Genomic DNA, 56983 nt, shown 5'->3' with positions numbered 1-56983 from the left:
CTGCGCGACAGCATTCAGCCTCCCTTTAATCCGCGTGATTACGCCAGCCCGCTATCATCATTTCGCAGCTATCTGAGCGACGAGGTCATCAACGAGCCGCTGTTCACCGTAAAAGGGCTACCCGCCGAGGGGCGCATTCGAATTGCCACCCTCGACTATTACGACGGTGTTCTCTACCGGGTGGGTAGCCCCACCGCGGAGACGGAGGCGAGTGATTTTTCCCGGGTGCCGTTCCGCGTTGACGAGAGCGCTCGGGAGGGCGAGGAAGCGAGCGTGACGATTACGATCGCGGGGTATCGCGGCGTATGGATGCCCACGGTGGGCTGGCTCAGCGAGGTTACGTTCGCGGGCAGCCGCGCCGCAGCCCTGAACGAGTCGTTCTTCTACAACGCTTCGGGCGGCACCGCGGTTGTCACCTCGGGTCTGAAGGAGGGCGATAGTTACACTCTCAATGCCGTCGTGCCGGATATCCTGAGCGAGGTGGAGCTGGCCAAGGTGACACCGGGCGGTGCCCGTATCGAGACTCTCGATGAGATGCCCTCGGTGATCGGCTCAACCGTGAAGGATTGGTCGGCTGGGGAGGATACCCCGGGGCAGAAACTGTCCGCAGTGCTCGCTCAGTTGCGCGAGGGGTATATCAGCCACGGAGGCACCAATGAGATTTACAGTCGTCCGGGCCACGCGCTCGACCGCATCGTGCAGTTTTTGGATGAGCCCCTGCTCTTGGGAGACGCGGAGCAGTACGCCGTAGCGATGTCGCTGCTCGCGCAGGAGCTAGGGTACCCTTCGCGGGTGGTCTTCGGTTTCCTGCCAAACGCCGAGGGGGAGACCGTCCGTGGCTCCAATGTCACGGCCTGGACCGAGATTAACACCCGTGAGCACGGGTGGGTTGCGGTTGATGCGACCCCCGAGTGGCGTAAAATCCCCGAGGAGAAGCCGAAGGATCTGGAGAAAGTCTCGCAACCGCTGAGCGTGCCGCCACCCCCGCCCCCCGAGAGCGACGAGGCTATCGTGCCGTATCGACCGGAGGGTGAGATGCGTGATCCCGACCCGGATGCACCCGAGTGGGTGGGTATCCTGCTGGGCATCCTCGCCGTGGCGGGCTGGGTGGTGCTGGTTATCGGGGTGATCGTGGCACCATTTGCCATTATCCTGCTCGCTAAGCTTTTCCGTCGTCGTCGTCGCTACCAGGCGCTAGAGCCACTCGACCGGGTGACCGGGGGATGGCGTGAGGTGGTTGATCTCGCAATCGACCACGGTGCCGACAGCGTGGGAACCCAGACGCGAGTTGAGTACGCCGAGAGTCTGGATGAGCCGCGTATCTTGGCGCTCGCCTACGGTGCTGATCGGATGGTTTTCAGCCCGGAGCCGGTCGTTCCCGAGTCTGTCGATCACTACTGGACGGAGGTGACCGATCTGCGTAAAAACTGGAGCGATACGATGACCCGTCGCCAGAAGTGGAAGTCGGCGCTGTCACTGCGTTCGCTGGGCTGGGCCCGAGCCACCCGGGCGGTGGCGGTTCGAATTGAGCGGCGGGAGCCGGACGAGGATGACCTGGACTAACCTGTGCCCTCGTAGGAATCGGGATGCTCGCCGCCGCGTGTGGCGAGCATCCTCCGTTCCCCTCTCCAGCCGGTAGCATGGTGGGGTGCCAACACGCCTCAGTAACTATTTCCTCCGTACCCTTCGTGAAGATCCCTCCGATGCGGAGGTGATCGGTCACAAGCTTTTGGTGCGAGCCGGCTACATCCGCCGTCAGGCCCCCGGCGTTTTTGCCTGGTTGCCGATTGGCCTGCGGGTCAAGGAGCGAATTGAGCGTATCGTGCGGGAAGAGATGGCCTCCGCAGGGGCCCACGAGGTGCACTTTCCGGCCTTGTTACCCCGTGAACCCTATGAGGTTACGGGCCGCTGGGATGAGTATGGTGAGGGACTCTTTCGGTTGAAGGACCGTAAGGGTGCCGACATGCTGTTGGCCCCCACCCACGAGGAGGTCTTCACTCTGCTGGTGAAAGATCTGTACAACTCGTACAAAGACCTGCCCCTGTCGATTTTCCAGATCCAGGATAAGTATCGTGATGAGGCTCGTCCCCGTGCCGGTCTGCTGCGCGGTCGCGAATTCACGATGAAGGATGCATACTCGTTCGACTACACCGATGCCGGGCTTGATGCCAGCTATCAGGCGCAGCGTGACGCCTACGAGCGCATCTTTACCCGGCTTGGCCTCGAATACGTGATTGTGCAGGCGGATGCTGGCGCGATGGGCGGCTCCAAGAGCGAGGAGTTTCTGCACCCGACCCCGGTTGGCGAGGACACCTTCGTGCGCTCAAGCGGCGGGTACGCGGCTAACGTAGAGGCGTTCACGACAGCCGCCCCTGCGGCGCGTTCCTACGAGGGGCTCGCCCCCGCCGAGGTCTTGGCGACGCCGGACACCCCCACGATCCAGACTCTGGTTAATCGGGCCAATGAGGTGCATATGCGCACCGACGGTCGCGAGTGGACCGCGGCGGACACGTTGAAGAACGTGGTTTTGGCCCTGCTTCACCCCGATGGTACGCGCGAGATTGTGGTGGTTGGCGTGCCCGGAGACCGCGAGGTTGACCCCAAGCGCGCCGAGGTGGCTTTCCAACCGGCCGAGGTGGTCGCGGCCACCGACGAGGACTTTGTCAAGTACCCTGCGTTGGTGAAGGGGTATATTGGCCCCTGGTCGTCCGAGGGGGCCGTGCTGGGTGAAGAGTCGGCCACGGGCATCCGCTATGTGCTTGACCCGCGCGTAGCCGACGGTACCGTGTGGATTACGGGGGCGAATACCCCCGGTCACCACGTGTTTGGTCTTGTTGCCGGACGTGACTTCGTGGCCGATGGCACCGTTGAGGTGGCAGATGTCCAGCCCGGCGACCCCGCCCCCGACGGCTCCGGCCCGGTTGAGCTGGCCCGCGGGATGGAGATTGGTCACGTCTTCCAGCTGGGTCGTAAATATGCGGATGCCCTGGGCCTCCGCGTGCTCGACGAGAACGGCAAACTGGTGACGGTGACGATGGGCTCGTATGGCATCGGCATTACGCGCATCCTCGCAATCATTGCGGAGCTCAATAACGATGCCCGCGGCCTGATCTGGCCGAAGACGGTCGCTCCGTTCGATATTCACGTCGTGGCGACGGGCAAGGATCCGGCCGTCATATCGGTTGCCGAGACGGTTGTCGCCGATCTAGACGAGAACGGGTTTGAGGTTCTTTTTGATGACCGCGCCAAGGTTTCGCCCGGTGTAAAGTTTGGCGATGCTGAGCTGATCGGCGTCCCGACAATCGTGATCGTGGGTCGCGATGCGAGCGAGGGCTTTGTCGAGTTGTGGGATCGTCGTAGCGGTGAGCGAACCAGAGTTGCCCTGGGCGATCTTTCGGCGGCACTCACCGTCTAAGCGCAGACGCTACCAACGGATGGTGTCGGCCGCTCAGCGGGGGCCGGTGCCGTCCCTGGTGTTTCGACCCCGAGATATCGGGTACCGTAGATGAAGACATGCGCGCTTACGCGCACAAAATACTGAATTGAATAGAGGAGGCCGACTGTGGAAATCGATCTCACCGTCTTGCGAATGATGGAACGCGAGAAGGAAATTCCCTTTGCGGAACTGGTCCAGATCATCGAACAGGCGATCCAAACGGCTTACCTCAAGCACGTCAACGAGGCAGAGGTGCGAGCCGAGGCGGTGACCTCGGCTCGGGTGGTGCTTGATCAGAAAACGGGCCACCTGGCCGTGCTGGTCCCCGAACGGGACGAAGACGGCAACGTTGTGGGCGAGGTGGAGGAGTCCACCGACGAGTTTGGGCGCATCGCCGCTTTCGCCGCAAAGCAGGTTATTAACCAGCGTCTGCGGGATATCCAGGACGATGCGGTGCTCGGCGAGTTCCGCAACAAAGAGGGCGACATCGTTGCGGGGGTGATCCAGCAGGGTCCGAATCCCCGCATGGTACACGTCGATCTGGGCACGGTGGAGGCTATCCTGCCCCCTGAGGAGCAGGTGGCCGGTGAGGAATACTCGCACGGGTCACGCATCCGAGTCTACGTGACGAGCGTTTCCAAGGGGACAAAAGGCCCCCAGGTGATGGTGTCCCGCACCCACCCTGGCCTGGTACGCAAGCTCTTTGCCCTGGAGGTTCCCGAGATTTCCAGCGGTGTCGTTGAGATTGTCTCGCTCGCCCGCGAGGCGGGACACCGCACCAAGCTGGCCGTCAAGGCTACCGATCCCAGCATCAACGCGAAGGGTGCCTGTATCGGTGAGTTGGGACAGCGCGTGCGTGCCGTGACTGCCGAGCTCAACGGCGAGAAGATCGACATCGTCGATTACTCGGCCGATCTACCCACGTTTGTCGCCAATGCCCTGTCACCTGCCAAGGTGACGAGCGCGTTTGTCATCGACATGGCTAATAAACAGGTGCGCGCTCTCGTTCCCGATTTTCAACTCTCGCTCGCGATTGGCAAAGAAGGGCAGAACGCCCGTTTGGCGGCGAAGCTTACGGGGGCCAAGATCGATATTCAGCCCGATTCGGTGATGGACGCCTAACACACAACCGGCCGTCGCGTGGTCTCGGGATGCCGGACCGCGCGGATGGTGGGAGAATGGTAGGATGGATCCGGTAAGAACGTGCATTGGGTGCCGTTCGCGTGTTGAAAAAAGTGTCCTCTTGCGAATCGTTTCTCGAAACAGCCAGGTAGCTGTTGATGAGAAGGCGGTTCTGCCCGGGCGCGGCGCGTGGCTACACCCCTCTCGTGCGTGTTTTGACACGGCGGTACAGCGTCGGGCTTTTGCCCGAGCGTTTCGCGTGTCGGGGCCACTCGACACACAACCACTAGAGAACAGGCTGAAACGGCTAATGGAAAACTAATGAGCGGCTCGAAATGAGAACCGTCCGTAATTAACGGTCTGCGCCTGTCCGGGCGAAGACCCAGACAGGAGAATTTGTGGCAAACCCACGCGTACATGAAGTCGCCGCCGAAATGGGCGTCGATAGCAAGGTCGCACTCGCCAAGCTCAAAGAAATGGGCGAGTTCGTGAAGGGGCCGTCGTCGAGTATCGCCCCACCCGTCGCCCGCAAGCTGAGGGCATCCCTCACCGCTGACGGCGCGGAACCAACGTCTGAATCGCCTGGTTCGGCATCATCTGGTTCTGAGCCTTCTGGTTCTGAGCCGTCCGGTTCGGCACCGGCGGGATCGGCAACACCCGCTGCCCCGGCACATAAGCCCACAGCCAAGCCCGGTGCTAAAAAGCCGGGGGCTCCCACACCGGGACCGATTCCGGCACCCGCGCCGACTCCCGCTCCGGCGGCGAAGGCCCCCGCACAGACGTCTGCCGCTGCGGCTGAAGCTGCCCCGGTAGCCGAGGCGGCCACACCGGTAGCTGCCCCCGTGGCCGAGGCTGCCTCCGCGGCACCCGCCGACGGTGCAGACGGGAAGAAGCCCTCCGGCCCGACCCCGGCATCCGTTATTCCCCGCCCCCAGGCACGTCCCGGTGCGCCGCGTCCCGGAAACAACCCCTTCGCTTCGGCGCAGGGTATGGGCCAGAGCCGCCCGGGCGGACCGCGTCCCGGAAACAACCCCTTTGCTTCGGCGCAGGGTATGGGTCGCAAGCCCAGCCCCGGTAACATCCCGCGCCCCGCGGCTCGCCCGCAGGGTGGAGCGGGCACGGGAGCTCCGGGTCGCCCCGGTGCCCCCCGTCCCGGTGGAGCGAACCGCCCGGGTGGCTTCCAGCGCCCCGGTGGCGGTGCACCCGCGACGACCGCGGGTGGTCCCGCACGTCCCGGCGGTTTCGCCGGACGTCCCACGGGTGGTGGCGGCCGTGGTCGCGGCCCCGGTGGCGGAACGGCCGGTGCTTTCGGCCGCGGCGGCGGCAAGAGCAAGTCGCGTAAGTCGAAGAGGGCGAAGCGTCAAGAGTTTGAGCTGCGCGAAGCCCCGTCGCTGGGTGGGGTGAGCGTACCCCGCGGTGGTGGCGACACGATCATCCGACTGCGTCGCGGTGCATCCATTGCCGACTTTGCGGACAAGATTGACGCCAGTCCCGGAAACCTGGTGACCGTGCTCTTCCACCTCGGTGAGATGGCAACGGCAACCGAGTCGCTCGACGAGGCTACCTTCCAGATTCTGGGTGAGGAGCTGGGCTTTAAGATCCAGATGGTCTCCCCGGAGGATGAGGATCGCGAGCTGCTTGAGGGTTTCGATATCGACCTTGATGCCGAGCTAGAAGACGAGGGCGACGACGTGCTCGTGGCCCGTCCCCCGGTTGTGACGGTCATGGGTCACGTTGACCACGGTAAGACCCGACTGCTTGACGCCATCCGCAACGCCGACGTGGGTGGGGGTGAGGCTGGTGGTATTACGCAGCACATCGGGGCCTACCAGGTCACCGCGACGCATGACGGTATGCACCGCCCGATCACCTTCATTGATACCCCCGGTCACGAGGCGTTTACCGCCATGCGTGCCCGTGGTGCTCAGGTGACGGATATTGCGATTCTGGTTGTTGCGGCCGACGACGGCATCATGCCGCAGACGGTTGAGGCGCTGAATCACGCCCAGGCCGCCGGTGTCCCGATCGTGGTTGCGGTAAACAAGATTGACAAGCCCGAGGCCAACCCGGCCAAGGTGCGTCAGCAGCTCACCGAGTACAACCTGGTGGCTGAAGAGTACGGCGGAGACGTCATCTTCGTGGACGTGTCTGCCCGCGAAAACATCGGTATCACGCAGTTACTTGATGCCGTTCTGCTCACCGCGGATGCCGGCCTTGACCTGCGGGCTAACCCCAACAAGGATGCTCGTGGTGTCGCCATTGAGGCCAACCTCGACAAGGGTCGCGGTGCCGTGGCAACCGTGCTCATCCAGTCGGGAACGCTGCGGGTTGGAGACGCCATTGTGGCGGGAACCGCCTATGGACGCGTTCGCGCCATGCTCAACGAGCACGGTGAGACTGTTGCCGAGGCGGGCCCCTCCCGTCCGGTGCAGGTGCAGGGTCTGTCAACGGTGCCCCGCGCCGGTGACACCTTCATCGTCACATCGGAGGACCGTACCGCGCGTCAGATCGCCGAGAAGCGTGAAGCTGCCGAGCGTAACGCCCTGCTGGCCAAGGCTCGCAAGCGCATTAGCCTGGAAGACTTCACCCGTGCTCTCGAAGAGGGCAAGGTCGAGTCGCTCAACCTCATCATCAAGGGAGACGTGTCGGGTGCCGTTGAGGCCCTCGAAGAGTCGCTGCTCAAGATTGATATTGACGATTCCGTGCAGCTGCGCATCATCCACCGTGGTGTGGGTGCCATCACCGAGTCGGACGTCAACCTGGCGACCATCGACAACGCGATTATCCTCGGATTCAACGTTCGCCCCGACACGAAGGCGCGCGAGCGTGCCGCTCGTGAGGGTGTCGACGTGCGTTTCTACTCGGTCATCTATAACGCCCTCGAAGACATCGAGAACTCGCTCAAGGGGCTGCTCAAGCCCGAGTACGAAGAGGTCAAGTCTGGCGTTGCAGAGATCCGCGAGGTGTTCCGTTCCTCCAAGTTTGGCAACATCGCCGGCTGTATTGTGCGTTCGGGAACGATCACGCGCAATGCCAAGGCGCGCGTTATCCGCGAGGGTATCGTGGTCGCCGACGGTCTGGCCATCGAGTCGCTGCGCCGGTTCAAGGACGATGTCACCGAGGTCCGCACGGACTTCGAGTGTGGTATCGGACTGGGCAAGTTCAACGACATCCAGGAGGGTGACGAGATCGAAACCACCGAAATGATTGAGAAGCTGAGGGTCTAGTACCCCGGCGGTGTGGGCCCGAATCCGAGAGGGTGCGGGCCCACACCCGTCTCCGGCACCGCCGGAGGCGTGCGGAAGCGAAAGGACAAGAGAACATGGCAGAGAATCCACGGGCCAGTCGGATGGCCGAGCGCATCCAGCAGATCATCGCCAAGCGTCTAGAGAAGGGTCTACGCGACCCCCGTCTCGGTTTTGTGACGATCACGGATGTCCGCGTCACGGGCGATCTTCAGCACGCGAGCGTCTTCTACACCGTGTACGGCACGGAGGAGGAGCGCACCGACAGTGCGACCGCCCTCGCCGCCGCCACCGGGATGCTGCGCACCGAGGTGGGCCGCAACATGACCACACGGCTTACGCCGACCCTGGAGTTTATTCTGGACGGCATCCCGGAGAACGCCGACCACATCAACGAGTTACTGCGGGCCGCGCACCAGCGAGACCGTGAGGCCGCGGCGCTGGCTGCCACGGCCGAGTATGCGGGTGACGAAGATCCGTATGTGAAGCCACGCGAGCTGGTAGAAGACGACGAGCCGGGCGTATAGATTGTCCGGGTGCGGACGAGTGAGAACGGTTCGCCAGCCCGGCTGGCCGTCATCGCTCGTTCGTTCTGGCCGTCTGCTCGCGGCTATTCGTGGTTCAGGATGTAGCCCGGTGTGGGCTCCGTGCTGACCACCAGGAGGCCGTCGCGCACGAGGCTGCTGAGGGCACGATCCCGCTGGGTGCTGTCCGGCCAGAGCGGGGTGATCTCGGCATCCGTTACCGGGCCGGTGGCTTCCCGCGCCGCAGCCAGGATCAGGCCGCGCACCTGACGGTCGGAGCCCTCATACTTCTTCTGCACGGCCTTTTTGGGCCCCAGATACTCGGGGTAGTTGGATCCGCGCCAGGCGCAGATCTCGGCGAGCGGGCAGTCACCGCAGCGCGGACTGCGGGCGGTACACACGATCGCTCCCAATTCCATGATTCCGGCGTTGAAGGTGGCCGCGGCGAGCGTTTCCGTGGGCATCAGCTCGCTCATTGCCCTGAGGTCGGCGGCGGCCTGGGGCGGCCCGGCCTCGCCCTGGCCCCGCACGGCTCGAGCGATGACACGGCGCGTGTTGGTGTCAACCACCGGATGCCGCTCCCCGTACGCGAACACCGCGACTGCCCGTGCGGTGTAGTCGCCGACCCCGGTGAGGGCGAGTAGCGCCTCCACCTCTCGCGGCACCACCCCGCCGTGCTTCTCGGTGATGGTGGTCGCGGCGCGGTGTAGCCACAGCGCGCGGCGCGGGTAGCCGAGACTGTGCCAGGCGCGTACCGCCTCGCTCGCCGGGTCGGCCGCGAGGTGCGCGGGCGTGGGCCAACGCTCCAGCCACTCCGCAAGCCGCGGAATGACGCGCGTGACGGGGGTCTGTTGCAGCATAAATTCGCTCACGAGGGTGCCCCAGGCGCTGAAACCGGGTTCTCGCCAGGGCAGCGGCCGCGCATTCTGCGCGTACCACTCGTTGACGCGCTGCCAGAGGTCCATCTCACTAGGGTAGGCGGTGCCCCGCGATGTCTGTGTCTTGGTCCGGCCGTGTCCCGGTCCGCGGTGGCCGTAGACTGGTCGGGTGTTTGGATGGTCTGCAGAAAAAACCGAGGTGCTCACTGAGCTGGCTGACGGCCTGGTAACGCTCTACCCGCACGGGCGCATCACGATGGCTGTGGATGGGGGCCCTGGCGTTCCCGTTGGCGAGTTTGCCGACGACCTCGCCACGCTGCTGCGCTACCGCGGCCACACGGTGTTTCGGGCACACCTCGACGACTTTCACGCCCCCGCACAGCGTCGGCACCTGCGCGGTCGCTACTCGGCTGAGGGGTACCTCGACTTCTCGTTTGATGAGTCCCTGCTGCGCCGCGTGCTGGTCGAGCCGTTCCGCCTGGGCGGCAGCACGGGTTTCCAGCTGGCTGGCTTCGACCTGGCCCGCAACCAGCCGTATGAGGCGCGCTGGGTGACGGCGCCGGAGGACGCCATCCTGATCGTGGATGGCTCCGTGTTGTTGCTGCCTTCCCTGCGTGGTCTGTGGCACGGTTCGGTGTGGCTCGACGCGCCGCAGAACTCCGATGCGGCCGAGGCTATCTCGCTGGCTCCCGTGAGCTACGCACCCGTGGCGGTGCCCGAGGTCTCGGCCGGGGTGCGGCGTAACGCCGAAGCGAACACCCTCTACCGCGAACGGGTGCTGCCCGGGCAGACGGCGCAGTCTGCTATTGATATTTCCGACCCTGCGCATCCGCGCCGTGTCCTGTCCGACTTCTGTTAGGGAGCCATGACCCAGCCCGTCACCGACCCCAGCGGCATCCTTCTCGTGGATAAGCCGGCAGGAATGACCAGTCACGATGTGGTGGCTCGCAGCCGCCGCCTGCTGGGCACCCGTAAGGTGGGCCACGCCGGTACACTCGACCCCATGGCCACCGGGCTGCTGCTGCTCGGCGTGGGCAGTTCTACGCGCTTGCTCACCTACCTGGTGGGGGCCGATAAGGAATATCTGGCGACCATCCGGCTGGGCCAATCAACCGTGACGGATGACCGCGAGGGGGAGGTGCTGACCTCCGCCGCCCCGGGCGCACTCTCCGCCGTGACCGCCGAGGCGATTGCCGCGGGAGTCATCGCCCTCACGGGGAAGATCTTGCAACGACCCAGTTCGGTGAGCGCCATCAAGGTGGATGGCCGACGCGCCTACGACCGGGTGCGCTCGGGGGAGGATGTGGAGTTGACGAGTCGGCCCGTGACCGTGAGCGAGTTTGTGGTGCTGGACCGGCGGTCGGCGCGGGCTGATGTCGGTGTCGAAAATGCTGTGGCGGGCGGCGAGGCAATCGACCTGGACGTGCGGGTGGTGTGCTCCTCAGGCACGTACATTCGTGCGCTCGCCCGCGATCTCGGGGCGGACCTGGGCGTTGGTGGACATCTGACTGCCCTGCGCCGCACGCGCGTGGGGCCGTTTCACGTGGCCGATGCCGTAACGCTGGAGGATGAGCGTTACGCCGAGCGGGCGCTCGCGCCAACGGAGGTGGCGACCACGCTGTTTCCCCGTGTGAACCTGACGGATGCGCAGACCATCAGCCTCGGCCAGGGCAAGCGGCTGGAGCTGGACGGGGTGGCGGATGCGCCTATTGTGGCGGCCGTGGCATCCGAGGGACGTCTGGTGGGGTTGATCTCGGTGAAGAAGGGCGGGACGAGGGTGATCGTGAACTTTCCGGTGGTGACCTCGTGATCGAGTGGCTGACCTGGGCTCAGGTCGTGGTGGGGCTCGCCGCCGGGGTGCTCTGTGTCGCGTTTTTCTGCGCTCAGCGTGCACCCAACGACTACACCCTGGGTGCCATAGCGCTCGTCGAGTTGCTCCTCGTGGTGCAGGCGGTCACCGCGATTGTGGCCCCTTTTGTGGGAAACTCGCCCAGCGGCGATGGCCTGGAGTTTGCCCTGTACCTGATTACGGCACTGCTGCTGCCAGTGCTCGCGGTGGTGTGGGCGCTGAGCGACCGGACTCGGTGGAGCACGCTCATCCTCGCCGTCGTGGCGTGGGCTGTCGCCATCATGGTGTTTCGGATGGACCAGATCTGGACCGGTTCTGGTCTCTAGCCGGGGCCGCCCTTCTGCCCCTCCGAGCCCTGCCCTCCCCGGGTGACTTTTCCTCACGAGTCGCGATAACTTTCGTCGTACTGTGAGGAAAAGTCACCCGGGGATGGGTGGGCTGTGGGCATTCCCTCGGCTCGGCACTCGGCCAGATGGTTTACGGGTAAACTTGCGGAGTTATGTCTCCACTTACTCGCGGTTCAGAGGTTGGCCCCGCCGACGGGTCGTCGCCGACCCGAGAGAGGGACTCCCGGATGTCGGGTCTCGGTCGCCTCCTGGTCGCCATTTACGGCATCCTCGCACTGGCCGCAACGGTTCGCTCGCTCTACCAGATACTTTCTCGCTTTAATGAGGCTCCCGTCGCGTACCTGCTGTCGGGGCTCGCCGGCGCGGTGTACATTGTGGCCACGATTGCGCTGATTCGGCAGGGGCCGTGGTGGCGTCGCGTGGCCGGGGCGGCCATCCTCTTTGAACTGCTCGGTGTGCTCGTCGTTGGCACTCTCAGTATCACCCTGGGTGATCTCTTCCCGCACGATACGGTGTGGTCGGTGTATGGCCGCGGTTACGGCTTCATCCCCCTCCTGCTGCCCATCGCTGGTCTCGTGTGGCTGTGGCGCAGCGATCCGACGCGTGTTAGATCTGAGCCGATTGGATCTGAGCCGATTAGATCTGAGCCGATTAGATCTGAGGCCGCGGGGTCTTCGGAGGCGGAGAAGTAGTGCGCGTTTTTACCAGCTTGGCGGAGGTCCCTGCCAGCCTTCCCCGCTCGGTTGTTGCCGTGGGAAAATTTGATGCTGTGCATCTGGGCCACCGGCGTATCCTGCGTCACCTTCGCACGATTGCCCGGGAGCGCAGCCTCGACGCCGTTGTCTTCACCTTTTCCAATAACCCGCTCAGTATCGTCAAACCCGAGGTCTGTCCGCTGCCCCTGCTGAGTCCGCAGCAGAAGCTCGACCTCATTGCGGAGCAGGACATTGATACAACTGTGATGGTGCCCTTCGACGCCGAACTTGCCGCACAGAGTCCCGAGGAGTTTGTCGGCCGGATACTGTGTGACCGCCTGCACGTGAGTCACGTGCTCGTGGGGGCCGATTTCCGCTTCGGTCGTCACGGGGCGGGCACTGTCGGCGTGCTTACCGATCTGGGCGAGCGTCTGGGCTTCACCGTCGAGGTGGTTGAGGATGTCGTCGCGGCGACCGATCAGAAGGTCTCGGCCACGCTCATCCGTGAGTCGCTGGGCCGGGGTGAGGTGGCTCGCGCTGCGACTCTGCTGGGCCGGGCGCACCGTGTGCGTGGCCCAGTGGTGCACGGTGCTCAACGCGGCCGTGAGCTGGGGTTTCCCACGGCCAATCTGGGCCCGGATGCCGAGGGCCTGGTGCCGGATGATGGTGTCTACGCCGGGTGGCTGATGACCGAGGGCGAGCGTTTCCCCGCCGCGATTTCGGTGGGTACCAACCCCACGTTTGACGATGTCGTGGTCCGCCAGGTGGAGGTCTACGTGATTGACCGTGCAATTGACCTGTACGACCGCGTGGTGGAGGTCGAGTTTGTTGATCGCCTGCGCGGCATGGTCGCGTTTGACTCGCGTGAGGCCCTCATTGCCCAGATGACAGATGATGTGGCCCAGACCCGACGCCTACTGGGAGTTGGCCGCCGGTGACACCCTCCCCGTTGCCGGTGACGTCTCGATTCGGCAAATTTTTCGTCTTGGTTGCCATCCTGCTCATGTCGGTCAACCTGCGGAGCGCCGTCGCCTCGATGTCACCCGTTTTCGTCTTCATCAATGAGGATATTCCGCTCAATTCTGCGGTGAAGGCCGTCATCGGGATGATGCCCCCCATCCTCTTTGCGGTGTGTGGCGTCTTGACGCCCATGCTCGTGCGGCGCACCTCGCTAGAGGTCGCCACAATCATTGCGCTCAGCATCCAGGTAACCGGCCTGCTCATGCGCGCCGTAACTCCCGACACCACGTGGCTGATTATCGGCAGCGCCTGTGCCATGGGCGGTATGGGGATGGGTAATGTGCTCCTGCCGCCGCTGATCAAGCGCCACTTCCCGCAGCGCATCGCCGTGATGACCACCGTGTACGTCACTCTGATCTCGGTGGGCACGTTTGTGCCGGCCTTCCTCGCTGTGCCCATCGCGAGCGCTGCGGGGTGGCGCGTGTCGATGGGGATCTGGTGCTCTCTTGCGGCCGTGGTCATCATCCCGTGGCTGGTTGTGGCATTCCAGCAACGCAGCCAGGGCATCCGGCTGGGGTCGCCGATGGCCGGTGAACCTGAACCGGGTGTGGCGGCTACGGACCGACCGGCTGGTCGTGTGTGGACCTCGCGCGTCGCCTGGGCGGTCACGGTGGTGTTCACGCTGTCAAGTATGAACGCGTACTCGATGTTCTCCTGGTTGCCTGTTATCTTGCAGGACAGTGCGGGGGTGTCGGCTGCCGAGGCGGGCAGCCTGATGGGCCTCTACGCGTTTATGGGGTTGCCTGCCGCCCTGCTCGTCCCGGCCCTGGCCTCCCGCCTCGGCTCGGTCAGTAAGCTGATCTACTTTGCGATTGCCTGCGGGCTGGTCGGATACGCGGGTCTCTGGGTGATGCCCGGGACCCTCACCTGGTTGTGGGTGGTGATTGCCGGCCTCGGGCCGACGCTCTTCCCCATCGCCCTGCTGATGATTAACCGTCGCACGCGCAGTCACCGCACTGCGGTCACGCTCAGCGGGTTTGCACAGTCGGTCGGGTATACGGTCGCGGCCATCGGCCCGCTGGGCGTTGGCCTCCTGCACGACCTTACGGGCGGCTGGGGTGCGGGCTACGCCGTCCTCTGTGTCTTCTTCCTCGGTGGGATCTGGGCGGCGCGCGTGCTGCGCACGCCCCAAACTGTTGAGGAAGACTGGGCTTCCCGCCCCCACAGCGCCCCGTAGTCCTGCCCTCTCCTGTCCCGCCTCGGCTGAGTTCAACGGCGGGCGGAAGCCAGGCCTCGGCTGGAGGGATGAGCCGCACTATCAACATCCACGGCGCCACGGTGCTGGTCACCACGGTGCTGGTCATTGACCCTGATCGGTCAGGCGTGGGGAGGGGAGCGCGAGCTAGTGTGCTGAAGTGTTCGAGAAAATCCGTACGGGGAGCATAGATTTTGGCACGGTGGTAACTACATGACAATAACGAAGTGTGGTGAGGTGGAGCCTTCTGCCCGACCCCCCGCGCTCAGAGTTGATGCGCGGCGGCCCCCGAGTAGTGCCGCAGCGCGGCGGCCCCCAGCAAGGGACCATCATCGCCGAGGACGCTCGGTAGCACGCGGGTCGCCCGGACGAAGGGTAGCGGATGTGCATCCACCGTCTCCTGTACCAGCCGCGTGTACTGGGGGGTCACCCGCGAGAAGCCGCCGCCGACCAGCACCGCATCGAGGTTGAGTAGGGCGGCTGCTCCGGCGATGGCCTGGCCCACGGCGGCGGCGGAGCGGCGCACCGCTGCGATGGCCACGGCATTCCCCGCGGCGTAGTCGGCGGCGAGGGCGAGCCCGTCGTCGCCCATCCAGCCCTGCTGCCGTGCCCACGCGAGGCTACCCGGTCCGGCGGCGACCTCCTCGACGGTTACTGCGCGCGGCCCGAATGTGACGGCCGTGCTGGGCCTGCCCGGCAACTCAAACCCGGAGACGTACGTCTGACCCAGGTGCCCGGCGTTTCCCGTGGAACCGTGCAGCAGCTGCCCGTCTACGAGGATCCCGCCGCCGATCCCGGTCGAGACCACGATGCACATCAAGTTCGGGATACCCGCCCCAGCCCCGTATCGGTGTTCAGCCACCGTGATGGCCGTCCCGTCGAGGCCAAAGTGCACGGGCACCCCGGGGTGAACCTCGTGCACCGCACGAGCGACAAGGCTACGCACCCCAAAGTCACGCCAGGCGGGTAGGTTCACGGGGCTTGTGCTGCCCGTCGCGATGGTGATGGGCCCGGCCGTCGCAACACCCACCGAGTCGAGCGTGTCGCCCACCGGCAGCTCAGCCAGGGCTGCCGTCACGGCCGCAACCACGGATGCGGCCAGTTGGTCACTCGTGGCGGATGCTCCGGTGGGCTGGCGGCTACGGGAGCGGGAATTCACTGCGCCGTTGCGGACGAGGGCGGCATCAACCTTGGTGCCACCGAGGTCAACAGCAAGCGTCCACGGTTGAGTCATAGTGATGAGTTTATGACGGTTCGCCGCTCCGGGTCGTAGCCCAATCACGGTCGAGCAGCGCAAATATTGCGGTATCGCAGTACTCGCCGAGTAGCAGCGCGTTTTCGATCAGCGTGCCCTCGTGGCGCATCCCGAGCCGACCGCACACGGCTGCCGAGGCATCGTTACGCGGGTCAACGTGCGCCTCCACTCGGTGGAGACCCAGCTCACCAAACGCCAGGTCGAGCACGGCTCCGGCCGCCTCGGTCACATAGCCAGCTCCCTGGCTATCGGGGTTCAGGGCCCAGCCAATCTCGGCACCGTTGTTCTCGACCGAGAGGAGAGAAAAATAGAGCTCGCCGATCACCCTGCCCGTGTCCCGCCGCTCCACTGCGAGCATCAGGTAGTCCTTGTCCTCCGCGAGCCGGATGCGCGGTGAGTGTGCCCCGATCTTCTCGACGACTTCAGCCAGACTCCGTGGCCCGTACGGCATGAACGTGGTGACGTCGGGGTCGGATTGGTAGGCGTGCACCTGTTCGGCATCTGTTGCCTCCAGCGAGCGGAGCCGGAGTCGTGCGGTGTCGATCGGGGCGTCGAGCGTGAAGGTATGCATTACGCCAGTATAGATTTTTACTGGCGCGCCGAAGGCAGGCGGAGCGTGTGGTTACGGGAGCGGAGCCTCCCATTCGCTCCGTAGCAGGCTAAAGATCTCCATGTGGGCAAACCCGGTGCTCGTGTTAACTCTCTGCCTCGGTGGGCTCGATCGTGTGCAGGCGCAGCCGGGGTGTGCTGATGGGGGCGTCGAGACGGTAGGGGCGCATCCAGACAACGGTCGGCAACGCGCCGCAGACCTCTTTTTCTCAGGGCTCTCACCGACACCGGGCGCGGCTTGCAGGGTAGGCTCAGTGCGTGAGGAAAAACCTCATAAAACCCTCAATGTTGAGACAAGCGGAGCGCCTACACAGTGATGAACACATCCCCGTCAACTATTCGTATTGAAAAAGACTCATTGGGTTCAATGGAGATACCGGCAGAGGCCTATTGGGGCATCCACACGGCCCGTGCCCACGAAAATTTTCCCATCGCGAAGCGGCCGATTTCGGTCTATCCCGAGTTTGTGCGCGCGTATGCCTGCGTGAAGCAGTCCGCGGCCCGGGCGAACGCTGAGATCGGTGTGCTCAGCCCGGAGAAGGCCAGTCTGATTGACCGGGCCTGTGAGGATGTGAAAAATGGGATGCTGCACGACCAGTTTGTTGTGGGCGTCGTGCAGGGCGGGGCCGGTACCTCCACCAATATGAACGTCAACGAGGTCATCACCAATCGTGCGCTGGAGATCGCGGGCCACCCCCGTGGCGACTACGCCTACCTCAACCCCATCGATCACACCAACCGCAGCCAGAGTACGAACGATACCTACCCCACCGCGATCAAGATTGCGCTCGCGTTCTCGCTGCGTAACCTGATTGACGAGATCGACCTGCTCCGCGGCTCATTCCTGGTTAAGTCGGGGGAGTTCTCACAGATTCTCAAGGTGGGCCGCACCCAGATGCAGGATGCCGTGCCGATGACCCTCGGTCAGGAGTTCCACGGCTTTGCCACCACCATCGGTGAAGACATTGAGCGGCTCGACGACGCCAAGGACCTGCTCGCCGAGATCAACATGGGGGCCACCGCGATTGGCACGGGCATTACGGCCCCTCGCGGGTATAAGGAGGCCGTCGTCCGTCACCTCAACGAGATTACGGGCCTCAACCTGTCAACCGCCACCGACCTGGTGGAATCCACGAGCGACACGGGGGCGTTTGTGACGTTCTCGGGGGCGCTCAAGCGCAGCGCTATCAAGCTCAGTAAAATCTGCAACGATCTGCGCTTGCTGTCCTCCGGGCCCCAGGCGGGTTTCGGCGAGATTAACCTGCCGCCGCGCCAGGCCGGGTCGAGCATCATGCCGGGCAAGGTCAATCCCGTTATTCCGGAGGCCGTCAGTCAGGTCGCCTACGCGATTGCAGGGTCGGATGTCACGGTCACCATGGCGGCCGAGGCTGGCCAGCTTCAGCTCAATGCGTTCGAGCCGATCATTGCCCACTCGCTGTTGCAATCGATCACCTGGCTGGAACGTGCCTGCTACACGCTGCGGATCAACTGTATCGACGGCATCACGGCCAATGAGGACCGTTTGGCCGATATGGTTGCCCGCTCGGTTGTGGTCATCACGGCGCTCACGCCCTACATCGGGTACCAGGAGGCCGCGACCCTCGCCCACACCGCGCTCGCCAAGAACGCCAATGTGGCCGACCTGGTGGTGGAGAGTGGGCTGCTCAGCCGTGAGGATGTGGACAAGCTACTCTCGCCGGACCAGTTGTCGGGCGTGGCCCCGGCCACGGCATCCATCGGCATTATTCGGGCCAGCCAGTAGCCACCACAGAGAGGAAGGGGCGGAACTCGTGATCGGGTTCCGCCCCTTCCCGTGCGCGGGTGTGTGTCAGGAAACGTCACCCGGGGGTGTGTGGGCTACACCGCGACGCAGTGTGAGGTCAACTCGCCAATCGCGTCAATAGATACCGTGACCTCCGTGCCCGCCCCGAGGTAGAGCGGGGGTGTGCGTGAGCGCCCGGCACCACCGGGTGAGCCGGTCGAGATGAGGGTGCCCGGTAACAGGGTCGTTGACCGTGACAGCGAGGAGACGAGTTGCGCGACCGTGCGGATCATGGTGGAGGTGGAGGCATCCTGCACCGTGAGCCCGTTGACAACCGTGCGAATCCGCACGTTTTGTGGGTTGGGGATGTCATCGGCCGTGACCACCACGGGCCCGGTCGGGGTGAACCCGTCGAACGATTTACACCGGCACCACTGCGGTTCCTGAAACTGGAGATTGCGCGCCGTGATGTCGTTGACAACCGTGTAGCCGAACACGTAATCAAGGGCTTCCTCGGGGGAGACGTTCTTGGCCTCACGGCCGATGATGACGCCGAGCTCGGCCTCGTAATCAACTTCTTCACTCAGCTGAGTGGGGAGCTCGACGGTGCGACCGTGACCGTTGAGAGAGTTGGGGAAGAGCGCAAAGAGCACGGGCTCGGAGTCATTATCGAGGCTCAGCTCGCTCGCGTGTGCCGAGTAGTTGAGGCCCACGCCCAGGATCACGGGTGGGCGTTGCACTGCTGAGCCAAAATGCAGCTCGGTAAGAGGGGTGAGCGGGGCACCAGCATCCAGAGCCGTTTGGATGCGCGTCCGCAGGTCATCTTGATGCTCGCGGGGGAGGGTAATGAACTCTTGGAGATCGCGGGGCGGGTCGGCGACGAGGTCCGCCACGAAGGCAGCGGCGTCGTTGACGACAACCGCCAAGCGGGTAGTGGCCGATGATGTTTCTCCCAAATGCGCAAATCTCACGCTCTCTAGAGTAAGCGATGATCGGGAGTTCCTCGTTCGTTCGGCCCGGAAGCGCTCCTAGCCGACCGCGGTCGGCTAGGAGATTGGGGTCCCCTCGTACTAATGTCTAAAAGAGATGGCGCACCCCCGTGTGACAAGTGCACGCCGGTCAGGGTGCTTTGTGTATCACGGAAGAAAGCATATCTATCGAAGTGTCTGAACTATCCCCGCTGGTCAGCCCCATATTTGAAAACAACCTACGTCGCAACCCGGGAGAGCCCGAGTTCCACCAGGCCATGCGCGAGGTCTTTGAGTCCGTTTCCCTGGCGGTCGAAAAGCATCCGAAGTACGCCGATAATTCCATCCTGGAGCGTATCTGTGAGCCCGAGCGCCAGATTATTTTTCGGGTGCCGTGGGTTGACGACCACGGGCGAACCCAGATTAATCGAGGATTCCGGGTGCAGTTCAACTCCGCTCTCGGCCCGTACAAGGGTGGGCTGCGGTTCCACCCCTCCGTCATGCTCGGTACCATCAAGTTTCTTGGGTTCGAGCAGATTTTCAAGAACTCCCTCACCGGTATGCCCATTGGCGGCGGCAAGGGCGGCAGCGACTTCGACCCCAAGGGTAAGTCAGACGCCGAGGTCATGCGTTTCTGCCAGTCGTTCATGACGGAGCTGGCCGGACATATTGGCGAGTACACCGACGTACCCGCCGGCGACATCGGCGTGGGTCAGCGCGAGATTGGCTATCTATTCGGCCAGTACAAGCGCATCACCAACCGCTACGAGTCGGGTGTGCTGACCGGCAAGGGCCTCGGCTGGGGCGGCTCGCTCGTGCGTACCGAGGCGACCGGCTACGGCACCGTCTTCTTCGTCGATGAGATGCTGCGCTCCACCCAGCGCGATTTCGCCGGTAAACGCGTGATCGTGTCGGGATCCGGTAATGTGGCCCTCTTCGCGATGGAGAAGATTACTCAACTGGGTGGCACTGTTGTCGCCTGTAGCGATTCCACGGGTGTTGTGTACGACAGCGACGGGCTTGACATCGAATTGCTGACGCACGTAAAGAACGTGGAGCGGGGTCGGCTTTCCGATTACGCTGCGGTGCGCGGTTCGCAGAGCGAGTACCGTGCCGGTGCCCGCGTCTGGGACGTCGCCGCCGACACCCGAATTGATGTGGCCCTGCCCTGCGCCACCCAGAACGAGCTCAACGCGGATGACGCGCGCACGCTGATTAGGTCCGGTGTCATTGCCGTGGGGGAGGGGGCTAATATGCCCTGCACCCCGGATGCTACCCGTGAATTCCAGCAGGCCGATGTGCTCTTTGCGCCGGGTAAGGCGGCAAACGCGGGTGGTGTGGCGACCTCTGCGCTCGAAATGCAGCAGAACGCGTCCCGCGATTCCTGGTCGTTTGAGTACACGGAGGAGCGTCTCGCCAAGATTATGCGCTCCATCCACGACCGCTGCGCCGAGACGGCCGATGAGTACGGTCGCCCTGGTGACTACGTGCTTGGTGCCAATATCACGGGATTCACCCGCGTTGCCGACGCGATGATTGCGTTGGGTGTGATCTAAACCTGTTCCGTTGTGGGGGGCGGTTTATCGTGCCGCCCCCACAACGGGTAGTGTGTGGCTCGTGTCCTATAACCACTATCAGTCGCAGCCCTCGTCGTATCGGCCGACAGTAGCGGGTGCATCCGGCCCGGTTCAGCCGGGGGAGTCCCGATTCATTGACCAGCCGGTACAGGCCCCCGTTCATCTTCAGGCCGCCCCCGCAACCGCGCCAATGAGTTCTCCGGCGGTAACCTGGTTGGCCGTTGTGGTCGTGGGCTTAGTGGCCCTCGTTTTCCTCAGCATCCTGGCCCTGATGGGTGCATCGATAGGCCCAGAGGCCGCTTTTCTCTGCGCTGTCTTGGCTCTCATTCCGCTCGCGATCGTGTTGTGCGCGGTGCGCTGGATTGACCGCTGGGAGCCCGAACCCCGGCTTGCGATGCTCTTCGCGTTTCTCTGGGGTGCAGGGGCCTCGGTGGCGATGGCCCTTCTCGTTGACCTGATCGTACAGGTGAGCTCGGTGGTTTTTGACGTCGAGACGGGTGAGTTTGTGGGCGCGGTTTTTCAGGCTCCCGTGGTGGAGGAGATGTCGAAGGGTCTCGGTATCCTGGTTGTGGTGTTGGTCTGGCGCAAGACGTTTGACGGTGTTGTGGACGGACTGGTGTACGGCATCACGATTGCCGCTGGCTTTGCCTTCACCGAGAACATTCTCTACTTCGGCGAGGCCTACCTGGCTGCTGATGCCTCGCTGACCACCACGTTTGTGATGCGCGGTCTACTCTCGCCGTTCGCCCACGCCATGTTCACGGCGTGCACGGGCTTTGCGGTGGGTTTTGCGGCTTCCCGCGGTGGGGGTGTGCGCGTTCTGGGGTACTTTTTGGCGGGTCTCTCGGTGGCAATTCTGCTGCACGCGCTGTGGAATGGATCCACCTATATCGACTTTTTCCTGCTCTATGTTGTGGTCCAGATGCCGCTCTTTGCGCTCTCGATTTTCATCGTATTTTACGTGCGTCAACGCGAGCGAATGTTGACTGAGCGTCGGCTCGGGGAGTACGCGGCGGTCGGCTGGTTCACCCCCGAGGAGGTCTGGTTGCTGGCCACGCGTCCGGGTCGTCGCCAGGCGCGTGCGTGGGCTCGCGGTCGGGGTGGGCAGAAGCAGAGGCTGATGGGCCAGCTCATCCGCGATTCAACACGGCTGGCCTATACGCGTCAGCGTATTGCGACGGGTCGAGATATGGCGTCGTCGGTGGCGCTCGAGCGGGAGCTACTGGGGCGTGTGACGGGGGTGCGGGCCGAGTTGGCGGCGGGGTAGCGCTGAGTCGGAGGCTCCCGCTCCGTTCGCGCTGCGCGTAAGTGCTCCGAACGCGTGACGAGTGTCGGTGCCCTACGGCATGATGGTGGGTATGACTGATACATCGCGCGAGAAGCCCGAAATTGAATTTCCGGATGGCGAGGCTCCGGCCACCCTTGAGATCACCGACATCATCGTGGGGGATGGTGCGGAGGCTGCGGTTGGCTCCACTGTCAACGTGCACTACCTCGGTGTCGAGTTCGACTCCGGCGAGGAGTTTGACTCCTCGTGGAGTCGGGGTGAATCCATTAACTTTCCGCTGCGTAGTCTGATCTCGGGCTGGCAGGAGGGTATTCCCGGTATGAAGGTTGGCGGACGTCGCAAGCTGGTTGTTCCCCCGGCGCAGGCCTACGGTACCGCCGGTGGTCACCCCCTCGCGGGCAAGACTCTCATCTTTGTGATTGACCTGTTGGGCGTGAGCTAGCCCAGCTACGCTCTGCACAGCACGTCCCCGGGCCCGCCGTTTGGTAGCGGGCGCGGGGACGTTTTCGTATCCGACGGCATCCTGCATTGCCCGTTTCGGGTGGAGGTGAAAAGCAGGCTGGGTGGGAATAGGTCGCTGGCCTCTCCGGTTCGACTCAGCAGGAGGACTATCTGTGAAACTTTCCGTTCTTGACCTGGTGCCCGTGCGTGATGGCCAAACGAGTAGCCAGGCGGTGAGCGCCACCCTGTCGCAGGCCCAGACCGCCGAGCGGCTGGGCTTCGAGCGCTACTGGTTGGCTGAGCATCACAACATGCCCTCGGTGGCATCCACGAACCCGGCCGTGTTGATTGCGCTTGTTGCGGCACACACCGAACGTATTCGGGTGGGCTCAGGTGGCGTGATGCTGCCCAACCACTCCTCGCTGGTCGTGGCTGAGCAATTTGCTCTGCTGGAGGCCGCAGCTCCCGGGCGCATTGACCTGGGTATCGGGCGCGCGCCCGGTAGCGACCCCGTGATTACGGCTTTTCTCACCCAATCGGGCACCACGCAGAGTGTTGATCGCTTCCCGCAGAGTGTGCAGGATGTGCTGGCGATGCTCACGACCGAGGGTGTGAGTGTGCGGGTGTCGAGCGGCCCCGATTACGAACTCCGGGCCACGCCCGTCGCCGAGACTCAGCCCGTTGTCTGGTTATTGGGGTCATCCGACTACTCGGCCCGCCTCGCCGGTGAGTTGGGCCTGCCCTACGTGTTTGCCAATCATTTTGCCGGTGCCGGGATGGCGCGGGCACTGGAGCTGTATCGGTCAACATTCCGACCGTCCGGCTATATTGCCGTGCCTCAGACGTTTCTCACCGCGAACGTGGTCGTGGCGGAGGGGGAGGGAGAGGCTCGCCGCTTAGCCTTGCCCCAACTGCTGCAGTTTGCCCGGATGCGTTTGGGTAAGAGGGTGAGGACGATCCCGCTCGTTGATGATGTGCATGAGGGCGACTTGACCGAGGACGAGCGTGTGCTTGTGGCCAGGATTGCCGAGAACTGGGTTCTGGACGAGCCGACCGCCGCGTGGGAGCGGCTGTCTGCGCTCGCCGAGCAGCACCGTGTGGACGAGGTTATGGTGTCGCCGAGTGCGGGTGCCCGGCGTTCGGATCCGCTTGACCGGGTGCCGGCGCGGGAGCGCACGCTCGAATTGCTGAGTGGGCGGGCGCGTGCGGTTAGGTGACGATTGAGCGCAGCGGTTCGGCAATCGCCGAGCCTGCCGCGAGCAGGAAGTCGGTGCCCGGCTGACCATCGCCCGTGCGGCCGAGTACCACCGCGCCCGCCTCCGCGGCGATGAGAACCCCGGCACCGTAGTCCCAGGGATTCAGGCCCGACTCGTAGTAGGCATCGAGGGTACCTGCGGCCACACCGCACAGGTCGAGCGCTGCCGAGCCGAGGCGGCGGATATCCCGTACCGCGGGGAGTAACCGCGCCACCACCTCGCCCTGGGCGCGGCGCTTCTCGGCGGTGTAGCCGAAGCCCGTGCCCACGAGCGCCCGGTCGAGTGACTCGGCCGGGTTCACCCGCAGGGGGTGATCGTTTCGGAAGGCCCCGCCGCCGCGTGTCGCCGTGAAAACTTCGCCCGTTGAGGGGTTGATGACGCAGCCCGCGAGTGGGTACCAGCCGTCGGGACCGCGTGGGTCGCGCACCGCGGCCGCAACGCTCACGGCGTATGCGGGGATGTTGTAGAGGTAGTTAACCGTGCCGTCGATGGGGTCAACCAGCCAGGTGATCCCCGAATCGCCCGTGACGCTCTCGCCACCCTCCTCGCCCAGGATCGAATCGCGCGGGCGCTCGGCAACGATAATGCCAATGATGAGGGTCTCGGCGGCTCGGTCGGCATCCGTCACGACATCCACAATCGAGGACTTGGCCGCGGCGATGTGTACGCCCTCGCGGCGCATCCGGTGGGCCAGCTCGGCTCCGGCCCGCGCGGCGGTGTGGGCAACCCGCAGGAGTTCGTCGGGGCTGAAGGGGCCTGCACTGAAACCCCCGTCGGGGGTAGCGGAGAAATCGGGGGTGGTGTTCACGGGGCTAGAACGTTCCGCTGAGGTTGAGGAGCAGCAGCACAACCGTGATGAGAGGAAAGGTGCCCTGTATGGCCGCGGCCCTGATGTACTTTTTACCCGTCGCAACGAGCACGACCGACGCGGCAAGCATACTGCCCACGGAGAAGAGTGCGAGTGCCAGCCCTGCTCCCGTGACGCCACTGCCGTAGAGGATCACACCGAGTAGCGCGCCAATGGCCAGGAAAAGATTATAGAATCCCTGATTGAAGGCTATTTTTGAGGTGGTCTCGGCCTCTTCCTGGGTGGCAATCCCGAACCTTTTCCACACGCTGGGCTTGGTCCAGGCAATGCTCTCCATATAGAAAATGAGGATGTGCAGGGCCGCCGCCAGGGTCGCCGAAACGGTGATGAGTACGATCATGGTCTGAGCCTAGTCGTTGCCAGAATTGTACCCAAGTATTACTTTTATGCGGTCCGTGGTACATCAAACGGATACGCGAGGGTCGGTCTATGCCGTGGACTGGGCCCATGCACACAGTAGTTATTGACGCGATCAACGTGACACAGAGTTTTGGCCACACGCACGCTCTCAGCGGGGTGAGCGTGCGGATCAGCCGCGGTGAGGCGGTGGCGATGATGGGGACGTCCGGTTCGGGGAAAACCACCCTGCTGCACTGCCTGGCCGGTATTACCCAGCCCACCAGCGGCACCGTGCGGCTCGCCCCACCGATCGGCGCGGCGGCGAGTCTGCCCGTGGTCACGGTGAGCGACCTGGGCGACGGCGAACGCTCACGGCTTCGGCGGGAGCGTTTCGGTTTCGTTTTCCAGCAGGGGCTTCTTCTCCCCGAACTGACGGCCGTGGAGAACGCGGCGTTGCCGCTCATGGTGGCCGGTATCTCCCGGACGGCGGCGCAGCAGCATGCTGCACACTGGCTCGCCGCCCTCGGGTTGGGTGGGCTCGAAGATCGACGCATCGGACAGCTTTCGGGTGGCCAAGCCCAGCGTGTGGCCATCGCCCGTGCCCAGGTCAATGCGCCCGACGTGGTCTTCGCCGATGAACCAACCGGCGCGCTCGACTCCACGACCTCCGATGAGGTGATGACGGTGCTCCTCGACTCCACCATTGACCGGGGTGGTGCCCTGGTGGTGGTGACCCACGATGAGGCCGTTGCTGCTCGCTGCCACCGGGTGCTGAGACTGTGTGACGGCCGACTGGTGGGCGGACCCCACGCATGAGAACCCCGACCCTTCCCCTGGATGCCCCACCCCGGCCTGCCGCCGGTTCTCGGTGGGGCCTGCCCTTACTCCTGGTGGCCCACCTCTCCCGGCCCCGACCGGGCGGCTCCGGCTCGCGTGCGGTGCTCATCCTGCCTCTCGTGGCTTTTGCCGCCGCGACCGCGCTCACCCTTACCGTGCTCGCCGGTGTCATCATGTTCCTGGGCTGGGAGGGTCACGAGTTGGATATCTACCCGACGGTTGCGGGTCTGGCCGGGGCCATTCTGGTGATCCCGCTGCTCAGCCTGGGCGCGGCTGCAGCCCGGCTCTCGGCCCACCGCCGCGACGACCGACTCGCCACCCTGCGACTGCTCGGGGCGACGAGCGGCACGGTTTCCGCCATGACCGTCATGGAGTCGGCGATGATCGCCTTCGGGGGTGCGCTGCTCGGCACTCTCCTCTACGGTGTGGGCCTGCCGCTCGTGGGACTTCTCTCGTTTGGTGGTGCCCCGATTGGTGCGGCCGCCCTGATGCTGTCACCGCTCGTCATCGTGGGGGTGGTGGCCGGGATGACCGCGCTCGCCGCGCTCAGCGCCGTGCTGAGTGTGCGCCGGGTGGTGATCTCCCCGCTGGGGGTGCGGATGCGTCGTGACGCCCCGCCGCTCCGTCGTTGGCATTTTGTGGTCGCCGGTGCGGTCATCCTGCTCGCGGTTGGTGCGTTGCAGGTGATGCAGGCGGGCACGTCGTTGCTGGTGATGAGAGTGACCTTTATCGGTGGGTTTGCCGCCGGTATCGGTGTGCTCAACCTGCTCGGGCCACTCGTCATCGCCGCTATTGCGCGTTCCCAGGTGAAGCGGGTCAAGACTCCGGAGCGGCTAATTGCCCTGCGCCAGGTACTCGAATCGCCCGCGGCCACCTGGCGGCAGGTGGGCGGTGTGGCCGTCACCTGTTTTGTGGCGGTGGTTGCCGGTAGTGGCCTGGGGCTGATTAGCCAGGTGCCCAACGGAGACTTGGACGAGCCCAGCCGGGTGCTCTTCAGCGATATGAGCACGGGAATCGTTCTGACCATTGCGATGTCGTTTCTCATGGTGGCCTGCTCGGTGGGGGTGGGCCAGGCCGCGGCGGTGTATGATCGTGCCGATCTGTACCGAAGTCTCCACCTGCTCGGTATGCCCGACCTGATGGTCTCGCGGGCTCGCCGCCGGGCTGTGCTTGCCCCGCTCCGCTGGACGGTTATTGTCTCGGTGCTGGTGGCCGGTGTGCTCGTCTTCCCGCTCGTCGGTCTTGCGGTCGTGCTCGCGCCGCTGAGCGTGCTCACGATTGCGCTCAGCCTGGTCGGGGGAGTTGGCTTTGTATGGCTAGGTGTGTGGGCGACCGAGCCCATCGTGCGGGCGGTGGTGGGGGCCGCGGAATAGTCTGTGCAGTTATCCCGGGGCCAGTCTGCTATTATTGGCCGGTTGCCGTTTAACGGCCGCGGATAAAGAGAGCTGGGGTATCCTGCCACCAGCGCCGCGCAACGAACGAGAGGGGATCCCCACTATGGCACTTGAAGCATCTGTCAAGAAGGCGATCATCGAAGAGTACGCAACCCACCCCGGTGACACGGGTTCCCCCGAGGTTCAGGTGGCGATGCTGACGCGTCGCATCCTCGACCTGACGGAGCACCTGAAGGAGCACAAGCACGACCACCACTCACGTCGTGGTCTGATGCTGCTCGTTGGTCAGCGCCGTCGTCTGGTTGGTTACCTGCGCGATGTTGACATTGCCCGCTACCGTACGCTCATTGAGCGTCTGGGGCTGCGTCGATAACACGAACTTCTTGATGACTGGTCCTGCACGGTTTGCCGTGTGGGGCCAGTTTTTTATTGCGGTGGAACGGTACATCCCGTTTCTGTCTGTCGCCCGCCCGTCGCCACTATTATGGGTACAGTGACTGAGAAAAGCTCGCCCTCGCCCGTTGCCCCCTCACCCGCTAACGCCCCGTGGCGCGCTAGCGTGGACCGCTTCTTTCATATCTCGGAGCGCGGTTCGACCGTAGGCCGCGAAATCCGTGGTGGGCTCGTGACCTTCGTCACTATGGCCTACATCGTGGTGCTGAACCCCCTCATCCTGGGCGGGTTCAGCGCGGAGGCAGCCACACTCGATGTGACGGGCGGCTGGCTCAATGCGAGCCAGGTGGGGGCTGCGACCTCTCTCACTGCGGGCGTCCTCACCATCGTCTTTGGCCTTGTTGCCAACCTGCCCTACGGTCTTGCGGCCGGTCTGGGCATTAACTCGTTCCTCGCGGTGAGTGTGGTGGGCCAGGTGACCTGGGCCGAGGCGATGGGACTCGTGGTGATTAACGGCATTATCATCGTGCTGCTCGCCAGCACCGGCTTGCGCACGCTGATCTTTAACGCAGTGCCGCCCCAGTTGAAAACCGCGATTACCGTGGGGATTGGTCTCTTCATCGCGTTTATCGGGTTTGTCAACTCGGGCTTTGTTCGTTCCAGCGGCAGCGCGTCGCCGCCCGTGCAACTGGGGGAGGCCGGCTCAATTGCCACGGCCCCCACGCTCGTTTTTGTGGTCGGGCTGATTCTGATGGGCGTGCTCACGGCTCGTCGGGTGCGTGGTGCGCTACTGATCGGTATCCTCGGCACCACCGTCCTGGCAATCGCGGTGGAGGCGATCTGGCATCTGGGCCCTAGCTTCACGAATGAGGGTGGCTGGAACCTTAACGTGCCGGAGATCCCCTCGCAGCTGATTGCCGTGCCGGATTTGGGTCTGCTCGGCCAGTTCAACTTTGGTGCGTTTGAGCGCATTGGCGCGCTTGCCGCCTGTATGCTCGTGTTCACACTGGTGTTCACGAACTTTTTTGACGCGATGGGCACGCTCACGGGGCTGAGCAAGGCTGCGGGGTTGGCGGATGAAAACGGCAACTTTCCGCGCCTCAAGTCGGCGCTCGTGATCGAGGGGATCGGTGCGGTTGCGGGTGGGGCCGGGTCGGTATCCTCCAACACGATCTTTGTGGACTCGGCGGCGGGTGTGGGCGAGGGGGCCCGTACCGGGCTTGCGAGCGTTTTCACCGGTCTGCTCTTCCTGGCCGCCATGTTTTTCACGCCGCTCACGCAGGCCGTGCCGCTTGAGGCCGCCGCGGCCGCTCTCGTTGTGGTGGGTGCGCTTATGGTGGTGCAGATTCGGGATATTGATTTCAGTGATTTTGCCATCGCACTGCCCGCTTTCCTCACCATTATCGTGATGCCCCTCACCTACTCAATCGCTAACGGCATCGGCGTGGGTTTCATTAGCTGGGTACTCATCCACTCCATGTCGGGGCGCGGTAAGAACGTGAGCCCGCTGCTCTGGGTGGTTGCGGCCGGATTCCTGCTGTACTTCGCGCGTGGGCCGATTGAGGCGCTGATCCAGTAGGTGCTGCCTCCCGTGCGCGGGGGTTCCTTGATCGTCTCGGCTCACCGCCCTGGCTGCTGTCACCGTGTTTGGCGTTGTTGCCGGGTGAGTTTTCTCCTCCAGACCGAAAAAGTTTCTCTACCCGGAGGAAAAAAGTCACCCTGGTTGCCTGGAGCGCGACGGGCGGGCACCCCGTGTGGGGATGCCCGCCCGTCATCAGCGAGGTGGTGAGAGTTTATAGTTTGGTCCAGGCCTCGGTGAGTACGCCGCGGAGGATCTGCTCGATCTCGACAAACTCGCTCGGGCCGATGGTGAGCGGCGGGGCAAGCTGAACCACGGGGTCGCCACGGTCATCGGCACGGCAGTACAGACCCGCGTCGTAGAGCGCCTTCGAGAGGAATCCGCGGAGCAGACGCTCGGCCTCCTCGTCGTTGAAAGTCTCCTTCGTGGCCTTGTCTTTCACCAGTTCAATGCCAAAGAAGTAGCCGTCGCCGCGCACATCGCCCACGATGGGCAGGTCACGCAGCTTCTCCAGCTCGGCCCGGAAGAGCGGCGAGTTCTCACGCACTCGCTCGTTGAGCTTCTCCTCCTCGAAGATGTCGAGGTTTTCGAGCGCAACGGCTGCCGAGACCGGATGCCCGCCAAAGGTGTACCCGTGGTAAAAGGTGGTCTCGCCCGTCGAGAAGGGCTCGTAAATCTTGTCACTGATGATCGTGGCACCCAGGGGCGAGTATCCGCTCGTCATCCCCTTGGCGCAGGTAATCATGTCGGGCACGTAGCCGTAGGCGTTGCAGGCGAACATCTCACCGATGCGGCCAAACGCGCAGATGACCTCATCGCTCACGAGCAGAACGTCGTACTGGTCACAGATTTCGCGCACTCGCTTAAAGTATCCGGGGGGTGGTGGGAAGCAGCCGCCGCTGTTCTGTACCGGCTCCAGGAATACCGCGGCGACCGTGTCCGGGCCCTCCGCCAGGATCATATCCTCGATGCGGTTGGCGGCCCACTGGCCAAAATCTGCGAGGTTATCACCGTGCTCCGGGGCGCGGTAGAAGTTGGTGTTGGGCACGCGGAAGCCGCCGGGTACGAGCGGCTCAAACATCTCTTTAATAGCCGGGATGCCCGTGATTGTCAGAGCGCCCTGCGGTGTGCCGTGGTAGGCCACCTGGCGGGAGATGACCTTGTATTTGCCGGGCTTGCCCTGGAGCTTCCAGTAGTGTTTGGCCAGCTTGAAGGCTGTTTCTACCGCCTCGCCGCCGCCGGTGGAGAAGAAGACCTTGTTGAGGTCGCCCGGTGCGTAGTCGGCCAGGCGGTCGGCCAGCTCGATTGCAGCCGGGTGGGCGTAGGACCAGATGGGCATGAAGGCGAGTTCTTTTGCCTGGCGCGCGGCGGCATCGGCGAGGCGCTGGCGACCGTGCCCCGCGTTCACCACAAACAGACCGGCGAGACCGTCAAAGTACTTTTTGCCATTGATGTCCCAGATATGGTGGCCCTCACCCTTGGTGATGATGGGCACGCCGTTGGCGACGGTGGACTGACGCGAGAAGTGCATCCAGAGGTGGTCTTGGGCCTTCTTTTGGAGCGACGCGTTATCGCTGGGTGCTGATGGGTTGTAGGACATGGTTTATCGAGTTCCCCAGTTATAGAGTTGCTTGCGGAGTTCTAGAAACACAAAGGTTTCGGTGGATGCCACTCCCGGTAGCTGACGGATCTGGCTGTTGAGCAGGTCAATCAGGTCGGAGTCGCTCTCGCACACGACTTCTACGATGATGTCGAATGATCCCGCGGTGAGGACGAGGTAGTCCACTGCGGAGATCTGTGCAAGACGGTCGGCCACGATTCGTGTGTCGCCGATGACGCGGATGCCGATCATCGCTTGGCGATGAAAGCCCAACTGCATGGGGTCGGTGACGGCAACAATCTGCATCACTCCGGCATCCGTGAGCTTTTGCACACGCTGCCGAACTGCGGCCTCGCTGAGCCCGACGGCTTTGCCGATCTCAGCGTACGAACGCCGCCCATCGTCCTGAAGTTGCTCCACAATCTTTTTGGAGAGCTCATCCAGGGGGAAGGGTTTATTTTTGGCGCTCATCCTGCGATTCTCGCACTAAATTGCCTCTTCTGCAATTGAATCCGTTGCGAGAGCTCCAGATTCGTGATGATTTCCCCCAGTGTTGCTGGCCAATTCGGGGAGTCACCCCTAGTATGGTGGGCATGAGTGAGCGTGTACTAGAAAATTTCATCAATGGCGAGTTTGTTTCGTCACGGTCCACCGACAGTTTCCCCGTTTATGACCCCGCAACCGAGCGGGTGATTGCCACCTCTCCGATCTCCAATGAGGGTGACGTGGATGCGGCTTTCACCGCCGCTGACCGGGCATTCGATTCCTGGGGTGAGAGCACCCCTGCCGAGCGCCAGCTGGCCCTGCTGCGCATTGCGGATGCCATGGAGGCCCGCGCCGAGGAATTTGCGGATGTCGAGTCGCACGACACCGGCAAGCCCCGCCCCAGTCTGGTCGAGGACGAGATTAACCTCTCAATCGATCAGATTCGGTTTTTTGCGGGTGCCGCGCGCATCCTTGAGGGACGCAGCGCCGGTGAGTACATGGCCGACCACACCTCGGTAATTCGGCGTGAGCCTATCGGTGTGGTGGGCCAGGTTACTCCGTGGAACTACCCGCTGAATATGGCCGTGTGGAAGTTTGCCCCGGCCATCGCCGCGGGCAACACCACGGTGCTCAAACCGAGCGACACCACCCCGCTATCCACCCTACTGCTCGCCGAGGTTGCCGCCGAGTTCCTGCCGCCGGGCGTGCTCAACGTGGTGGTGGGAGACCGCACGACGGGGTCGGCGATGGTGGACCATCCCACGCCCCAGTTGATCTCGATTACCGGTTCCGTGCGCGCCGGGATGGAGGTGGCCCAGGCGGGGTCGCGCGACCTCAAGCGTCTGCACCTGGAGCTGGGAGGTAAAGCCCCCGTGATCGTGTTCGACGATGCGGATATCCCGGCAGCCGTCGCCGGAATTGCCGTCGCCGGCTACTTTAACGCCGGGCAGGATTGCACTGCGGCGACCCGGGTGCTCGTACACGAGAATATCCACGACGACTTTGTCGCCGCCCTTGTGGCCTATGCCCGGGACAACGCTCAGACGGGTGCGCCGATGGATGACGGCATCCTCTACGGTGCCCTCAATAACGCGGGCCAGCTGGATCGGGTGAGCAGCATCGTGGGTAACCTGCCGAGCCACGCCACCCTGGAGCTGGGCGGTTCGCGCCAGGGTGACCGCGGTTACTTCTACGAGGCCACCGTGGTCTCGGGTCTGCGGCAGGATGACGATATCGTGCAGCAGGAGATCTTCGGTCCGGTGATTACGGTGCAGAAGTTTTCGAGCGAGTCGCAGGCGCTGACCTGGGCCAACGGCGTGCAATACGGTCTCGCCTCCTCGGTCTGGACCAAGGACCACGGTCGCGCCCAGCGTTGTGCGAAGCGCCTCGACTTTGGGTGCGTATGGATTAACACCCATATCCCGCTCGTCGCCGAGATGCCGCACGGCGGATTTAAGCACTCGGGCTACGGCAAGGACCTGTCTATGTATGGCTTCGAGGACTATACGAGAATTAAACACGTGATGAGCTTTATCGGCGAATAGCCTTTATACTGAGACGCGCGAGGGAGTGGCGGGGGGCTGCTCCCTCGCCTCTTTTTATGATGCACCCCGCTGTATCTGACGACGCGATTTTCCGCCGCATCGCCGTCTGGCCACAACTCGGAATTGCGCGGAACTGTTTATCTGCGCCGCAGGTAGCGGTTGAGGGCCTAGGTCCCCGAGGGAGGCCGTTGCTGCCGCTCCGGGTAAGCTATGTCACACCATGCTAGATCTTGATCTCTCTGCGCACATCACCGCCTTGCGGTCCACGTTTGCCAACATCACCGCCGTCGTCGATGTCACCCGGCTGGTGGCTGAGGTGGCCGACCTCGAGAGCCAAGCCTCCGTGCCTGACCTCTGGGATAACACCGAAAAGGCTCAGCAGATCACGAGCAACCTGAGTCACCGCCAGACGGAGCTGAAGAAGATTCGTGCGGTGGAAGATCGCCTCGACGATCTGGAAGTGCTGGTCGAGTTGGCCAACGCCGAGGGCGACGAGGCCTCAGCCGAGGAAGCCAAGCAGGAGATTCTCGCTATCGAGAAGGTGATCGGTGAGCTTGAGGTGCAGACGCTGCTGAGCGGCGAGTATGACCCCAACCCTGCTGTTATCACGATTCGCGCGGGGGCCGGCGGGGTAGACGCCGCCGACTTCGCCGAGATGCTGCTGCGGATGTACCTGCGCTGGGCCGAGCAGCATAAATATCCCGCCACGGTGATGGACACGAGCTACGCCGAGGAGGCCGGTATCAAATCGGCCACAATCGAGATCGACGCACCCTACGCATTTGGCACGCTGTCGGTGGAGGCAGGCACGCATCGCCTTGTGCGAATGAGCCCCTTCAACTCCGCGGGTAAACGTCAGACGAGTTTCGCCGCGGTGGAGGTGGTGCCATTGATCGCGCAGGCCGAGAGCATCGAGATTCCGGAGAACGATATCCGGGTGGATGTCTTCCGTTCCTCCGGCCCCGGCGGTCAGTCGGTCAACACCACCGACTCTGCGGTGCGCCTCACCCACCTGCCCACCGGAATTGTGGTGAGCTGCCAGAACGAGAAAAGCCAGATCCAGAACCGGGCTGCGGCGTTCCGGGTGCTCCAATCGCGGTTGCTGATTCAGCAGCGCGAGGAGGAGAACGCGAAGAAGAAGGAACTCGCGGGTAACATTACGGCCAGCTGGGGGGATCAGATGCGCAGCTACGTGCTGGCACCCTACCAAATGGTGAAAGACCTGCGCACAGAGTACGAGGTAAACAACCCGCAGGCCGTGTTTGATGGCGACCTGGACGAGTTCATCTCGGCCGGTATCCGCTGGCGCTCACTCAAAGCGGCGCGCACCGAGTAGCTGGAAAAGGGTGGACCGCGTTGTCTTGCCAAACTCCCGCGCGTCGCCAGGTCAAAGCGGAGTGGGGTGCTTAGGCTCGTGACGACATGATTTGGTTTGATAACGTCTCCAAAAAATACCCCGGTACGGCAAAGCCCGCGCTGTCGGACATCAATATCCGCGTCAAGCGTGGAGAGTTTGTCTTCCTGGTGGGTGCCTCGGGCTCTGGTAAGTCCAGTTGCCTGCAGTTGATCCTGCGCGAGGAGCGCGTGACCTCGGGCACTATCAATGTGCTGGGGCAGGATCTCAGCTCGATCTCCAACCGCAAGGTTCCCTACTTTCGCCGTAATCTCGGCGTGGTTTTCCAAGATTTCCGCCTGCTCGGTAACAAAACCGTCTACGACAACGTGGCGTTCAGTCTCCAGGTGATTGGTAAGTCCCGCGGATTTATCCAGGAGGCCGTGACCGACACCCTGGAGATGGTCGGCTTGACCAACAAAGCCAAGCGGATGCCCACCGAGCTGTCGGGTGGTGAGCAGCAGCGCGTGGCGATTGCCCGCGCCATCGTGAATAAACCGGCCATCCTGCTCGCTGACGAACCCACCGGTAACCTTGACCCCAACACGAGCTTGGGCATTATGACCCTGCTGCAGAATATCAATGCGGGCGGTACCACCGTGGTTATGGCCACCCACGAGGCCGGTTTTGTCAACGAAATGCAGCAGCGTGTGATTGAACTGGCCGAGGGCCAGATTGTGCGCGATGAACAGCACGGCGGCTACGGTATTACGGCGGCGCTCCCGATCATCCGTGAGGCGGCCAATGCGGCGGCCGCGGCGGCTGCTGCGGCCCAGGACGTCCCAGAGTCACTCGACGAGGCGATCCAGGCCGAGGTCTCCTCGGGTACCCACGAGGCGTTTGAACTGGGCCTGGAGCCCGAGATCAGCGTGCTCAACGACACCGCGGGTATCGCCCGACGGTTGGGGCTGCGTGACGATGACGCGGACAACGACGATCAGCAGGATGTGGGGCCGGTTCGATGAGGTATGCACTGGTTCTGAGCGAGGTAGGCCAGGGTCTGCGCCGTAACCTGTCTATGGTGATCTCGGTGATCCTGGTCACGTTTGTGTCGCTCACATTTGTGGGCACGGCGATCGTGTTGCAATTGCAGATTACTCAGATGAAGTCGTTCTGGTACGACCGCGCCCAGGTCTCCATTTACATGTGTACAGGATTTGACAGCTCGGATACCTGTGACGGCACCGACGCCACCCCGGAGCAGATCGACGGGATAAAGACCCAGCTTGAGTCGGATACGCTCGCACCATTTATCGACGACTTTTTCTTCGAGGACCACGATGCGGCCTACAAGAACTTCACCGAGCAGTTTGCGGGTAACCCCGTCGTGGATTTTGCGAAGCCCGAGCAGCTTAACCAAACCTTCTGGATCAAACTCAAAGACCCGTCTCAGGCCGACGTGATTAAGGAGACCTTTGCCGGTGTGGCCGGTGTGCAGAGCGTCACCGATCAGCGCAGTTTGCTTGACCGCATCTTCACGGTGCTGAACGCGGCCAGCTATACCGCCCTGTCTATTGCCGGCCTCATGCTGATCGCCGCGGTCTTATTGATCTCCACCACCATCCGACTCTCCGCGTTCTCGCGGCGACGCGAGATTGGGATCATGCGCCTGGTGGGGGCCTCGAACAGGTTCATTCAGACGCCGTTTATCCTGGAGGGCATTATCGCGGCCCTGGTGGGGGCGGTGCTCGCGAGCGCGGCCACGGTGGCGATTGTCAAGTTCTTTGTGCAGGGCTTCCTCGCGGTCAACGTGCCGTTTACGTCTTATATCACGACGGCCCAATCGCTCGTGGTGCCACCCATCCTCATTGTGCTGGGCGTGGTGCTGTCTGGGTTTGCCGCTAAGGTTGCCATTACCCGGTATCTGCGGGTCTAGTTTTCACCGATGACGGGGATGCCCGGGGTTGGCCGTTTCTGACGGGTCCGGGCATCCCCGTCGCTGCTGCTATGCTGTAAGGCTGCCCCGTTCTGGGGTCTGGCTCGGGCCCTCGGCCCCCATACACCCAGGAGAGTGAACGATGCCCAAGGAACGCGGCGAAAAGGTTGTGGCCACCAACCGGAAGGCCCGGCACGACTTCCTGATTGAGGACACCGTTGAGGCGGGTATGGTGCTGCGCGGTACCGAGGTGAAGTCCCTCCGGCAGGGTCGGGCCTCGCTTGTTGACGGCTACGCCTTCATTGAGAACGGCGAGGTATGGCTCGATAACGTGCACATTCCCGAATACTTTAACGGCACCTGGACGAATCACGCCACACGCCGCACGCGTAAGCTGCTGCTGCACAAGCAGGAGATTACCAAGCTGTGGCACAAGACCCGCGAGGGTGGCTACACGCTCATACCGCTCAAACTATACTTCAACGACGGTAAGGCCAAGGTGGAGCTGGCCCTCGCGAAGGGTAAGAAAGAGTACGACAAGCGGCAGACGTTGCGCGAGCGTCAGGATAAGCGTGAAGCGTCACGCGCTATGGCCATGCGCAACCGCCTGGGCGAGTAGCTAGCCGCGGCGGCGGGCCCGGTTGCGGGCCAGCACGAGCCCGGTAATCAGACCGGCCGCACCGAAGATCGCGAGGACAATCCACAGTGGCAGGGCGAAGCTCATCCAGAACACCGTGACGGGTACGGCCTGCACCACGCCGATGTTCTGCACAATCACGATGATGATCGCCAGGGCGATGAGGATGCCGAGCCAGCGTCGGCCGAGCCAGGTGAGCAGTGGAGAGGTGCCCGATCCCGCGCCCGCGGTGCCGGTGTGTGTTGAGTGTGTCATGATGTCCCCCTCATGTTGGCGATCGCACGGCGTGGCCGACGGTCGCATCGCATCGCTGCGTTACCCCATGCTAGCGAGGCTGCTCCCGCACCGGTAGGGGTTTTATTTCGGTGCGAGGTGGGGTTAGAGTGTGCCCGTGATCAATCGTGTGGTTGTGGTGGGGGACGCGCTCATTGACGAGCTGGTGACGGAGCGGGAGACGACGAGCGTTCCCGGTGGTGCCGCCCTGAACGTTGCGGTGGGTCTGTCCCGGCTTGGTGTGCCTGCCTCGCTCATCGCCGCGGTGGGTCAGGACGCCGACGGTGATGCGCTGCGTTTATTTCTCTCCCACCACGGGGTCAGCCTGCTGGCAAGCCCGAGCCCGTTGGGAACCTCCCGCGCCGTCTCAACGCGGGTGGGCGGTGAGCCCACCTACACGTTCAATGAGGCGGCACGCAACCGGCACCTGCGGTTGTACGAGCGGGAGGTGCACGCCCTCGCGGTGGCACCGGCCGTGCTCGTGAGTGGGTTTCCCCTTGACGATGCGGAGGAGACGGATCGGCTGGTGGCGGCCATCACCCATCCGGAGAGCCGTTTGCTGCTGGACGCCAATCCCCGCTCCGGGATGCTGCGCGACCGGGCGGCCTTCGTCGCGGGCTGGGAACGGGTGGCCGGGATGAGCGCACTGGTCAAGGTGGGTGAGGACGACGCAGAGTTGCTCTACGGGCGTCCCCTCGACGACGTGGTGCAGCGACTGCTCGACGCGGGGGTGGGGGCCGTTCTGGCTACCGCCGGTGCCGCCGGTGCCTCGGTCTACACAAGCGCCGGGGTGAGCGTGCACCGGGAGGTGGCTCCACTGCACGGGCCCGTTGTGGATACGATGGGGGCCGGGGACGCGACGTTTGCGGCTGTGGCCGCAGGTATCCTGCACCGGTGGCCCGAGACGGATGCGGAGTGGGGCACCCTGCTGGATCGGGCGATGGGGATTGCCGCCGCCACGGTGCGCCACCCCGGCGCAATGCTGCGTTTCGCTACCGAGGTGGGCTCCGTTGGGGTGGCAGAGACTACTACTGCCAGGCGACCGCGAGGATGATGTTGAGCGTCGTGAGTCCGCCGATGGTGGGCACTACCCAGGCCGGGGGTGTGCTCTTCTTACGGTTCATCATGACCAAGACCACGATGACGACCAGCGCCAGCAGCTTGACACCGATTTTCATATGATCAACCGTGGCGGCGGGGTCCATCTCGTTGATTGTGAGCAGGGCCAGACCGGACACCAGCATGGTAAGCGAGCCGTGGAACATGGCCATGTTGACAACAGCGGTGTGGGACTTGAGCTGCTTGAGCTGCACTATGAAGCCGCCGAGTAGGGAACCGATACCGATGAAGTGCAGGATGAGAAAGATCGTGTGCAGAATATCCATACCCATCAGGGTAGGGCTTTTCTTCGGCCCGGGCCAATCTGGCGGGACCGTACGGAGTTCTGCTAGTTCGGTGCGTCACCCGTGGTGGGTGAATGCAGCCAACCCCGTAACCGGGTGGTGACCCACGGGAGCACCCAGTACGCCATGAGTGGGGTGAGAACGCTCGTGGTGATGAGCACCTTGAGGGCGGTGGGCAGATCGTTCCAGCCGGGCAGCCAGGCCGTCACGAGAAGCGTGAAGGCCAGGTTGACGGGGAAGAATCCCAGCCAGATGCTCGCGGCCTGCTTCCACCGCGGTGGGGCGGGGGCCACCACGGGGATAGGGCCGGTAGCCTCGGGGGAGACATCCGGCACGGGCTCGTCAAACCAGCCCTCGATTCCGGTACGTTTCTGCACTCGGGTGTCGAGGATCATCCCGTGCCCCTCCTCCAGCCAGTCGAGGCGTTCCGTGGAGTCATCCCATGCGTGCAGGGTATCGCGGTCGGAGAAGCGATAGAGCATCAGCCACTGGTGGGAGTCGTTGTGCAGGCGAATCCAGCCAGACCCGAGAAATCCGGGATATTTGTTGGCCTTATTGACGCCGGCCTGGACCCAGCGGGTGACGGTATCGATGTGTTCGGGTAGAACGGTGCGGACGATAGAAACGGTAACGGGCTCGTGGCTCATCCGTCCATGATGCCATCGGTTGCGAGTGGTCGGTGAAAAAGCCCCGTCTCTCCCCCTCGCACAGGGGAGAGACGGGGGACCGTGGGGCGGCAGACTCACCCTGATGCCGTATGACATCAGGGCGGTGGTAGGCGCTACAGTGCGCGTGGTGCCGCAGGGACGAGCAACACCATCACGGCTCTACCCAGCCGCTAGCCCCGGACCCTTCCCGCGTCAGTCCCGATACTGGGGGTCTGTGTTCGAAGCGGGGGTAGACGCGGCTTCGCTCTGCTCCGGCGAGACGGGGTTGTCGTGATCCGGGGTGGGAGTTCCGGTGGATTTTTTTGCTCTGGAAGATGCCGTTCTTAAACGCCCAAAAAGCGAGGTAGAGAACGCCGACCAACAGGATGGCCCACCAGCATTCCTGGAGGAACTGCATAAGTTCATCCACGGTAAAGGATGCTCGAAGTGCGGGTGGGATACTGCGCATTGTTTCTGATCTCTCGATTGTTATGGCGTGGTGGGGGCCGGTGAGAACCAGGCCCCATAAGTAGAGAGAGTCACTTCACCCCGATCATGACGCCGGAGTGGGAAAATTCTGGAAAGTTTTTTTGCGTCGGATCTGTGGTGCGTGTGTTGCACTGCCGGTGGAGACACGAACGGAAGCGCGCTACGAAAACAGTAGTACCGGTTTGAGTACCGAGCCGTCCACGATCGCGTCTGCTGCCTCATTGATCTGAGCGAACTCGAATGTGCGTATGAGCTTGTCGAGTGGGAAGCGACCCTGCTCGATCAGTTTCACGAGCGCGGGGAGAAAGAGCTGCGGAGTGGAGTCGCCCTCGGTAATGCCCACGAGGGAACGGCCGTTGAGCAGGAACATGACATCGACATCCACGGTGGACCCCGCGGGCGGTGCGCCGATTGACCCGGCCGTGCCGAGGGGGGCGAGCGCCATGATGGCCGAACGCAACACGCCGACGTTGCCGGTTGTATCAAGCGCGTAGTTGACACCGATACCGTCGGTGAGGTCGAGCAGCGTCTGCACGATATCGATGTCGCGCGAGTTAATTACGCGGGTGGCCCCCACCTCACGGGCTAGGTCAAGCCGGGACTCCACGAGGTCAACCGCAATGATCTCGGTGGCCCCCGTGAGGCGCGCAGCCATGACCGCTGAGAGCCCGACCGCTCCGGCCCCGAACACCACGATGCTGGAGCCGGCCTCCGGTTGAAGAATATTGAGCACGGCTCCCGCCCCCGTCTGGATGCCGCAGCCCAGCGGGGCGAGCAGGCTCAGATCGGCGGTGTCGCTCACCCGGGTGACCCCGCGCTCATCGGCGAGCACAAACGTGGCAAATGAGGACTGGGCGAAGAAGTGGCTGTTGAGCTCGGCACCGTTCTGGGTGATTGCCGTGCTGCCGTCGGTGCGGCGGCCGCCCAACAGATTACGCGGCAAGAATGTGACGCAGTAGGCGGGGTGCCCGGTGGTGCAGTTGCGGCACTCACCACAACTGGTGAATGAGAGCAGCACCTGGTCGCCCGGTTTCACCGAGGTCACGCTACTGCCCACTCGCTCCACAATTCCGGCACCCTCATGGCCGAGCACGCCGGGCAGGGGGAAGGGGATGTGGCCGGCCCGCACGCCGAGGTCGGTGTGGCAAACGCCCGCGGCGACGATTTTGACGAGAACCTCGTCGGGGCGGGGATCCTCTAGCTGGACATCCTCAATCACAAACGGTTGGTGGTGATCGTGTAGGACGGCGGCTTGAATGGTGTGTGACACGGGGGTGCTCCTTTGCAGTGGGGGTCCGGGATGCTCGGCTCGGCGGTGAGCGAGCGCCCGGGCGTCATCCACTTATGCTAGACCCGCCGCGAGGCCGGGGCTGGGGCGACACGAGCGGGCGGAGCCGTTTTTGAGCTGAAGCTCCCGCTCATGAGTGCCAGCTCGGCGGTGGCAGGGGAGGGGTAGCCGCATCGAAACGAGTCACGTTGTTGGCGGCCACGCGGATGGTGGACCCGATTGTCTCGCTGTTCGGGGCTCAGATAAAACCTGGGAAATCGTAGCGCACTTCTCTGGTCGCGAGCCCGCATTCTGTGCACGAAGCCGGGTGGGGCTTTCTTCCGTTATCGCAGGCTGAGGCTGAGGCTGAGGCTGTCGCCGAGCGATATTGTGCGGGTGCCGTACAGGTAGAGGCCGGAGGAGAGGACGACGTAGATGAGCTCGTTGTCGCTCATCAGGGCGCTGCTACTGTCGGTGGTGGTTGTTTCGTCATTCATGGGGGGACTCCTCGTGTTGATCGGGCCAAGCCCGAGGCGAATGAGTCAATCCTCGCGAGGTCTCCCCGGTAGCGAATCATCCTCCGGGACCAACCGTGTCATACCAGGGTGCGGTGTACTGAGAGATATCGCACCCCTTGGCTGTACGCGGCAGCCGTTATGCGGCGCTCTGCGCGAGCCAATTCCGTATGGACTTCTCGTCAATATCGCTGATCGAGGTGAACCGGGCCGTCGCCATCCGCGGGCCGGGCACGAGAGTACCACTCGTATCGACGATGGGCGAGGCGTTCCAGATCATGAACGTGACGTAGCGCGGGTAGGCCTTGAACCCGGCGACGGGTGCCCTCGCGAGGAGCCAGACGGGATGTGCATGCCATAACTGTCCCGCCGCCTCGGGGAGCGCCGAGTCGAGGAGTGAGCGCAGGGCAACCGAAATCTCCTGCTGGGCGGGGTCGAGTGCAGCGATATAGTCGTCCAGGGTGCTCATGGGGGTGTCCTTTCGCCGACGTGAGGTTTAGCAGAAGTGTAGTTCAGCGAATTGCCCAGCGGGCGGAATGCGACCCATAAAAAAGGATCGGCTACCTCGCGGGGTAACCGATCCTGTGGGCGTGTGATGTGCCTCCGAGTGGAGCTGCCGGGAATTGAACCCGGGTCCGCTGCTGTGATTCTGTGCCTTCTACGGGTGTATCTTGTGAAATCGTTCTACTCGGCCCCGATCTTTGTCACAAGCACCTAGATCGACGGGCCCAGTCCCAGTTTAAGTCCCGATAAGTCCTGAAACGCGGCTTATCAGCAAGCTCCCTAATCGACGCCAGAGCACGGGGCGGAAGCATACCCGGTCTGACGGACTTGCTACTCGGCCTTAGGCGGCGAGAGCGAAGTCGGTGCGCTTAGAATTGGCACCTATTGTTTTGCACAGATCGTTAACGAGATAACTGTGCATCCTCGACCCGCTTCTCACAGTTTCGCAGGCAACGTCGAAACCGATCAGCCCCTGAGGGTGGCCGCCGCGAACGGAGGCCAAGCGTTGGGTCACATCACACGCTATTGAATTATTACCCCGTGCGTAGACCGCACGTAGCCCTCAAGGCTACCGTTTTCTGTGTAGAAATACAAACGAAGAGAGAAGCCTGGCCCGCTCGTCCGGCAGGTCCACCGGGTTGAGGGAACTCGTGGAACTGGTCAGGATGCGCTCATTCCGCACCCGTCGCGGCGAGCTCCTGGACGGTCTGTCGGCGGGCGCGCAGTGCGGCCCACGCGCCGCTGAGGGATACCCGGTCAATTGTGCGCCAGCCCCGCTGCCAGAGGTGCTGGTTGAGGAGATCTTCGGTGATCTCGGTATCCTCGCCCAGCGGAAAACCGATCCAGACCGCATCGACGTGGGCGAGTGCATTCAGATGCCCGTCAAGCCCACCGGGTAGGTCGCCGGTGTCCCGCAGAAACGTGATCGCCACCGAGGCCCCGGTGCTGGGGCTGGTCGTGGCCCGGGCGTCCAGGGGGAGCGGTTCAACGAGTGTGTGCAGATCGGCACCCGACCCCATTATCCACACGCGGTCCCCCGGCTTGATGAGCAATCTTTCGGCATTGGTTTTTGCGGGCATCATGCGGCCTCCATTGAGTGTCTGCTCATTACGCTACTGCCTGCGGGACGGCGACGGAAGGGATGTGACGGAGTATGGAAGTGAGTAATTGTGATGCTAGCCGAAAATAAATGATTTGAAGCGTCAACTAATAGGCGTAGCATAGGATTCATGACCGTGCCGAGATGGTTGAACCCCACAGAACGCGAGCTGTGGTTGAAGCTCAATGCCATTGCGACGCTCATGGCCGGTGCCGTCGAACCGCAGCTCAAGCGGGACGCAGGGCTCAGCCTGTTTGAGTATCATGTGCTCGCGATGCTGTCCGAGGCCCCCGACCGTTCTCTGCTCATGAGCAACCTGGCCTTCCACAGTAACTCGTCCCTCTCTCGACTCTCCCATGTGGTCACCCGCCTGGAGAAGCAGGGGTGGGTGACCCGGTCCGCGTGCCCCAGTGACGGCCGCGCCACCATCGCCAGCCTGACTCCCGAGGGCTGGGCGAAGATCGTAGCGACGGCCCCCGGCCACGTTGAATCAGTGCGTGAGATCATCTTTGACCCGCTTGCGAGCGAACAGGTGGAGCAGCTCAATGACCTGCTCCAGCCCCTGCTCGAATCCATCGACCCGGACCGCCGGGTTATCTCGAATCAGGAGTAACCGCCCCTCCCCATGACACATCCCTCCGCGGCCGCCCACGCCAATCGACGACGATGGCAGGCGTTTGCCGTGGCTACGAGCGTGTCGGCTCTCACCATTCTTGATCTGAGTAAGGTCAACGTGGGTATCCCCTCAATTGAGCGCGCGCTCGGTGCGGGCCCCACGGATATCCAACTCATCGTCGCAGGCTACGCCCTCGCTCTTGGCCTTGTGCTGGTTCCCGCGGGGCGGCTCGGGGACCTCTTCTCGCGCCGGACCATGTTCATTGCCGGACTCATTACCTTCGTGACCGCGAGTATGCTGTGCGCCAGCGCACCCTCGGTGCACTTTCTCGTGCTGTTCCGGATTATCCAGGGTGTTGCCGCAGGCATTCAGACTCCCCAGGTGATCGGGATGATCCAGGAGCTTTTTCAGGGGGAGGAGCGCGGGCGTGCGTTCGGTGTGTTCGGTGCCACGATTGGCCTCTCGACCGCTCTCGGCCCCACCGTCGGTGGTCTGCTGATCGGTGTGGGCGGCGAGCCTGACGGCTGGCGGCTACTGTTCTGGATGAACGTCCCGCTCGGCGTTGCAGCCCTCATCGGTGCCTGGTTTGTTCTGCCCCGCACTCCATCCAACCGGGTGGGCCCGGTGTATCTGGACCCGGTGGGGGTGCTCCTGCTGGGGGTCACGGTATTTTCGCTCATGCTGCCGTTTGTGCTCACCACCGGGTCGGCGGATGATTCGCCCGCCCGCTGGGGGTGGTTGGCCCTCGCTGCTGCTGCCGCGCTCTGCTTTGTGCTCTGGGAACGGCGGTATGCGGCCCGAGGCCGCACGCCGCTCATTAACTTTCTGCTGTTCCGAATCCCCTCCTACCGCAACGGCATCCTGGTGGGCGGTGCCTACTTTGCCGGGATGCCCGCGGCCTTCCTCCTTTCCACCCTGTACCTACAGACGGGCCTGGGCCTCGCACCCGTCGCGGCCGGGCTGGTGAGTATCTCGTTTGCGCTCTGCTCGGCGGGCACCGCGTGGTGGAGCGGTCGTCTCGTGAGCCGATGGGGGCGTCCCCTTGTGGTGCTCGGCCTCCTGATCGTGGTGGTGGGCTTCATGGGGGTGCTGGTTGCCGGGTACTATGCGCCCCGTGAATATGCCCCGTGGCTCATGGCCGCGGCGCTCGCGGTGGCCGGGTTTGGTGCCGGGGGCGTGCTTGCGCCCAACCAGACGCTCACTCTCGCCGAGATTCCTGTGACGGATGGTGGTCTGGCCGGCTCAATCGGTCAGCTCGTGCAGCGTGTGAGTACCGCAATCGGTACGGCTGCGGCCAGCTCGCTTTTTTTCGCGACGATCTACCGCGAGACGGTGGGTTCGGCCGGAGCCGACGATACGGGTGTGTATCGGGACGCCTTTCTGCATGGATTTATGGTTGTGATCGGGTTTTTCATCCTGGCGTGTGTGGTGGCGTTGCTCGATATGCGAGGGCGTCGCAAACGCGCGGCCGCGATGGCGTTGTAGCGCGGTGATGTTGCGGGGTGTGGTGCGGGGAGTGGTCTCGACACCCACGCGGTTAGCGGGCGAGAATGTCGAGTGCCTGCTGGTGGAGGAGGCCGTTGGTGGCGAGGGAGTTGCCGCAGTGGCTGCCCGGGGTGCCGTCGATGCCGGTGAAACGGCCACCGGCCTCCTCGACAATGGTGATAACGGCCGAGAGGTCGTAGGGTTTGACGTCGAATTCTCCGACGATGTCAATCACGCCCTCGGCGAGAAGCATGTACCCCCAGGAGTCACCAAATGCGCGGTCTCGCCACACGCTACGGCTCAACGCGGTGAGCGTATCCAGGTAGCCCGCGTCGTCCCACTGGCCGAGGCTCTGGAAGCTGAGCCAGGCATCCGTGAGCCTGCTCACGCCGGATACCCGGAGGGGGCGGGGCTCGCCACCGTTGTCGCTCAGCCAGGCACCCGCGCCGCGGGCAGCCCACCAACGTTTCTGGGCCGCGGGGGCAGAGACCACGCCGACCTGGGCGATGCCGTCGATTTCGAGCGAGATGAGGGTGGCCCAGCCGGGTATGCCCCGCATGTAGTTGGCGGTGCCGTCAATCGGGTCGATGATCCACTGGCGGGGGCTCGCTCCCTCGATTCCGAATTCCTCGCCGAGAATGCTGTCCTCGGGGCGCTCCTGTTGTAACCGGGCCCGAATGGCCTGCTCGACAGCCCGGTCCGCGTCGGTCACGTTGGTGCTGTCGGGTTTGGTGGTGACCACCAGGTCAGCTGCCCGGTAGCGGGCGAGGGAGAGGGCGTCGGCACGAGCGGCCAGTTCGCGGGCGAGGGCGAGGTCGTCGGCGAGGGTGGGTGCAGTCACCCTGACAGCTTAGCTGCGGCACCCCAATACTTCGCGCGTCGGCATCCGGTAGCGGGCCCATAAAAATAATTTTTGTTCGGGTATGCGTGCATTAACGCGTGTAAGGAGTTATAGTTTCGGTATGACGAACTTTTCGGTGGTGACGAGACGGGGCGAGATGGACGGTCGGGGTGTCGGTGGCTCCCGATCACGGTTGCTGGGCTTTGCTCGACTGGCCGGAGGCGTGTTTCTGGGCCTGACCGTTCTGGTGTCAGGCTCCGCGCTCTTCTCGCTGCTCTAGCCGCCTGTTTGTGTACCGCATCTAACCTGTTCCGGGGTGTCCCATTCTGGTCACGGGCTCAGACGGACTGTGGTCGCTGCCCGCCCCGTTTTGCGCTCGCCCTAAAGAACTGTTAGGATCAATTCTTGGTTCTGCTGCTCAGCGGCCACGCACCTCTAGCTCAATCGGCAGAGCAACTGACTCTTAATCAGTGGGTTCCGGGTTCAAGTCCCGGGGGGTGCACTCGTTAGCCTTCTGCCTCTCGCCAGGCAGGGGGCTTTCGTTATTCTATGCCGCCGCAGATGCCTCCGTCAGCGAGGCCTACGGCAGGTAGTCGGACGTTACCGCGGCACCTACCCGGGTGCCGTCAGGGCTCGTGTACCGCGCGGCGAGCGTGAACGCCGTGTCTGAGGACAGCCCGGACCCGTTGGCAGTCAGCCGCAGGGTGTCGGTGCCGCGCGTCGGCATGAGGTGGTGCGAGTAGAGCCCGCGGTTCTCGGCCAGCTCAACCGTCGCTCCCGCTGGCGACGTGACGGCGAAAGAAAACGCATCCGTGGACGAAGTGATCGAGAGGGCGGGGGTGTCGGTGAGCGAAACCTCCCAACCACCGGCAGCGTTGGCCGTCACGGTTGTCATCCGGTATCTCGAGACGAGTCCGGGCGGTATGGCGAAGCTGACCGAGTCGGGAACGACGGCTGCCGCGGAGGTCGAGTTGGTGTTTGGGGCTGGTGCTGCGGTTGAGTCGCGAGCGGCCGCGGCCAGGGCGTCGGCAGCGGGGTCGCTGCCGGTGTTGCCCGCTGGCTCCGCTGAGGAGATGCCCGATTGCCCGGCAGGCCCCGTGGTTCCGGGTTCGCGGGTTGGCTGCAGAATAACCCCTGGTCTTGCGGGCCGGATCGGCATATCCTGATGTCACCGTGACCGAGAGGACGTCCGCCGTGATTGCTCGAATGCCACTCATCCAGCACATTGTCGAGTTGCTTACCGGGCACACGAGCGTTTCGCTGACCGGTTCGCGCTGGTCGGGGCGCACCACCGTCCTCACCGCCGTGATTGATATCATGCGTCGCGACCATATCCCCGTGACGGTGCACGGTATTGGCCGTGCGCTTCCGCTCGAAGCCGTACGGCTGGCGTTGCCCACCCAGGTACGTAAGGCGCTCGGCCCCGCCTGCACGGCGAGCGATGTGATCGAGGCGCTCATCGACATGTTCACCACGCGTCCCGGTGTCTTCTTCATCGACGATGCCGACGAACTGGATGACGTGTCCTGGGCCGTGATCTCGGCCCTCCACCGCACCAGGGGCACCGCTATCCTGGCCACCAGTTTTCGCCGGGCCGATGAGCACCACGCTGACGACCTCATGCAGCTGGCGCATCCCGTCGTCAATATCTCTCTCGGTGAGCTCTCGCTGGAGTCTACCCACGAGCTGCTGGAGGATCGGGCTCAGAACCTCATCTCGCCCGTTGTGACGGGGCAGATTCATACGCTCGCCGCGGGGGTGCCCGGTTTTGCCGTCGCGCTATTGGACGCGGCGATGGGGAGCGGGGTGGTCTTCACGGAGGGATCGATGCTGGTCGCCGAGGGCGATATCTGGTCGCCCGCAATGAACGGGGCCTACGAGACGCTGCTTCAGCGGTATCCGATTAACCTGCAGGAGGCTCTCGAAATGCTGTCGCTGGCGGGGACCGTCACCCTGCCGACGGCACGGGCTTTTGTTACTCAGCCCGTGCTGGAAGCCCTACACGAGAACGCCCTGATTAAGGTCGCGGTGAAGGGGGACCGTACGATTGTTTCGGTAACGCCTCCCGGTATCCGCGACTACTTCCGGCACCAGCCGCCCACGCCCCGGCGTGATCGGCTCACCGAAAGTATGTTCAGCGCACTCGCCGCGACCACTCCTGAGGAGGTCGCCGCGCTCAACTCGCGTTTCCAGGCCAGGGTCTCCGGAGGGCCGGGGCTCGAAACCCCCGCGTCATCCCTGGACGCGCATATGTTTGCCGAGGACTACACGATTCACCTCGCGACCTGCCGCTTTACCTGGGGAAACGCCCCCACCGTGGCCAACGCGATCGAGTATCTGTACACGCAACTCACCGGGAACAACGACCCGGAAGTTGTTGAGATGGTGCTTCGCGACACCGATTGGACGCTCGGTTACACCCCGCTGGAGGAGTTCGATTTTCGATACCTGCACGCGCGTTGGCTCACCTCCCAGGGCGCGGCTGAGGCCGAGGTGCGTGCCGCGTTGCGTGCGGAGGATGATTACGCGTATCAGGATGCGCTCGACACGATCATGTACATGCTGGGGATTGAGGCCCACGGATTGCCGGATACCTTCGTGGAGGATTTGACGGAGATCTCTACCCGCCCCGATTTCAACGGCACCGTGGCCTCCGGAGTGTTGGCTGCGGCCTACATCCTGTCCGGTCGCGCCCGCGAGGCGGTACCCATGCTTGATCGAATGGATGACACCGGCCAGCTCTGGCGTAACTACCAGGTGAGCGTGCTGCGCGGGCTCGCCCTCGCCGGGGTCGGGGAGTATGCCGAGGCCGCCCGCTTTGCCCGGCGCAAGGTTGACGAGGCCGTTGCGAGCTCAGATCGGCTGGCGCTCGTGGGTAACGCCTATGTGGGGGCGCTGAGCCTGTGCCTACTCGGCCAGTTTGAGGAGGCCTACACGCTGGCTGGCCGGGTCGTGGGGATGGGTATCGTAAGCATTCCGGTAGCCTTCGCCGTGGACAAGGCCCTCCTGATTTGTCAGTCGGTGAGCGCACTTCGCACCGGGCGTATGTCGAGCTTTGATAGTCTGCGCGAGTTTGCGTGCCAGGCCATTGGCGATAGTGAATCGGTTCCGTTCGGCACGTTGGACTGGGCAGATGCCGCCTCCACCCTCACCGACAAGGACCGTGACGCTGCGGCCCACAAGTTCCGCGCGGTGGCCGAGGAGGCTCGCGCGAGCGGTTACGACTTTGCCGCCGATATCGCCGTGTTGCTCTCGTTGCTGTCCCACTACGATCCCGAGGTGGCGGAGGCTTTCGCCCCGGCGGCTGAGCGCGTGGGTGGTGCGCTGTTCCCGGCCCTCCTGGCCGCCCGTCAGGCGAGCCAGTTCTCCGATCCCGACGGTATCTACCAGGCGGCAGAGGCGCTTCAGATGGCGGGGGCTACGAGCGAGGCCATCCGCTACTTCGCGCTGTCGGCACGTTATTACCGTGAGCGGCGAGATGTGGACGGTGTGCACCGTGCCCGGCTCGCGATCCGCACGGTGACGGCACCGGGTGGTGGCTCGACCTCCGAGGTGGACACCCTGGCGCAGAGTTCGGTTGTGTTCACCCCGCGGGAGACCGAGATTGTTGATCTGGTGGCCAGGGGGCTCAGTAACAGCGAGATCGCCGCGGCCCTGGTCGTGAGCACGCGCACGGTTGAGAGCCACATTAACAACATTCGGCGGAAGACCGCGGCGATTGATCGCGACGATATTGTGGCGTTTGCCCGGGTGCGGGGGGCGTCGTAGCGAGGTGTGAGGTGTTGTCCAAGAGGTAACACCGGGTGCCAGGATCTTGCTCGGTTCGTTCCCGTGATTGCCAGTGCGCCTACGCACCTGCTCGTGCTGAGATCGCTGAGAGTGGCCGCGACACCAACTGAGTCGGCCAGGTATCTGGCTCAGCCCCATCACCCTCGTGGGGTCTGTGTCCTAGCTGTTTCCGGTGGCAGCATCGGTCCCACGGGAAGCGTTGCGCGGGCCGCTGCTGTGGCCAGACCACGGCCCCAGGCACCGGGCCAGCGCGTCACTCTGCTCGCGGTTCAGCGTTCCCGGAAAATACGCCATCACCTCGGGGTCGGCGTTGAGTGCCGCAAACGGTGCGAGATCGGCATCGGTCCAGTTCCGCAGGCTCACGCTGCCGTGGAGTGTGACGAGGGCTGTCATCGTAGCAGTGTAGCCCTGACATCCGCCGCGGCGATAGCGTCGCCATGCTACGTGCCGCGGTTGAGCCGTTCCAGGTAACGGCGGAGCGCCTCCATATCCTCGAGGGACCAGCCATCGAGGCGGCTGTAGAATTTTTCGCGGCTCAGTACGCGCAGCTTATCCAGCTGGGTACGGCCCGCGGGGGTGAGCCGCAGGAGCATCGCGCGTCCGTCCTCCGGGTCGGGCTCGCCCTCCACCAGTCCGAAATCGCGTAGCGCGCGCAGCTGGCGGCTGACCGCGCTCTTGTCCATGTCGAGGGTGGCGGCGACCTGGCCAGCCTGGGCTGGTTCATTCGCCGCCACCCAGCGCAGCACGGTGAGACCGGCCGGTTGTAGGTGGGGGTGCACGAGAGACGCTCCGCGCTGGGAGAGGGTGCGGGTGCTCGCGAGCAGGTGGGCAAGTTCTTCGCCCACGCCGCGCGCCACCTCCACGCGGGCCGGGTCTCCCTCGGGGGGGTGCCCGGCCGGGTGTGGTGTGTCTCGCGTCACGCCCCTCATCCTAACGGCCCCGGACGGCCTCGGTCTCAATCGTGGCCTCGGCATCAACGCCTATCTCAGCCGCTGCGGCCTCCGGCTTGCCCTTCTCCGCGAGCTGTTGTACGGCCGTTTTGGTTCCCAGCGTGGCGTTCGGCAGCAGGATGACCATCACGATGGTCAGCACGGCGAGGGGGAGGGCCATCAGGAAGACATCTCCCACCGCCACCCCGTAGGCCGACTCCACCACGGTGCGAATGGGCCCCGGCAGCTCCGAAACGTGGGGGATACTGCCCCCGCTGAGCCCGGAGGTGGTCGGGTCAATGCCCAGCTTGACCACGCCATCCGTGATTAACTCCGAGACCTTGCTGGCGAGCATCGCGCCCATCACCGAGACACCAATCGTGCCGCCCAGGCTGCGGAAGAAGGCCACACCCGAGCTGGCTACGCCAAGGTTCTGCGGGGGCACGCTGTTCTGCACCACCAGAACGAGGTTCTGCATCACCATACCCACGCCGAGGCCCAGGGTCGCCATGTACACGGAGACGAGCGCGTAGTTGGTGTCGTAGCGGATGGTGCTCATGAAGGCCAGGCCGACGGTCATCAGGACGGAACCGGTAATCATAAACGGCTTCCATGTGCCCGTGCGGCTAATGAGTGTGCCGATCACGGTCGAGGCAATGAAGGTGCCCAGTACCATGGGCAGTGTGAGCAGACCCGATTGGGTGGGCGTCGCTCCGCGGGCCAGCTGCATGTACTGGCTCAGGAACACCGAGGTGCCAAACATCGCGACCCCCACCGAGATGGAAGCGATGACGCCGTAGACAAACGTCTTGTTGCGGAACAGTGACATCGGCAGGATGGGCTCCTCGACGTGTAGCTCGACGAGCACGGCCGCGACGAGCAGAACGAGTGATCCACCGGCCATCAGGAGGGTCTCCCAGGACATCCACTCGAATTGGTTACCCGCGAGCGAGATCCAGATGAGCAGGAGCGAAATGCCGCCGGCAATAAGCGCGGCCCCCATGTAGTCGATGGTCACCGTGCGGCGACGGTCGGGCAGGTGCAGCGTGAGCTGGATGAGGATGATCGCGGCCACGGCGATCGGGGTCCCGATGAAGAAGTTCCACCGCCAGCCGATTCCGTCGGTGATGAACCCGCCGAGCAGTGGGCCGCCCACGGTACCCACGGCCATCACGCCGCCGAGCAGGCCCATGTATTTGCCGCGGTCGCGGGGGCTGATGATGTCGGCCAGAACCACCTGAACGAGCGCGGTCAGGCCGCCGGCCCCGAGGCCCTGGAACACCCGGAAGACGATCAACCAGGTGGTGTCCTGCGAGAGTCCGGCCAGGCAAGAGCCGAAGACAAAGATGACCAGCGCGATTTGCACAAGGAGCTTGCGGCTCATCAGGTCGGCGAGTTTTCCCCAGATGGGGGTACTCACGGTGGTGGCAAGCAGAGTGGAGGTGACCACCCAGGTGAAGGCGTTTTGGTTACCGCCCAGGTCCGAGATGATGACGGGCAGGGAGGTCGAGACGACCGTTCCCGACAGGATTGCGACGAGCATCCCGAGCAGGAGGCCGGAGAGGGCCTGGAGGACCTGCTTGTGGGTCATCGCGACGGAGTGGTCTCGGGGGGTCGCCGGTGTGGCGGCGGTTTCGTGCGTATTATCGCGGGTCATCGTTCTCCAGTGTGAGGGGGGGCGCGTCGGCGCACCAATTGTTGACAGAAGTCAACTATATGTATCTAGTTGACTTCTGTCAACTTGTTTTGTGTGCATACTAAATCCGGTAGAGTTGCTGCCCATGGTCAGTGACGTCATGATTGTTCCGATCACGCCCGACGACTGGGACGAATACCGCACCCTTCGCCTGGAAATGCTGGGCGATACTCCCATTGCCTATCTCGAAACCCGGGAGCACGCCCTCGGTCTTAACGATGAAGCCTGGAAGTTTCGGGCCTGGCGCGCCAACGGTCCCACCACGCTGGGCCTCGCCGGGGTTGACGCGAGCGGCAATACCCCCGTGTGGGTGGGCACCATGAGTGCTTATCTGTCCTCGCCAGGGGTCGCCCACCTCGTGAGTGTCTACCTGAACGCCGGTTATCGGGGCAGCGATGTGGCCGACCGGATGCTCGACCGCGTCGTCGAGTGGGCGCAGGATCGCCCCGATGTGGCCGTGCTGAAACTGCTCGTGCACGAAGACAACGCGCGGGCCATTGCCTTCTACGAGCGACAGGGATTCACCCGAACCGGCCACAGCGAGCCCTACCCGCTCAACCTGGAGCGCAGCGAGATCGAAATGTCGATGAACGTTTAGGTCCTCGTCCCCACACCTCCCTCGGGGGAGTTATGGCCAGGAAACGAGGAAATAATCGTCGAAGTGTGAGGAAAAGTCACCCGGAGAGGCCCGGGGCGCTAGTGCGCCGGTACCGCCTCCTGGTCATCCTCGGGCTTGCGCACAAAGAACGACCCCACGACGGGCAGCAGCGAGAGGATTGCCCCGCAGACAAACGCCGCGTGGATGCCCCCCGCCGTCGCCGGAATCACGTCCTGCCCCTTCGCAACGAGTGCCGCCGTCTGCACCGACATGACGGTGATAAACAGCGCAGTCCCCGCCGCCCCAGCCACCTGCTGTGCGGTGCCGATGATGGCGCTGCCGTAGGAGTAAAAAGCGGGTTTGACCGAGCCGAGACCGGCCGTGAACAGCGGTGTAAACATGAGCGCGAGACCGATGCTCAGGCTGACGTGGGCGGCCAGAATCCACATAAACGGTGTGTTCTCAGTGAGCATTGTCATGCACCACAGCACGGTACTCACCACGATGGAGCCGGGGATCAGCAGAACCCGTGGCCCGTGCTTGTCATAGATCCGCCCCACCACCGGTCCGAGCAGGCCCATAATGAGCCCACCGGGTAGCAGGAGTAGTCCCGTGGTGATTGGTTCCAGCTGAAGTACGGTCTGCATGTAGATGGGCAGCAGAATGATGGTGCCAAACAGGCCGATCATGCTGAGCGCCATCATCCCCACCGACAGGGAGAATGTGGAGGAGGAGAACGTGCGCAGGTCAAGCAGCGCCTCGTCGGTCTTCTGTAGCCGCGTCTGCCGCAGCAGGAAGATCACCATGGCGACCGAGCCGATCGCCAGCGGAATCCACGGGGACATCGCCGCGCCACCGTTGGCCGCCGCGCCGATGGTGCTGAGCCCGTAGACCAGGCCACCAAAGGCCAACGCCGAGAGGACCACCGAGAGGATATCCACCCGCACCAGTCGCGTTTCCGTCACATTGGGGATACGCAGCGCGCCAAAGAGCAGCGCCGCGATTGCGATTGGCAGCACGAGCCAGAATAGCCAGCGCCAATTGAGTGCGTTGAGGATGATTCCCGAGATCGTGGGCCCAAGGGCGGGGGCCACCGAGATCACGATCGAGATTGTCCCCATGATACGGCCGCGGGAGGCGGGGGCTACCAGGGTCATCACGGTGGTCATGAGCAGCGGCATCATAATGGCGGTTCCGCTCGCCTGGATGACACGACCGATGAGCAGCATCGGAAATCCCAGCGACATCGCCGACACGAGTGTGCCGGTGCTGAAGAGGATCATGGCGGTCATGAAGACCGGGCGCGTCTTAAAGCGTTGCAGCAGTAGACCCGTGATGGGGATCACGACGGCCATCGTGAGCAGGAAGGCGGTGGTTAGCCACTGGCCGGTGCTGGCCGTGATGCCGAGGTCTTTCATGAGCTGTGGCAGTGCCACGCCCATGATTGTCTCGTTGAGGATGACCACAAAGGCTGAGATCAGCAGGATTGTGATGACCAGGCGATCCCGTGGGGACAGCCGGTCATCGCTCTCGGGCGGGGCCGCCTCAGCTGTGCCGGTAGTGGGTGTGTTCGTCATGGTGTGTCCTTGACAGTGCGGGATGCGGGATGCGGGATGGATGGTGTGGGTCGATGGGGGAGATCGACGCGGCTGGAAGGTTGTGTTGCGGGTGTCGGCACACCGGTGCCACTTTCGGTGACAGGTATAACCCCGAGGCGATCACAAACTATTCCGAACCACGGTGATTCCGTCAAAATCGAGACCGATGGATGCGTGAGGGTAGTTAGCTGTGCATATGTTTTTCTCTCGGTGGCGGGTCTAGCCGACGTCGTGCGGTCAGTCGCAAGCCCCGTGACAAGAATCCTCTCACCTGCGTGAAGGCTGGGGTCGGCACCCAGGAGTCCGGCCAGTTTGGGGGAGTTTTGATCAGAATACGAGGAAATAATCGTCGATGTGTGAGGAAAAGTCACCCGTGGTGGCGTGGGCGTGGCGGGGGGGGGGGGGGGGATGCGCCAGTGGCTAGGTGTGGTCGCGCGGGATCGTTGCGGACCAGTTGCGCGAGAAGATCTCTTGTGAGCCCTCAAACGCGGTGACCTGGTTGGTGAGGAAAAACGAGGAGGCGTCGCCGGACATCCGGCTGAAGGTGACGATCTTCACATCCCAGTCGTCGGCCAGCCGCTCAACCGTGCGCACCGTATTCGACGCGAGCGGTGCCGCGCCGCCGGGTAGGCCGCTGCGGCGGTAGTGCTCCACCCGCCGACACTCGGCCACAGCCGAGGTCGCGATGCCCTCGGTGATGAGGTAGCGATCCTGCGCCCACGCGTAGTAGTGCAGCCCATCGACCTCATCGTGTTGGTCAGTCTCCGAGTTGATGATGATGTCCTGCGTGCCGGCCACCATATCGCGGACGACCGTGCGGGTCGTCTCCTCCGGGAATAACCGGATGGCGCTGCGGGGGCTGGGGGTCGGGGTCGTAAACTCGGTCTGCTCGTAGGTGTCGTCGGTGTCGGCGCGCGTGGGCAGCGTCAGGGTGATGGATGCGGGGTCAAGCGTGACGCTTGTTTGCGAGGGGGAGGGCCAGGCTAATGGCCAGTAGTTCGCCGAAACGGAGACGCGGAACCGGTGTCCCGGCTCAAAGCGGTGTGCGCTCGCGAGCAGCGGTACCGTGACGCTCACCGTCTGGCCGGGGATCAGAGATAGCGGATGCTCGTGGCTGTCACGGTGCGTGAGGTTGAAGAGCCCGTGGGTGACCAGGCGCGACGAGCCATCGGGGGCCACGTCGTTGAGCCGTACGGCCAGGATCCCGTGCGGTTGGTCGGCGGATACCGTCAGTGTCACGGCGATATCGCCCACGATCTCCAGTGCCTCGTCCACCTCGGGCCAGGTGACGGTGAACGACCGGGCGTCATCCTCGCGCTGGTCAACGGGCTGGCTGGCCGCATCGCCGCGTTTCTGCCAGCTACCGGCGGCCACCCCGATAAGTTCGGTGCTGGACAGGCGCGTGCTACCGGCGCGTACCGCGTAGGCGGAGGAGTAGCTCACCTCGGTGACGGAGGGGCTCGGCCACACGGGTTCTGCCACCCATCGGCCGGGGCGCGCGTTCACGTCGAGGCCGGGGCGCACGCCCGTGGGCATGTATACGCGCAGGTCGGGCTGTTTCTCGACGCCGTTGTCGGCGTCCTTCATCCAGCGATCCCACCAGCGCACAGCTTCGGGGAGAAAATCGATGGCCGGGCCCGGCGCGGCCTGATGTGGATAGCTGTGAGCCCAGGGGCCGAGGATGGCCTGCGTGGGAATATCGAGGTTATTCAACAGGGTGAAGAGCGTGCTGCGGTACTGGTCGTAGAGGCCACTCACCGCGAGCACGGGTACCTGGATGGCGCTGAAATTTTCGGCCACAGAGCCGTGCTTCCAGTAGGCATCCCGGCGCTGGTGGCCGAGCCAGATCTCCGAGGAGACGGGGGAGTTATTGAGCCGGTCAAACCAGTTGTCACGCCAGCTCGCGCCCACCACCCGGGGGTCCTGTGGGCGGGCGTTATGGGCAAGCATGGTTGCTGCCTCGGAGAGCAGCTCGGAGCCGATAATCACACCACCGTTGTAGTGGGCATCGCGGTAGCGGTCATCCGTGGAGCACACTGTGATGACGGCCCGCAGCTCCGGTGGGCGCAGGGCGGCGAGCTGGAGGCCGTTGAGACCGCCCCAGGAGGTGCCGATGATGCCGACGCCGCCGTCACACCACCACTGGGCGGCGATCCAGGTCAGTACCTCAAGGCCGTCGGCCAGTTCGCGGGCCGCGTACTCGTCATCCATGACCCCGTCGGAGTCGCCGGCACCGCGGGTATCAACCCGTACCGAGGCATAGCCGGATCGGGCGAAGACCGGGTGGATCGTATCGTCGCGGGCGGCCGTCATATCGGCCTTGCGATGGGGGATGTACTCCAGCACCGCGGGAACGGGACGCTCGCCCGACGAGGCGGGCAGCCAGATGCGGGCCGAGAGTGAGTTGCCGTCGCGCAAGGGGATACGTACCTGCCGAAGCACGTGAATTGATTGCGGCGCTGGGTGGAGTGCTGGAGTTGACATTATGCATTAGTCTTCCACACTCACGGAAATTGACGCATTTTTCATCCCTCGATATATGAAATTAATCTTTGATCAGGTGTTTGGGTGGCGAACACGATGTGATCCTGTGAGTTTACTGGTCCGGGGATGGTCGATTTTTTAAATGGTTAGTCGATGAACTACCATCAACTCTGGCCGCCACCGCGGCCATCTGCCCCGTGCCCAAACCGTCGAATAATGTCTCCAGAGTTCCCCGTGTTTGGGCTCATAACTCTACGGAGAAAAAGTGAAGAACAATGTAGTGCCGATTCTGGCCGTCTCGGCCCTGGCCCTTATCCTCAGCGGATGTGCCACCACC

Annotated in this window: 55 protein-coding genes, 1 tRNA gene and 1 other RNA gene (2 of these 57 running past the window's edge); 34 read left to right on the top strand and 23 right to left on the bottom strand. The window is 63.6% G+C overall.

The features are described from left to right. From FB466_RS01585 to rbfA, 6 genes are all read left to right on the top strand, one after another. Positions 1-1563, top strand: the 3' portion of a protein-coding gene (locus FB466_RS01585; protein ID WP_141915303.1) for a transglutaminase TgpA family protein. Its footprint begins 801 nt before the window's first position; only the last 1563 of its 2364 coding nucleotides appear in the window; the start codon falls outside the window, past its left edge; the stop codon is at positions 1561-1563. A gap of 85 nt (positions 1564-1648) precedes the next feature. Beyond that, positions 1649-3415 carry a proline--tRNA ligase gene (locus FB466_RS01580; RefSeq protein ID WP_141915302.1) on the top strand — a complete coding sequence of 589 codons (1767 nt, stop codon included), beginning with the start codon at positions 1649-1651 and terminating at the stop codon, positions 3413-3415. A 147-nt stretch (positions 3416-3562) separates the two neighbouring features. Continuing rightward, positions 3563-4558 (top strand): transcription termination factor NusA, encoded by a 996-nt coding sequence (gene nusA / locus FB466_RS01575; protein WP_141915300.1) that lies wholly within the window; start codon positions 3563-3565, stop codon positions 4556-4558. A gap of 64 nt (positions 4559-4622) precedes the next feature. Next, entirely contained in the window at positions 4623-4880 is a 258-nt protein-coding gene (locus FB466_RS01570; protein WP_141915299.1) for a YlxR family protein, read from the top strand. Positions 4881-4956: 76 nt separating this feature from the next. After that, the gene (infB, locus tag FB466_RS01565; RefSeq protein WP_141915297.1) at positions 4957-7785 is read left to right on the top strand and encodes a translation initiation factor IF-2; all 2829 of its coding nucleotides are present in this window, start codon (positions 4957-4959) and stop codon (positions 7783-7785) included. 95 nt (positions 7786-7880) lie between these two features. Further along, the gene (rbfA, locus tag FB466_RS01560) at positions 7881-8330 is read left to right on the top strand and encodes a 30S ribosome-binding factor RbfA (RefSeq protein WP_141915295.1); all 450 of its coding nucleotides are present in this window, start codon (positions 7881-7883) and stop codon (positions 8328-8330) included. 83 nt (positions 8331-8413) lie between these two features. Here the strand turns inward: rbfA and FB466_RS01555 are convergent, their stop codons facing one another. Then, positions 8414-9292, bottom strand: a complete 879-nt coding sequence (locus tag FB466_RS01555) for an HhH-GPD family protein (protein WP_141915294.1) — start codon at positions 9290-9292, stop codon at positions 8414-8416. Between the two features lie 82 nt (positions 9293-9374). On the opposite strand from FB466_RS01555, the gene FB466_RS01550 reads away from it, so the two are divergent. The 6 genes from FB466_RS01550 to FB466_RS01525 all read left to right on the top strand — a co-directional run bounded on the left by FB466_RS01550 (position 9375) and on the right by FB466_RS01525 (position 14293). Then, positions 9375-10064, top strand: coding sequence for a nucleoside/nucleotide kinase family protein (locus FB466_RS01550; protein ID WP_141915292.1), 690 nt, complete (start codon positions 9375-9377; stop codon positions 10062-10064). Positions 10065-10070: 6 nt separating this feature from the next. Beyond that, on the top strand, positions 10071-11015 hold the full coding sequence (gene truB, locus FB466_RS01545) for a tRNA pseudouridine(55) synthase TruB (protein ID WP_141915290.1): 945 nt from the start codon (positions 10071-10073) through the stop codon (positions 11013-11015). Next, the gene (locus tag FB466_RS01540; RefSeq protein ID WP_141915289.1) at positions 11012-11380 is read left to right on the top strand and encodes a hypothetical protein; all 369 of its coding nucleotides are present in this window, start codon (positions 11012-11014) and stop codon (positions 11378-11380) included. Before truB ends, FB466_RS01540 begins: the two co-directional genes overlap by 4 nt. A 173-nt stretch (positions 11381-11553) precedes the next feature. Further along, positions 11554-12093, top strand: coding sequence for a hypothetical protein (locus FB466_RS01535; RefSeq protein WP_342777442.1), 540 nt, complete (start codon positions 11554-11556; stop codon positions 12091-12093). Further along, positions 12093-13034 (top strand): bifunctional riboflavin kinase/FAD synthetase, encoded by a 942-nt coding sequence (locus tag FB466_RS01530; RefSeq protein ID WP_141915287.1) that lies wholly within the window; start codon positions 12093-12095, stop codon positions 13032-13034. Before FB466_RS01535 ends, FB466_RS01530 begins: the two co-directional genes overlap by 1 nt. Next, positions 13031-14293, top strand: coding sequence for an MFS transporter (locus FB466_RS01525; RefSeq protein ID WP_141915285.1), 1263 nt, complete (start codon positions 13031-13033; stop codon positions 14291-14293). Before FB466_RS01530 ends, FB466_RS01525 begins: the two co-directional genes overlap by 4 nt. 283 nt (positions 14294-14576) lie before the next feature. Here FB466_RS01525 and FB466_RS01520 read toward each other — a convergent pair whose 3' ends face one another. Beyond that, the gene (locus FB466_RS01520) at positions 14577-15545 is read right to left on the bottom strand and encodes an ROK family protein (RefSeq protein ID WP_141915284.1); all 969 of its coding nucleotides are present in this window, start codon (positions 15543-15545) and stop codon (positions 14577-14579) included. A 10-nt stretch (positions 15546-15555) separates the two neighbouring features. Continuing rightward, on the bottom strand, positions 15556-16137 hold the full coding sequence (locus FB466_RS01515; protein WP_141915282.1) for a GNAT family N-acetyltransferase: 582 nt from the start codon (positions 16135-16137) through the stop codon (positions 15556-15558). Between the two features lie 354 nt (positions 16138-16491). Here FB466_RS01515 and FB466_RS01510 point away from each other — a divergent pair, with 354 nt between their 5' ends. Next, the gene (locus FB466_RS01510; RefSeq protein ID WP_141916748.1) at positions 16492-17937 is read left to right on the top strand and encodes an aspartate ammonia-lyase; all 1446 of its coding nucleotides are present in this window, start codon (positions 16492-16494) and stop codon (positions 17935-17937) included. Positions 17938-18032: 95 nt separating this feature from the next. Here the strand turns inward: FB466_RS01510 and FB466_RS01505 are convergent, their stop codons facing one another. After that, positions 18033-18908, bottom strand: a complete 876-nt coding sequence (locus FB466_RS01505) for a fumarylacetoacetate hydrolase family protein (RefSeq protein WP_141915280.1) — start codon at positions 18906-18908, stop codon at positions 18033-18035. Positions 18909-19099: 191 nt separating this feature from the next. Here FB466_RS01505 and gdhA point away from each other — a divergent pair, with 191 nt between their 5' ends. From gdhA to FB466_RS01485, 4 genes are all read left to right on the top strand, one after another. Beyond that, positions 19100-20461 (top strand): NADP-specific glutamate dehydrogenase, encoded by a 1362-nt coding sequence (gene gdhA / locus FB466_RS01500; protein ID WP_141915278.1) that lies wholly within the window; start codon positions 19100-19102, stop codon positions 20459-20461. A 61-nt stretch (positions 20462-20522) separates the two neighbouring features. Beyond that, positions 20523-21749: a PrsW family intramembrane metalloprotease gene (locus FB466_RS01495; protein WP_246054490.1), complete on the top strand. Its 1227-nt coding sequence runs from the start codon at positions 20523-20525 to the stop codon at positions 21747-21749. Between the two features lie 91 nt (positions 21750-21840). After that, a complete protein-coding gene (locus FB466_RS01490; protein ID WP_141915277.1) occupies positions 21841-22212 on the top strand; it encodes an FKBP-type peptidyl-prolyl cis-trans isomerase in 372 nt (123 codons plus the stop codon). A 172-nt stretch (positions 22213-22384) separates the two neighbouring features. Further along, positions 22385-23428, top strand: coding sequence for an LLM class flavin-dependent oxidoreductase (locus tag FB466_RS01485; protein ID WP_141915275.1), 1044 nt, complete (start codon positions 22385-22387; stop codon positions 23426-23428). Here the strand turns inward: FB466_RS01485 and FB466_RS01480 are convergent. Then, complete coding sequence (locus FB466_RS01480) at positions 23421-24275, bottom strand: inositol monophosphatase family protein (RefSeq protein ID WP_211344735.1); 855 nt, start codon at positions 24273-24275, stop codon at positions 23421-23423. The two genes, FB466_RS01485 and FB466_RS01480, sit on opposite strands and share 8 nt — an antisense overlap. 4 nt (positions 24276-24279) lie before the next feature. After that, complete coding sequence (locus FB466_RS01475) at positions 24280-24675, bottom strand: DUF1304 domain-containing protein (RefSeq protein ID WP_141915273.1); 396 nt, start codon at positions 24673-24675, stop codon at positions 24280-24282. A gap of 107 nt (positions 24676-24782) precedes the next feature. Between FB466_RS01475 and FB466_RS01470 the strand changes: the two genes are divergently transcribed. The 4 genes from FB466_RS01470 to FB466_RS01455 all read left to right on the top strand — a co-directional run bounded on the left by FB466_RS01470 (position 24783) and on the right by FB466_RS01455 (position 28877). Continuing rightward, on the top strand, positions 24783-25490 hold the full coding sequence (locus FB466_RS01470) for an ABC transporter ATP-binding protein (RefSeq protein ID WP_141915272.1): 708 nt from the start codon (positions 24783-24785) through the stop codon (positions 25488-25490). Then, the gene (locus FB466_RS01465; RefSeq protein ID WP_246054489.1) at positions 25487-26884 is read left to right on the top strand and encodes an FtsX-like permease family protein; all 1398 of its coding nucleotides are present in this window, start codon (positions 25487-25489) and stop codon (positions 26882-26884) included. Before FB466_RS01470 ends, FB466_RS01465 begins: the two co-directional genes overlap by 4 nt. Before the next feature lie 124 nt (positions 26885-27008). Continuing rightward, positions 27009-27278, top strand: a complete 270-nt coding sequence (gene rpsO, locus FB466_RS01460) for a 30S ribosomal protein S15 (RefSeq protein ID WP_141915270.1) — start codon at positions 27009-27011, stop codon at positions 27276-27278. A gap of 111 nt (positions 27279-27389) precedes the next feature. Beyond that, positions 27390-28877 carry an NCS2 family permease gene (locus FB466_RS01455; protein WP_141915268.1) on the top strand — a complete coding sequence of 496 codons (1488 nt, stop codon included), beginning with the start codon at positions 27390-27392 and terminating at the stop codon, positions 28875-28877. 214 nt (positions 28878-29091) lie between these two features. Here the strand turns inward: FB466_RS01455 and FB466_RS01450 are convergent, their stop codons facing one another. Together FB466_RS01450 and FB466_RS01445 are read right to left on the bottom strand one after the other, a co-directional pair. Next, on the bottom strand, positions 29092-30477 hold the full coding sequence (locus tag FB466_RS01450) for an aspartate aminotransferase family protein (protein WP_141915266.1): 1386 nt from the start codon (positions 30475-30477) through the stop codon (positions 29092-29094). Between the two features lie 3 nt (positions 30478-30480). Then, a complete protein-coding gene (locus tag FB466_RS01445) occupies positions 30481-30948 on the bottom strand; it encodes an Lrp/AsnC family transcriptional regulator (RefSeq protein ID WP_141915265.1) in 468 nt (155 codons plus the stop codon). Positions 30949-31070: 122 nt separating this feature from the next. Here FB466_RS01445 and FB466_RS01440 point away from each other — a divergent pair, with 122 nt between their 5' ends. From FB466_RS01440 to smpB, 5 genes are all read left to right on the top strand, one after another. After that, positions 31071-32507: a gamma-aminobutyraldehyde dehydrogenase gene (locus FB466_RS01440; protein WP_141915263.1), complete on the top strand. Its 1437-nt coding sequence runs from the start codon at positions 31071-31073 to the stop codon at positions 32505-32507. Positions 32508-32727: 220 nt separating this feature from the next. Beyond that, positions 32728-33843 (top strand): peptide chain release factor 2, encoded by a 1116-nt coding sequence (prfB, locus tag FB466_RS01435; protein WP_141915262.1) that lies wholly within the window; start codon positions 32728-32730, stop codon positions 33841-33843. Positions 33844-33929: 86 nt separating this feature from the next. Beyond that, positions 33930-34865 carry a cell division ATP-binding protein FtsE gene (gene ftsE, locus FB466_RS01430; protein WP_246054488.1) on the top strand — a complete coding sequence of 312 codons (936 nt, stop codon included), beginning with the start codon at positions 33930-33932 and terminating at the stop codon, positions 34863-34865. Beyond that, positions 34862-35776 carry a permease-like cell division protein FtsX gene (gene ftsX / locus FB466_RS01425; protein ID WP_141915260.1) on the top strand — a complete coding sequence of 305 codons (915 nt, stop codon included), beginning with the start codon at positions 34862-34864 and terminating at the stop codon, positions 35774-35776. The genes ftsE and ftsX overlap by 4 nt, the downstream gene beginning before the upstream one ends. A 142-nt stretch (positions 35777-35918) precedes the next feature. Then, on the top strand, positions 35919-36395 hold the full coding sequence (smpB, locus tag FB466_RS01420; protein WP_141915258.1) for an SsrA-binding protein SmpB: 477 nt from the start codon (positions 35919-35921) through the stop codon (positions 36393-36395). Here the strand turns inward: smpB and FB466_RS01415 are convergent, their stop codons facing one another. Then, positions 36396-36668: a LapA family protein gene (locus tag FB466_RS01415; protein WP_141915256.1), complete on the bottom strand. Its 273-nt coding sequence runs from the start codon at positions 36666-36668 to the stop codon at positions 36396-36398. Between the two features lie 136 nt (positions 36669-36804). On the opposite strand from FB466_RS01415, the gene FB466_RS01410 reads away from it, so the two are divergent. After that, on the top strand, positions 36805-37740 hold the full coding sequence (locus FB466_RS01410; protein WP_141915255.1) for a PfkB family carbohydrate kinase: 936 nt from the start codon (positions 36805-36807) through the stop codon (positions 37738-37740). Here the strand turns inward: FB466_RS01410 and FB466_RS01405 are convergent. The 7 genes from FB466_RS01405 to FB466_RS01380 all read right to left on the bottom strand — a co-directional run bounded on the left by FB466_RS01405 (position 37715) and on the right by FB466_RS01380 (position 42593). Next, positions 37715-38071 (bottom strand): hypothetical protein, encoded by a 357-nt coding sequence (locus FB466_RS01405; protein WP_141915253.1) that lies wholly within the window; start codon positions 38069-38071, stop codon positions 37715-37717. The genes FB466_RS01410 and FB466_RS01405 overlap by 26 nt on opposite strands. A gap of 62 nt (positions 38072-38133) precedes the next feature. Beyond that, complete coding sequence (locus FB466_RS01400; RefSeq protein ID WP_141915252.1) at positions 38134-38736, bottom strand: antibiotic biosynthesis monooxygenase; 603 nt, start codon at positions 38734-38736, stop codon at positions 38134-38136. A 649-nt stretch (positions 38737-39385) separates the two neighbouring features. Further along, positions 39386-40495, bottom strand: a complete 1110-nt coding sequence (locus FB466_RS01395; protein WP_141915250.1) for an NAD(P)-dependent alcohol dehydrogenase — start codon at positions 40493-40495, stop codon at positions 39386-39388. A 341-nt stretch (positions 40496-40836) separates the two neighbouring features. Further along, positions 40837-40989 carry a hypothetical protein gene (locus FB466_RS13350; protein ID WP_170205975.1) on the bottom strand — a complete coding sequence of 51 codons (153 nt, stop codon included), beginning with the start codon at positions 40987-40989 and terminating at the stop codon, positions 40837-40839. A gap of 157 nt (positions 40990-41146) precedes the next feature. Further along, positions 41147-41476, bottom strand: coding sequence for a DUF1801 domain-containing protein (locus FB466_RS01390; protein ID WP_141915249.1), 330 nt, complete (start codon positions 41474-41476; stop codon positions 41147-41149). A gap of 136 nt (positions 41477-41612) precedes the next feature. Beyond that, positions 41613-41984, bottom strand: a transfer-messenger RNA (tmRNA) gene (ssrA, locus tag FB466_RS01385). Between the two features lie 198 nt (positions 41985-42182). Continuing rightward, a complete protein-coding gene (locus FB466_RS01380; protein WP_141915247.1) occupies positions 42183-42593 on the bottom strand; it encodes a hypothetical protein in 411 nt (136 codons plus the stop codon). Positions 42594-42740: 147 nt separating this feature from the next. On the opposite strand from FB466_RS01380, the gene FB466_RS01375 reads away from it, so the two are divergent. Together FB466_RS01375 and FB466_RS01370 are read left to right on the top strand one after the other, a co-directional pair. Further along, positions 42741-43223, top strand: coding sequence for a MarR family winged helix-turn-helix transcriptional regulator (locus FB466_RS01375; protein ID WP_141915245.1), 483 nt, complete (start codon positions 42741-42743; stop codon positions 43221-43223). A 12-nt stretch (positions 43224-43235) separates the two neighbouring features. After that, entirely contained in the window at positions 43236-44711 is a 1476-nt protein-coding gene (locus FB466_RS01370) for an MFS transporter (RefSeq protein ID WP_141915243.1), read from the top strand. Positions 44712-44763: 52 nt separating this feature from the next. Here FB466_RS01370 and FB466_RS01365 read toward each other — a convergent pair whose 3' ends face one another. Then, positions 44764-45552, bottom strand: coding sequence for an inositol monophosphatase family protein (locus tag FB466_RS01365; protein WP_141915241.1), 789 nt, complete (start codon positions 45550-45552; stop codon positions 44764-44766). A gap of 121 nt (positions 45553-45673) precedes the next feature. Here FB466_RS01365 and FB466_RS13345 point away from each other — a divergent pair, with 121 nt between their 5' ends. Together FB466_RS13345 and FB466_RS01360 are read left to right on the top strand one after the other, a co-directional pair. Then, positions 45674-45832, top strand: a complete 159-nt coding sequence (locus FB466_RS13345; protein WP_170205974.1) for a hypothetical protein — start codon at positions 45674-45676, stop codon at positions 45830-45832. A gap of 149 nt (positions 45833-45981) precedes the next feature. Continuing rightward, positions 45982-46054: transfer RNA gene (locus tag FB466_RS01360), tRNA-Lys, on the top strand. A gap of 78 nt (positions 46055-46132) precedes the next feature. Here FB466_RS01360 and FB466_RS01355 read toward each other — a convergent pair. Beyond that, entirely contained in the window at positions 46133-46711 is a 579-nt protein-coding gene (locus FB466_RS01355) for a hypothetical protein (RefSeq protein WP_141915239.1), read from the bottom strand. A 14-nt stretch (positions 46712-46725) separates the two neighbouring features. On the opposite strand from FB466_RS01355, the gene FB466_RS01350 reads away from it, so the two are divergent. Beyond that, positions 46726-49320: a helix-turn-helix transcriptional regulator gene (locus FB466_RS01350; RefSeq protein WP_141915237.1), complete on the top strand. Its 2595-nt coding sequence runs from the start codon at positions 46726-46728 to the stop codon at positions 49318-49320. Between the two features lie 180 nt (positions 49321-49500). Here the strand turns inward: FB466_RS01350 and FB466_RS13575 are convergent, their stop codons facing one another. Genes FB466_RS13575 through FB466_RS01335 form a run of 3 tightly spaced genes read right to left on the bottom strand, consistent with a single transcriptional unit; the run spans position 49501 to position 51927 of the window. Further along, a complete protein-coding gene (locus tag FB466_RS13575) occupies positions 49501-49734 on the bottom strand; it encodes a GNAT family N-acetyltransferase (RefSeq protein ID WP_211344734.1) in 234 nt (77 codons plus the stop codon). A 47-nt stretch (positions 49735-49781) separates the two neighbouring features. Beyond that, entirely contained in the window at positions 49782-50261 is a 480-nt protein-coding gene (locus tag FB466_RS01340) for a MarR family winged helix-turn-helix transcriptional regulator (RefSeq protein ID WP_170205973.1), read from the bottom strand. A gap of 10 nt (positions 50262-50271) precedes the next feature. Beyond that, positions 50272-51927: an MDR family MFS transporter gene (locus FB466_RS01335; RefSeq protein WP_425460882.1), complete on the bottom strand. Its 1656-nt coding sequence runs from the start codon at positions 51925-51927 to the stop codon at positions 50272-50274. 124 nt (positions 51928-52051) lie between these two features. On the opposite strand from FB466_RS01335, the gene FB466_RS01330 reads away from it, so the two are divergent. After that, positions 52052-52564: a GNAT family N-acetyltransferase gene (locus tag FB466_RS01330; RefSeq protein ID WP_141915233.1), complete on the top strand. Its 513-nt coding sequence runs from the start codon at positions 52052-52054 to the stop codon at positions 52562-52564. Between the two features lie 98 nt (positions 52565-52662). On the opposite strand, the gene FB466_RS01325 is transcribed toward FB466_RS01330, so the two are convergent. Both FB466_RS01325 and FB466_RS01320 read right to left on the bottom strand, forming a co-directional pair. Further along, a complete protein-coding gene (locus FB466_RS01325) occupies positions 52663-54141 on the bottom strand; it encodes a DHA2 family efflux MFS transporter permease subunit (RefSeq protein ID WP_141915231.1) in 1479 nt (492 codons plus the stop codon). Between the two features lie 441 nt (positions 54142-54582). Then, positions 54583-56604 (bottom strand): CocE/NonD family hydrolase, encoded by a 2022-nt coding sequence (locus FB466_RS01320; RefSeq protein WP_211344733.1) that lies wholly within the window; start codon positions 56602-56604, stop codon positions 54583-54585. Positions 56605-56911: 307 nt separating this feature from the next. Between FB466_RS01320 and FB466_RS01315 the strand changes: the two genes are divergently transcribed. Then, positions 56912-56983: the 5' end (the start) of a carbonic anhydrase gene (locus FB466_RS01315; RefSeq protein ID WP_141915228.1), read on the top strand. It continues 735 nt past the right edge of the window; 72 of the gene's 807 nt are visible here — the first part of the coding sequence; it begins with the start codon at positions 56912-56914; its stop codon lies beyond the right edge, outside the window.

This window comes from Klugiella xanthotipulae, assembly GCF_006716695.1.
In the GTDB taxonomy this organism is placed as follows: domain Bacteria; phylum Actinomycetota; class Actinomycetes; order Actinomycetales; family Microbacteriaceae; genus Klugiella; species Klugiella xanthotipulae.
Note: the sequence above shows the minus strand (reverse complement) of the source record. Positions and strands in the feature narration are given on the sequence as shown.

Bases quoted from the DNA above. Each gene is read 5' to 3' on its own strand.
- FB466_RS01520 (WP_141915284.1), bottom strand. From the start codon at position 15,545: ATGACTCAACCGTGGACGCTTGCTGTTGACCTCGGTGGCACCAAGGTT.
- FB466_RS01415 (WP_141915256.1), bottom strand. From the start codon at position 36,668: ATGACACACTCAACACACACCGGCACCGCGGGCGCGGGATCGGGCACC.
- prfB (WP_141915262.1), top strand. From the start codon at position 32,728: ATGCTAGATCTTGATCTCTCTGCGCACATCACCGCCTTGCGGTCCACG.
- FB466_RS01445 (WP_141915265.1), bottom strand. From the start codon at position 30,948: ATGAGCGCCAAAAATAAACCCTTCCCCCTGGATGAGCTCTCCAAAAAG.
- ftsE (WP_246054488.1), top strand. From the start codon at position 33,930: ATGATTTGGTTTGATAACGTCTCCAAAAAATACCCCGGTACGGCAAAG.
- FB466_RS13350 (WP_170205975.1), bottom strand. From the start codon at position 40,989: ATGAATGACGAAACAACCACCACCGACAGTAGCAGCGCCCTGATGAGC.
- FB466_RS01515 (WP_141915282.1), bottom strand. From the start codon at position 16,137: ATGCATACCTTCACGCTCGACGCCCCGATCGACACCGCACGACTCCGG.
- FB466_RS01470 (WP_141915272.1), top strand. From the start codon at position 24,783: ATGCACACAGTAGTTATTGACGCGATCAACGTGACACAGAGTTTTGGC.
- FB466_RS01400 (WP_141915252.1), bottom strand. From the start codon at position 38,736: ATGAGCCACGAGCCCGTTACCGTTTCTATCGTCCGCACCGTTCTACCC.
- ftsX (WP_141915260.1), top strand. From the start codon at position 34,862: ATGAGGTATGCACTGGTTCTGAGCGAGGTAGGCCAGGGTCTGCGCCGT.
- FB466_RS01450 (WP_141915266.1), bottom strand. From the start codon at position 30,477: ATGTCCTACAACCCATCAGCACCCAGCGATAACGCGTCGCTCCAAAAG.
- FB466_RS01455 (WP_141915268.1), top strand. From the start codon at position 27,390: ATGGGTACAGTGACTGAGAAAAGCTCGCCCTCGCCCGTTGCCCCCTCA.
- FB466_RS01330 (WP_141915233.1), top strand. From the start codon at position 52,052: ATGGTCAGTGACGTCATGATTGTTCCGATCACGCCCGACGACTGGGAC.
- FB466_RS13575 (WP_211344734.1), bottom strand. From the start codon at position 49,734: ATGACAGCCCTCGTCACACTCCACGGCAGCGTGAGCCTGCGGAACTGG.
- FB466_RS01555 (WP_141915294.1), bottom strand. From the start codon at position 9,292: ATGGACCTCTGGCAGCGCGTCAACGAGTGGTACGCGCAGAATGCGCGG.
- FB466_RS01535 (WP_342777442.1), top strand. From the start codon at position 11,554: ATGTCTCCACTTACTCGCGGTTCAGAGGTTGGCCCCGCCGACGGGTCG.
- FB466_RS01325 (WP_141915231.1), bottom strand. From the start codon at position 54,141: ATGACGAACACACCCACTACCGGCACAGCTGAGGCGGCCCCGCCCGAG.
- FB466_RS01390 (WP_141915249.1), bottom strand. From the start codon at position 41,476: ATGAGCACCCTGGACGACTATATCGCTGCACTCGACCCCGCCCAGCAG.
- FB466_RS01510 (WP_141916748.1), top strand. From the start codon at position 16,492: ATGAACACATCCCCGTCAACTATTCGTATTGAAAAAGACTCATTGGGT.
- FB466_RS01335 (WP_425460882.1), bottom strand. From the start codon at position 51,927: ATGACCCGCGATAATACGCACGAAACCGCCGCCACACCGGCGACCCCC.
- smpB (WP_141915258.1), top strand. From the start codon at position 35,919: ATGCCCAAGGAACGCGGCGAAAAGGTTGTGGCCACCAACCGGAAGGCC.
- FB466_RS01475 (WP_141915273.1), bottom strand. From the start codon at position 24,675: ATGATCGTACTCATCACCGTTTCGGCGACCCTGGCGGCGGCCCTGCAC.
- FB466_RS01380 (WP_141915247.1), bottom strand. From the start codon at position 42,593: ATGATGCCCGCAAAAACCAATGCCGAAAGATTGCTCATCAAGCCGGGG.
- FB466_RS13345 (WP_170205974.1), top strand. From the start codon at position 45,674: ATGACGAACTTTTCGGTGGTGACGAGACGGGGCGAGATGGACGGTCGG.
- rpsO (WP_141915270.1), top strand. From the start codon at position 27,009: ATGGCACTTGAAGCATCTGTCAAGAAGGCGATCATCGAAGAGTACGCA.
- FB466_RS01375 (WP_141915245.1), top strand. From the start codon at position 42,741: ATGACCGTGCCGAGATGGTTGAACCCCACAGAACGCGAGCTGTGGTTG.
- rbfA (WP_141915295.1), top strand. From the start codon at position 7,881: ATGGCAGAGAATCCACGGGCCAGTCGGATGGCCGAGCGCATCCAGCAG.
- FB466_RS01370 (WP_141915243.1), top strand. From the start codon at position 43,236: ATGACACATCCCTCCGCGGCCGCCCACGCCAATCGACGACGATGGCAG.
- FB466_RS01405 (WP_141915253.1), bottom strand. From the start codon at position 38,071: ATGGATATTCTGCACACGATCTTTCTCATCCTGCACTTCATCGGTATC.
- FB466_RS01490 (WP_141915277.1), top strand. From the start codon at position 21,841: ATGACTGATACATCGCGCGAGAAGCCCGAAATTGAATTTCCGGATGGC.
- FB466_RS01440 (WP_141915263.1), top strand. From the start codon at position 31,071: ATGAGTGAGCGTGTACTAGAAAATTTCATCAATGGCGAGTTTGTTTCG.
- FB466_RS01355 (WP_141915239.1), bottom strand. From the start codon at position 46,711: ATGCCGATCCGGCCCGCAAGACCAGGGGTTATTCTGCAGCCAACCCGC.
- FB466_RS01570 (WP_141915299.1), top strand. From the start codon at position 4,623: ATGGATCCGGTAAGAACGTGCATTGGGTGCCGTTCGCGTGTTGAAAAA.
- FB466_RS01465 (WP_246054489.1), top strand. From the start codon at position 25,487: ATGAGAACCCCGACCCTTCCCCTGGATGCCCCACCCCGGCCTGCCGCC.
- truB (WP_141915290.1), top strand. From the start codon at position 10,071: ATGACCCAGCCCGTCACCGACCCCAGCGGCATCCTTCTCGTGGATAAG.